The following is a 57,671-nucleotide window of genomic DNA, read 5'->3' as shown; positions in this document are numbered from 1 at the left end:
TAAAGGATTACCACCCAGGATTGTTTTCTATATCTGTCTTCCAAATCTCTGCCTCTGGAATAGGATAGAGGTACATCCTATTTTCAAACACGCGCTCTTGCGCCACCTTGCGTGAAACAGAACCGTCACTGGCCACCTCCACGCCATATATGGGACGTGAAAGGGCTTCGTTAGCCACATTCCATCGACGAACATCCCAAAAGCGATGCTCTTCGAAGGCCAATTCTACCGCTCTTTCTTTACGAATAAATCGACGCATATTCTCCTGTGAGGAGGTTAAATCGGTACGATCGCCCACATTGCCGCTGATGCCTGCACGATGACGCAGGGCATCCAAAACATCATAGACTTCGACAGATGGACCATTGGCCTCATTCACAGCTTCGGCATAATTCAGCAATATTTCTGCGTATCGAATAAAAATCCAATTACGATAGCTGGTTCCTGTTTTATTGGCCGCCAATATGTTTTCCGGTATATACTTTCTGACATAGTAGCCGGTGGGACTGGCATTGGTATTACCTACAGGATTGTCGCGCTGACCTTTAATCACGTTGATGACGCCGTCACCCCAACTCTCTCCATGATACAGGACGGTAGCCGACAGACGGGGGTCCCGATTGCTCCAGGGCTTGCTATCATCATAAGGACTTGAGGCATTGACTGCAGGACTCAGTGAGCCTGCATAAACAGGGGCACCGGTTTCATCGTATTCAGCAAAGGGGGAAGAACCATCCGCCATATCATACATATCCACTAAATTCTGAGAAGGGGACAATCCTCCTCTGCCACCTTCGCCCACCGGGGTATCATTAATAATAGCCCCCCATCCAATTTTCAGATCATTTCGAAAGAAAATCACTTCATTGTTTTGTCCTTCATAGGTGGTCCGAAGAATGGCATTTCGATAGGCATTCTTTCCATTTGAATCCTGAAAAAGTCCGTAATCCGCTCCATAATCATCCATGAAACTTTTGGCAGAAAGGGCAGCGTCCACCCAACTAATGCCGGATTCTGAACGAAATCGGTCGCTAGCCATATAAAGCGTTATACGGGATTGGAGCGCCCGTGCCATCGGCTGACTGATCCTGCCGGCATTGGCCGCCTTCACACCATCCTCATAAGGCATGAGTCCGGCTTCACACTCTTCCAGTTCCTTCAGCACAAAATCAACGACATACTCTTTAATGGAGGGACGCGTTGAATAACCACTCAACAAATCCCCATTGGGATCGAGCACCTCGGTCACCAAGGGAACAGGGCCATACCGTAAAAACAATTCCCAATAAAAGAAGGCACGTAAAAAGCGGGCCTCCGACTTATAATTCAATTTATCCGTGGCATATTTTTCATCACTCAAATCCGAAGCTTTAGGCACACTATCGATACGGGTTAGCAACATATTGCACTTGCGGATACCCCGATAGTAATGCTCCCAGGTTCCCACAAGTTCTGAATATCCGGCATTGCCATAATAATTTCCAATATTAAAAGTGGTACGCACGCCCCCGTCTGAAAAACTGGTTCCTGCTAAATCAGTGGCCGCATCCAACCACGATCCTTGAATCCGACCGGCACCATGTCGCAAAAAATTATAGGTATCGAAATGAAACTGCATGGTGGTTGACCAGTCATTAAAGACCTGTTCTTCCGTCAACTCGTTGCTTGGCTGCTTGTCCAGGAAGTCACCAAACATATCCTCGCAAGAGCTCAATGTAATGGCTGAAATCCCTAACACACAGATGTATAATAATATCTTATTCATAGCTTGTTAGAATTTTAAATTAACTCCTAGATTAACTGTTTTCATGATAGGATAACGGTTTGAACCGTTGCTTTCCGGATCGGAAATTCCGTCCAAATGATCCCAGGTAATCAGATTGTTGGCATTAACATAAAACCGGCAATTACTGATCCCGACTGAACTTGTCCAGATAACAGGAAGCGTGTAGCTCAATTCAATATTTTTCAAGCGGACAAAAGCACCATTTTGAAGAAAAAAGGAATTCAAACGCTGATTATGATCCCCGAAACTGTCATAATGCAACAAAGGATACTTGGCATTGGCCAGGTTTTCGGCTTCACTTCTGGCTGGATCCCAACGATCCAAATGATGCTCTTTAACCTTTCCTCCGTTCACAAAACTATACATGGCTTCTGCATCATAATACCGACTCACATTATCTACACCCTGAAACATCACATTGAATCCCCAGCCCTATAATCAGCACCTAATGAAAGAGAGAAGGTATTTTCCGGAATATTACTGAAACCAATGGCGGTCTCATCCCGGTCATCAATAAAACCATCCCCGTTAATATCCCGGTATTTCAGATCACCTACCTGAACATCCCCATAAGTAGAAACAGGTAAATTGGGATTGGCCAGATCTTCGGAGGTGACAAATCCATCCACCACCAGACCGAAGTACTGCTCAATTGGATGTCCTTCGCGCTTTCTGTAATCGGTTTTAAGGGCCGGCTCATTCATGTCGAGGATTTCATTTTTGGCATGCGAATAGGACATACCTACCGTATAAGTAAAATCCTGACCAATATGATTGGCATGCTTCAATTCAATTTCAAAACCGCTGTTTTTGGTTTCACCCAGATTTCCTGCGGCCATTGTTACACCCACCCATTCAGGACGGGTCAGATAGGCGGTTAAAATGTTATTGCGCGTTTCACTGAACAGATCTACGTTACCATTAAGCATGCCATTCCAAAGGCCGAATTCAAGCCCGAGATTGTACTTATTGGCCCGTTCCCAGGTAACGGCATAGTTCGGGTATTGACCTTCATATATACCTGTATATCCGGTTGTCCCAAAGAAATAAGCATTGGGCAATTGCGTCCATTTTTGCTCATATAAAAAGCGCTGACGCACATTGTTAATCATATACACATCATTACCAACCTCACCGTAGGAGCCCCGAATCTTCAAATTATTTAGCCAGTCGCGCGTAGAACTCATAAAAGCCTCATTGCTCATGAGCCATCCCAGTGAGAAAGAGGGGAAAAAGCCAAAACGTTTTCCCTCAATAAAGTTTTCCGACCCATTGTAACCGGCGTTAATTTCAGCAAGATAGCGACTGTCGTAACCATAAGTAACGCGACCAACCAAACCCTGATAGCGCTGTGCCAAATCGGCCTGATAACGAAAGTCATTTTGGTTATACAAGACCATGGCGGTTACATCATTCTTACCAAATTCACGGGCATAATTCAGTTGATACTCAAAATAGAGCTTATATTGTGTGGTTTGATCATTTCCGGCATAAGCTAATTCTGTATCCGTATTAAACTTGTTATAGGCATCAATCGACTGATAGTTATCCCTGTCATTGAGTTCGTAGGTAGCAAAAGCAGCTGTAAACCTACGATTGTAATAGGCGTCATAATCGAAAGACATCATCGCTTTGGCACTTAAGCCCTCGGTCAGCCAACCCATCTTATAATCCATAATAAAATTGGTTTCACTAATGGTGTTCGTGGCCCTGTAAAAGCCAGCTTTAGCCAGTCGTCCGGCAATGTTATTCTGGTATTGAGAACTTCCACCATACAACACACGCTCCGTTTCACCTTCCTGAATGGTATAATTCACAGGGAAAAGCCAGCCCGGGGTGTGATTTAACTCATAAAACACTTCACTGAAACCACCACTCTCCGCAGTATTGGGGCCATTCCTTTCCTCAAAACGCGTTCCGAAATTAATAGAAGCGGTCAGGTCCCGACTCACCAGGAAATCCAGGTTGGCCCGGAAGGCATATCTGTTGTAGTTGGTATTTGATTCATTCCCATACTTGTCCTGACTTAAATTCTGGAAAAGCCCCTGCTGATTGTAAAACTCACTGGAAACGAAGTAACGCATCCGGCTGGTTCCTCCCTGAATGTTAACATTGTAGCGCTGAGCCGGGGCTGAGGATCTCAAAATGGCATCGTACCAATCAACATTTGGGTAAAGCATTGCATCCAAACCACTCAATTGCCCACTGGACGATCGCTCAAACATTTCAATGTCCGAAGCAGAAAACTGAGAAGGCTGCCCGTCGTTGGCTAAAGCTTCCTCCAGCAGGGTGACCGACTGGAAAGAATTGAGGTAGGTGTTCTCGCGGGTAGGACTTTGGGTTTGCCAATTGGCCGTAAGACTCACAACAGGTTTCATATCTTTACCCCGCTTGGTGGTAATAAGAATCACGCCGTTGGCACCCCGCACACCATAAACAGCCGTTGCAGAAGCATCTTTCAGAACCGAAATGGATTGTATGTCGTCCGGCGCTATTTGAGAAAAAGCACGCTCCACGCCGTCCACAAGGATCAATGGTTGTCCGTCACCAGCAAAAGTGGCACGGCCACGAATAAATATCTGCGCATCATCTGCTCCGGGTGCACCGGAAGTCTGAGTGGTTACCACGCCGGGAATCTTTCCCGAAATGGCCTGCGAAACGTTTCCTGCAGGCGACCTCAACAATTCGGCAGAAGAAATCTGTGAAATGGCCCCCACAACACTTTCCTTTTTCTGGGCACCATAACCAACCACCACCACCTCATCCAAAGCTTCCATATCTTCCTGCAGAATAATAGATACAGAGCTTCGCCCGGCCAAAGGAATTTCTTGAATGGCGTATCCGATAAAACTCACCCGAAGAACAGCATCCGGGCTGCCCACAGTGATCCGGAATTCTCCGTCAACGTTTGTAATGCTTCCATTTTGGGTCCCTGCTTCCATCACTGTAGCCCCTACAATGGTTTCTCCTGATTGGTCTCTGATAACTCCGTTCACCTCTACTGACTGGGCAAACAACGTTTGCCCGGCCAGAAGGAACACCAGTATCAACATACTTATCAAGCGATAGTATGGCGCTGTATAAGTTCTAGTTTCTTTCATAATAAATTATCTTGACTTAAGATTATTTTTTGGTTGCATTGTAAAGGGCAGCTGCCTGTTCGGCTGTTAACGGACTACCATTCAGATAAATGTCGTCAACTAAGGCAGGCGCCGCACGCCACCAGGACTCATATCCAAGGTAAAAGTCATTGGCAGAGGTAAACATATTGACCACATGGCTAAAGTCTGACAAATCGCCTGCGTATCCCGCATTGCTCTCATTGTCAAATTTAAACTCGCCGTTGTAATACACCTCAAACCCTGTATTGGTCACATTGATGGTGACTAGGGTCCATTCGTCAACGACCAGTGCATTCTCAGCATTGTTATTGTGACAATCGAACCACCCGCCTGTACCATTGTAGCCTAAATAGCCAATGGCATTGAACCAGAACTTGCTGGTACCGTCGTTCAGAACAAAAATCTGATCCCAATAATTGAGCACGGGTGGATTTAACCACATACTTACACTGATCCCTTCTTCCACGATTTGATTCTTCAGAGGATTGTCGAAGCGCGTGTAGGCATAACCATTGGCATGGTCGTTCCACCCCTCCTGCTGGCGCCAGACAGAACCACGAACAGGATCCGCTTCAAAATCAGAAGGAGTGCCTTGCGGAACCACGGTTACCAGCTCTCCGCTTTGACCGCTGTTGACAGCATTGTCAAAAACATTGTCCAGTGTGTAATACCCGAATAAATCCGGCAGGTAGGACGGATTGGTAACTATTCCGCCATTGGCCTTTTCTGTGTCGGCATAGAGACGCTTTACCTCCTGCTCGGTCAGTGGCCGTGTACCCAGAAAAATATCATCGACAAGTGCCGGCGCTGCCCGCCACCAGGTTTCGTAACCAAGGAAAAAGTCATTGGCAGTGGTAAACATATTCACGACATGACTGAAGTCGGTCAAATCTCCGGCATAGGCAGCATTCTCTTCGTTGGTGAATTTCAGTTCCCCATTGTAATAGACTTCAAAACCACTTTCGGTCATATTTATGGTCACAAAGGTCCATTCACCAACGGCGAGCGCATTTTCAGCATTGTTATTGTGACAGTCGAACCAGCCGCCTTCACCATTGTAGCCCAGGTAACCAATGGCATTGAACCAAAACTTACTGGTACCATCATTCAAGACAAAAATTTGATCCCAGTAGTTCAAAGTAGGAGGATTCAGCCACATACTCACGCTAATGCCACCTTCCACTGTCTTTCCTTTTAAAGGATTATCGAAGCGGGTATAGGCCCAGCCATTGGGATGACCATTCCAACCTTCCTGCTGATTCCAAACAGTTCCCCGCACCTCATCTTCCTGGAAATCAGATGGCGTAGCCTGTGTCTCAACAGTCACCAACTCGCCATCCTGAAGATCATTCAGACTATTGACAAAAGCCCCATCTAACGGATAGTAACCCACCGTTCCTCTTGGCGGAAATTGGTAAGGCTCTCCGCCACCGCTTACGGCAGGAACAGCAATTTCTTTACTGGTGATCACATTGCGATAAATTTTTACATCGTCTATCCACATCGTTTGGGGTTGTGAATCTGAGCCATATCCCAAGTAAAAGTAGGGTAAAGTGGACATGGCATTGACGAGATGAGAAAAATCAAAATCGGTCACGGTTTCTTCCAAAACCTTTTCGCCATCAACGTATACAAAATACCCGTCGGTTTTTATGCTAAGGGCCAGGAAATGCCACTCATCAGGTGTTAACAGGTTGGTCGGACCATTGTCCGGATTATTGGCTTCATAAGAACCATTCCCGCCATTATAACTCAACCAGGCATTGGGAGAAAAGAAAAGTCGCTCCGTATGGTCCTCACTGGTAAATGAAAATATAGCCCCACTTAAATTATTCTCAGTCGTCTTAATCCACATGGTGAGCGAAGCTCCGGTTTGCAGCTTCACCTCTGTCAGCGGGTTCGTGAAAAGCGCATACCCCTCGGAAAATTGAGCAACCTTCCCCTTAAACTCATCCGTCACAATCGACGGATCGACGCCCCCTTCGTAGGAGGCTAAAACAACGTCTTCCGGAAACCCATCGTCAAACTTGTAATCCCCTTTTAATTCAAGTTTGGGAAAGACCTGGTTCCCTGCCGGCGGATCCATTTCGCCCCACTCCTCGCAGGACCACAAACCCAGAAAACCAACCATTGCCGTTAACAGCAATAACTTGCTTATTAGTTTCATTTTGATCGTTTTTGTTAATAATATTCCGTTCCAGTTTTTATCTAACACTATATTTAATCAAATCTCGAGCATTACAGTGAACCCAATACTCAATCAACTTTTTTACCCCAAATGGGCCTACCTGTGGCCGTCAGGCCTGAGTATACAATTGTAGGAACTCGAGGATCAGCTTCCCAATCCAATTCCCTATCTACGTATAGCTTAGTAGATCCGATGGTCAATATCTTTTTTTCTTCATCGTAGGACCATGAGCCGGAAAAGGCACCGCTGGCCGTTTTATTGGACGCGAGACTCATATCTGTAGCCTTTTGCATGGCTTGATAACGGTATTCCATGGTGATATTTTCCCAGGCCCCCACAAGGTCTTCTTCTGTAATTTCATCCTGAGGCACAGCAGCATATCTCTGCGGTAAAACAACGGGCCAACCATCTTCGGTCCACCGGATTTTATTCACATGGCCCATCATTATCGCATTACTGTATGGATTGCCATCGGTATTATCTGGCAACCTGGCCTGTGAGGTATAAAACCAATCTCCCGTTTCTTCATTTTTAAAAACCCCACAATGGGCGAAACCCACCCAACCAGAGTGGTTCTTAAACTGATAAGGATGGGTCAGCATTGGCCAGCAATCAGCTCCATTGCTAATATTTGCCCCATTGATGCCATAATAAGGACCAGTAATATTCTGAGATCTTGCAACTCTTGTATTATAGGCTTTTGACAACTCGTCATAGGCTAAAAACAGATAGTAGTAGCCCGTTTCTTCATTGTAGATAATTTCAGGACCTTCCAAGGCCTGCCAGCGATTGGCATTGTTGTTTTCCCGGCGGGCAATCCGTACACCAAAATCATCAATGGCATCCAACTTATAAGGCTTGCCTGTGGCCGGATCAACTTCAACTGCAGCAATACCCGAATGCCAGGAACCATAGATGAGCCATTGTTCTCCTTCCGGGGTTTCGACAAAAGAAGGATCAATGGCATTGAACTTGAAATAAGCACTCCAGTCGTAGGGACTTGACCGTGACCAATTAGACCCTCTGTCGCTGACAGAACGGATAACCATTCCCCGATCGGTCCAAATATTCAACTCCAAATTTTTTGTCTCCATCAATCCAATAAAGGCATGTTCTGTCCAAGACCCATCAAAATTCTCCGCTGTGTTGGGTAAGCCTGTGGCTATATAATTATCGATGATGATGCTGTAATAGAGTCGGTAAACATCACCTACTTTCCTGACCACCGGAGCCCAATGCCCAAAACGGGGATTTTCGATGGGCTCCAGGCCATACCCGCTTCGGATACTATTCAATGTATCTTTAACCCAACCCGGCGTTTTGGCCATGGCCAATCCTCGGAATTCCCAATTGACCAAATCCCTGGAACGTCTGAAAAGAAAGTGCCCTCGTCCCAAATGTGCGCCCCCATAAGACGCATCCGTTCCATACATATAATAATACTCTCCATCAAAAACAACAGACGGATCGTGAACATTGGCCAGATTCCAGTCGGCCCGGTCGGCCCAACTGGCCACATCCAAATAATGATCGGCATAAGTAGGCGCTTTATATTCTTCAACCGACACCACCTCTTCTTCCTTTTCCTGCTCAACAATGGGCTCCAAGTCTATTTTGTCTTCCGAACAGCTTGTCAACAGCAGTGCAAAAACAACAAAAAAGACAATTACAAAAATCTTCATATTCAAAAACTTCTAGTTAATAAAAAACCTAATTCTAACGACTTCTCCATTACCTCAATTTTAAATCTCCCCCTAAAGTCTTATTACTTTCTAAAAGGTCTGAGAAATCGGCCTAAATGTTAACAACGATTATTGAATGTAAAAATAACTGCGCTCCTCCGTATTGTAGTGGACAATTGTATTTAATTGGAGGATTATTGAGTAGTTAGCTAACTGTCAGTAGCTTTAGAAATTAAAACCGACATAAAAAAGGGAGTGCCCAAAGGCACGCGATATAGCTACTTCTCAACGATTGTTAAAACACACACCTAACCCAATTAAAGTAGACAGCATTGGTGGGGACAAAAAAGAGGCCTCCCTTCATTAGGGAAACCTCTTTTTTCGTGCTTGAGTAATATCAGATCGACTTATTCCGCGCCAAAACGCATGACGGTCGTTGTTTCATATTTTTCACCGGGACGTAAAATGGTGGATGGAAAGTTCTCCTGGTTAGGAGAATCGGGAAAATGCTGCGTTTCAAGACACAGGCCATTGTGTTTGTTGAAAACCCAATCACCACGTGATTGTGTACCGTCCAGAAAATTTCCTGAATAAAACTGCAGTCCGGGTTCTGTAGTCAAAACCTCCATAAAACGACCGCTTTGGGGATCTTCCAAACGAGCGGCCAAAACCAGGCCCTCACCTTCTGCCAACACATAATTATGGTCGTATCCGCCATCCACCGAATCAATACGGGCTCCAATGACATGGGGCGTATTAAAATCAAAGGGCGTACCGGCCACATCGACCATTTCTCCGGTAGGAATTAACGTGGAATCCACCGGGGTGTAGGCAGGCGCATTAATCATCAACACATGATCCAGAATACTTCCTTCGCCCGCCAGGTTATAAAAAGCATGGTTGGTCAGATTAACCGGTGTGGCCTTATCGGTGGTGGCTTCATAATCAATATGAAGCTCATCCCCTTTCAGGGTATAGGTCACCACAATGTCCAGGTTACCAGGATATCCCTCTTCCCCATCCAAACTCAGATAGCTGAGTTTTAAACCGGGTGCTTCCTCATCCTCAACAGGTTCTGCTTCCCACACCACACGATCGTATCCCTCTACCCCTCCATGTAAATGATTGGGGTCATTATTGGTGGCCAATTGGTAAGTCTCACCGTCGAGCGTAAATTCACCCTTGGCAATACGGTTGCCGAAACGACCAATCAAAGCGCCAAAAAACACCCGATGGGTTTCATAATCCGCCAAATTATCAAAACCAAGGGTCACATCGGTCAATTGCCCATCCCTGTCGGGTGTTTCAAGTGATACGATGGCACCGCCGTAAGTCATGATTTTCACTTTTATTCCTGTACTGCCTGTAAGGGTATACAAATCGATTTGCTCCCCGGAAGAAAGGGTTCCGAAATCTTCTTTTTTGATATTCTCTTCTTTTGGACTACTGCAAGAGGTCAAGCTAACAGCTAAGGCCAGAAACAGACTTCCTAAAGCTGTCGGTAAAACATTTTTTTTCATCAGATCCTAATTTAATTAATGGGACATTCCATAATGTATCAAAAGTATTTTTTTTATTACAAATTGACAACAAAAGCTACTCAACTTTTTTGGCCCAAACAGAGGTCCCATCCGAAAGAATACCTGAAAACAAAATGGTTTCCTTTTCATTTTCCCAGTCCCAACCGGCAAACATTTTACAGACCTGCCCATCCAGAACAATGTTATCGCCATCCATCTCCCATTGTTTAAACAATTCGGAATTCACTTCTCCACTTTTAAGGAAGTCGATTCGCTCAGAAACATTAAAGGCCCCTTTATCATAGGTCCATCCTCCCGGTGGAATCTGTCCTTGCCATAAATCCGTTTGATCGGTTAAATCCGACAAATGAATCACTTCCCACGTTCCCGGGATTTCTTTTGTTGTAATGGCATGGTTCTCAACCCCCGCATAACGCTGTGGCGACACCACAGGCCAACCGGATGGCAGCCATTTCATCTCCCGAACATGCATTTGCATCATGAGATTCTCGGGGGCTAAACGCCCCTGATGAAGCATGAAGTAGCGGTCCTCATTATGGATCACACCACAATGCGCATTTCCGGACCATCCCGGATGATTTTCAAACATATACGAATGGGTTAGTATCGGATAATTATTGGTGGATTCTGCCATGTCGTTGCCAAAATAGTCGTAGAAGGGACCTTCCGGACGCTCGGCACGTCCCACCCGAACATTATAATAGGTAAACAGGGGTTCATAAGAGACAAAGAGGAAATACTGTTCCAGTTCCGGATGGTACAAAATCTCCGGCGCTTCGATGATCCGGGTTTCCTTCTCAACCCGGGTGGCGACTAAATGGCCCTTGTCCCCCGGGGTTTTTGGCAGTCCGCTTTGCTCGTCCAATTCCACCACATACAACCCACCAAAATAGGAACCGTAATGCATCCAGACCCGACCGGTCTTTTGATCCTTAATAACAGAGGCATCAATGGCATTCATAACACTGGAAGTATCCGTTTGAACCACCACACCTTTGTCGATAAAGGGCCCCTCGGGCGAACCGGATTCGGCCATTCCGATAAAAGAAGCGTTGGTCCCAAAGCTGGATACCGAATAATACAGGCGGAAACCATCGTTGTGGGGATAAACGTAAGGTGCCCACATGTTATCCGCCCCCTGATTGTCCGTATAAGCATGTACGTGCTCAACAGCCGCTTCAGGGATTTCATCCAGCGCCCATCCGACAAATTCCCAATTCACCAAATCTCTGGACCTTCTGATGGGCACATGCCCCATGGGGTCTCCTGCTTCGTTAAACGCCACGCCATGTTTCCTGTAATAGGCATCAGTAGAGTAAACGTAATAAAAACTATCGGTCTTAATGATGGACGGGTCATGCACGTTGGCAGTCCCCCATTGTGATCGCTCCGACAGGGGCGTCATTTGGGAATAATCGTCCGCGTAAGGGTTACGCTCCAAAGGGGGCGTTTTTTCAGCACAACCACCAACCATCAAAAGCATTGAGGCCCATCCGAAAAAGGGCATCCTTTTATAAAAATTCATCGCTCAAAATTTAGTTATATTCTCTGAAAAATTTTAACTGCAGGTCGTTACTCAAAAGTATTCACAATGCTGCATAAGTGGGAGGATCCAAGGTTAAATGTGGCGGATAATTGAATAATAATTAGAGGCCAAACACATTATTTTAAAAGGTTTCTGCTACTTTTACAGTCCGTCATTTTTTTGTTTGTCTGCTTCTGACACCTTTTAAAAAGATCAGCCATGGATACATTGAAGAAAGCCCTGTTTTCCATTTTAGTTTTTCCGGGATTACTTTTGATATCAGCCTCTTTAAAAGCAGAGGTCAGCTATCACTTCAGGTATTTAACCATTGATCAGGGGCTTCCCCAAAACACCGTTCACAGCATTCTGCGCGACCAGCATGGATTTATGTGGTTTGCTACAGGGAACGGACTCAGCAGGTATGATGGCTACACTTTCAAAAACTTCTGGAAACCGGATCTGCCCTCTAATCTGGTCAATGCTTTAGCCGAAAGTTCAGACAACATTTTGTGGATTGGAACTTCACAGGGATTGGTTTGCTACCATCAGGATACCGAAGAATTCACCCCCTTTCAACTGCCGGTTAAGCAAAACAGCCGGCTAAACATTGTATCACTTTACGCAGAAAGCGCTACCCGAATTTGGGTGGGAACCTATGAACACGGGCTGTTTTTATTAAATAAAACGGACAACGAATACCAAATCACCAATTTCAATACCAACAACAGTCAACTCCCCGGAAACCATGTCACCTCCTTCCTCAAAACGAAGGACGGACGTCTCTTAATTGGAACCAATCATGGCATCGGTGTGGCCGATCAACAGCACCCCAACATTCACCTTTTCACGCAAGGTAATTTGCAGGATGCTTTGGTTCTTTCTCTGTTTGAAAGCATGGAGGGGGATTTATGGGTGGGAACATTCAATGGCATCTGGGTTTACAATCCGGTAACTGGCCGCGATGAATGGTTTCAGCACAATCCTCAGGACAACTGGTCCATCAACCACAACCGGATCAACGAAATATCTCAGGATTTCAGAGGGAATATATATATAGGGACCCTTGGTGGTGTTAATATCTATAACCCTTCATCCAATTCCTTCGAGGCCTTACCATTCAACACCAGCCAGGAATTTTCTCTCAACAGCATATTTATCAATTGTATTGAATTGGATGATGAAGGCAATGTATGGATCGGCACGGAAAAGGGCGGGATTAATCATTTCAACCTCTTTCAGAAACCTTTTCATCACATTGTCCACCAGAGCAATAATCCAAACAGTCTCTCAAACAACACCATTAACTCCATTATGGTGGACAACAAGGACGTTTTATGGATAGGAACAGCAGGGGGAGGTTTAAACGAATATAACCGTAAAACCGGCCAATTTAAACACTACAACTATGAGCCGGGCCAGCCCGGTTCCATATCCTCCGATTACATAACCGCCATCACAAAAATCCCCAACGGCTCTATTTGGGTAGGCACCTGGGGAGGAGGCCTCGGCAAGATGTTGCCTGACGGTACTTTTCAGACCTTCATCCCCCCGGTTGTAAATCCGGAAACCGACTTCCAGAATACCTTTGTTTCATCTCTTTTATACGACGAGCGCGGCTACCTGTTTATCGGGACAGAAGGTGGCCTGGCCATTATGAACCTGGCTTCCGAAAGCTTCATCAATCTCAATCAGAACAGCAATGCCCTCGCTCAAATAAGCGAAATAGGCTGCCTGTTAAAAGACCGCAACAACGACCTCTGGGTCGGCACACGAAACGGCCTTTACTCATTCTCCATCTCTGACTTAAACCTCCCCTACAACGCCGTCAGTCCCGCCAGTCAAATGACCGTTTATAAAAGTAGCCACCTTTCCAATGAGGAAAACCGACTTCCGGGTGACTACATCATTTCCCTATTGGAAGATAACCATGGCCGTATATGGATTGGCACTTATGGTGATGGCCTTGTAAAAGCTCAAAAAAAGGAGGATGGTGAGTATCTGTTTACCCAATATTCAAAAGAAGAGGGACTCAGCAATCATGTCATTTATGCCATCCAGCAGGACGATGCCGGCTATATATGGGTGAGTACCGATTATGGATTGTCTCGCATCCATGCAGAGACCAACCATATCGACAATTACTTTTCTGACGATGGTTTGCTGAGCGACCAATTTTACTGGTCGGCTTCCTACAAATCGCCATCGGGCGAATTGTTCTTTGGAAGCGTGAATGGCGTCAACCACTTTTACCCTTCCAGCTTTCCTGTATATCCACACGAACCGGATGTCACCATCACGGCCCTGAAAGTCTTTAACATCCCCGTACAAACGGGCGACAAAAGATATGGGAAGGTGGTCCTGGACGAGCCTTTGGCCGACATAGAGGAGATTTCTCTGTCATATAAAGACAACATATTCTCGATAGAATTTTCTGCTCTGGATTACTTCCTGACCCGAAAAATTAAATATGCCTATCAACTGGAGAAGATTGATCGTGATTGGGTCGAAGTCACTTCCGATCAACGGTCGGCGTCCTACACCAACCTAAAGGGCGGCACCTATCTATTCAGGGTTAAGGCCAGCAACAGCGAGGGCGTATGGAGTGAGCATGAAAAGCATTTATTGATTACCATCCGCCCCCCATTTTGGCAAACCACCTGGTTTCTGATACTATTAATCCTGACATTGATGGCCGGTGCCTTTTTGTATCTCAAGCACCATACCCGCCGACTATTACTGGAGAAAAATAAATTGGAAAAAATTGTCAGTGAGCGCACCCGGCATATTGAAGTACAAAACCAACGCATGCGTGAACAGTCAGAGCAACTCCAATTTACCAATTCTTCCTTGCAGAAAAAGGGTGAACTGATTGAAGGCCAAAAGAAGGAACTGGAGGAGAAAAACAGTGAAATCATGCTTCAGCGGGACCGCTTGATTTCTTTAAACAAGGAAATAGAGAGCATCAATCAAACCCGGCTGCGGTTTTTCACCAACATATCCCATGAGTTCAGGACGCCACTGACCTTGATTATTTCTCCGGTGGAACGCTTATTAAAAGAAATGCATCTCCCGGGCATGGCCCATGAGTTGTTGACCTCTGTTCAAAGAAATGCCCGCCGATTGAATTTACTTATTGATCAATTGCTGATGTTCCGGAAAATTGAAACAGGGAATCTGTCCATACGCATCACCAACAACGACATAGGGGCTTTTATTGATGAAATATTTCACGCCTTTGACATCCTGGCCGGGCAAAGAAACATCACCTACACAAAAACAGTTGAATTGGGCAAAGGCCCCTACTGGTATGATGGTGAAAAAATGGAAAACATCCTTTACAACCTGCTCTCGAACGCTTTCAAATACACGCCTGAAGGAGGAGCCATATCCCTTGTGGTCAAGGAACATGCCCCAAACGCACCAGAGCATTCCAAGCCCTCCCTTTCAATAGAAGTGGCAGATACAGGTATCGGCATCAATGATGAGCAAATGGAGAAAATTTTTAACCGCTTCTATCGCACCTCTAATGGCGGAGCCACGAAAGGCTCAGGCATCGGCCTTTCACTCACCCGGGAACTGGTGGAGGCCATGAATGGCTCCATTGTGGTCACCAGAAACAAACAGAAGGGAAGTCGTTTCATAGTTACTCTTCCCTACCGGCAAGAAGATTTTGAGGGTGCCGAAATCAACGAGTTGCCCGTGTATGATGTCAACGAAATGAGCCATAAAATTCAGGTAGTTCTGGACAATTTGAAGGACGAGGAACCCTTTATGGATGCCGCCCAAAAAGAGTCTTCCGAAGAGGCAAAAATTCTCGTCGTTGAAGACAACCGGGAATTGGCCCTATTCATCGCCAATTCCTTAAGTGGCCAATACAATGTATTAGTGGCCGAAAACGGTAAGGTCGGATATGAAATGGCCCGCAAAAATGCACCTGATCTAATTCTATCGGACGTCATGATGCCGGAAATGAATGGCATAGATATGTGCCGGCTGATTAAAGGCAATCTTTACACCAGCCACATCCCGGTTATCATGCTCTCTGCCAAAGCCTTGCTGGAAGACCAGCTGGAAGGATTCCAGATTGGTGCCGACGACTACATTTCCAAACCCTTTAACCTGGACATACTTAAAGCGAAGGTCAATAATACCATCGAGGCCAGACGTAAAATACGCACCCTGTTCACTTCGGAATCAGGCCTGCCAAAAGCGAGTGGCCACGGCGAATCCCTGGATGAAAAATTTTAGCCAAAGCCTATGACATATTGGAGAAATCCTACAGCAATCCGGAATTTAGTGTCGAACTGTTTTCGGACGCCATGTTTGTCAGCCGTTCCCTCCTATATAAAAAGCTCAAAGCGCTGGTAGACCTGTCTCCCAATGATTTCATCACCATTTATCGCTTGAAGAAATCCCTGCCGCTGCTCTCTTCCAAAGAACTATCGGTGAATGAAGTGGCCTATACGGTGGGCTTTAACGATCCCAAATACTTTAGCCGCGTATTCAAAAAGTTTTATAAGAAAACGCCCAGCGAATACCTGCCATAAAAAATTAGCCCGCAGCGACGATGGCGTCGCTGCGGGCTATTAGATCATTCAAGGATAAATTAGGAGGCAGGAAAAAAGGCGACAAAGCCCCCGTTGGGCTGCATGGTAACATCCAAACTGCTTCCGAGGACTTCTTCACGCTCAAAGGTTCCGAACGTTTCACCATCTATAAAAAGATGACCGGACAAGTCCGTTCCGGCGAACGACAAATCAAGATTCAAGGCCCGGGGTGTGTTTCCTCCATTAATGCCGGCCACATACCAGCCATTTTCGGCCTGACGGGCGACAACTGCATATTTGCCCGGAAAGCCATCCACAAACTGAAGCTCCTTCCACGTTGAAGGTAATTCTTTCAGGAAATTTTGAATATAATCCGGCATTTGCTTCATGCCCCATGGAGTTTCTGCCAAATGCTGAATCCCGGAAGTAAACATAACAGGCAGGGCCAACTCGTGCGCCACAGTTGTTTTTCTTTCAATACCGGGAAGACCACTTAAATTCATTGGGGTATAATCCATGGGATCAAAAACATTGCGTGTAAAGACCTGCATCACATTATGGAAAGGTGCCTGATTGGCGTTTTCCTGTTCAAAGGTGATAAACTCCATACCCTTCACGGCCTCAGTGGTCACAAAGTTGGGATAGGTCCGGTGCCAGCCCCGTGGTAAGGTGGTCCCGTGGCAATTAACCATAATCCCATATCGGGCAGCATCTTCAAACAAATCATGGTAATAGGCGATCATGGGCTGTCCGTCCCCGCCAAAAAAATCGACCTTAACGCCGGTGACGCCCATCTCATTCAAGCGGGCAAACTCTGCTTCGCGACTTTCACGGGTAAGCATTCTGTCCTTGGGTGTGTAAGGTGTCGTATTCCAGTCACCCGCCGAATTGTACCACAAGACCAATTCCACGTCCTTCGACTGGGCATATTCAGACAGTTCGGCGATGCGTTCATAACCAATTCGTTGATCCCAGGAGGCATCTACCAGACAATAAGCCCATCCCATTTCTGAAGCAAAATCAATGTATTCCATGGTCCTGTCATAGTTGACCGATTCGTCCTTCAAAATAATCCAGCTCCAGGAGCAATACCTGGTTGCACCCATGAAAAATCCATGTCCAGAGCAGGTGCTGCCAAATCCGTTCCCAAAGAAGATTCTACCACATCTCCCAAAGAGCCAACAGCCATAAAACGCCAGGGCGTTTCCATGGGAAGGGTTGACATGGGATTAACATGACTTCCGGCAAAGGTTTCCCGCTCATCGGGAAAGCCAATTTTGTACTCCAGATCCTGATGACCTGGCACCAAACGGGTCCCGCAATAGTTACGGTCCACATCAGCCTCTGAGATCAACATCCAGATATCACCCACATTAAACAAGGCTGGATAAACCCATCCGGCTCCGAGTTCTGAAGGTGTTCCCGGTACAACCTCCACCTGATAATTCTCCTCATAGGATGGATTGGTAGATTCCCAACCGGTTTTGGCCACAGACATGGGTGACAAATAACCCAGTGCGCCGTCCACAAATCGAAAAGAGGAAGCTTCAGAAACAATCTCTTTCACTTCATCTGAGCTGTCGGGAAAACGATACCTGAATGCAAAGCCATCCTTAGAGAGTCGGAAAACGACCTCCATTTGGGCATCATTGGCATTCACCACTAACCAACTTTGTTCTTTATATTCATAGTTATAGTTAGCTCTCTTGCCTGTTTTCAACTGGTATTCATCCGTGATCCTAACCACATCAGACACCTGCACGAGACTCAACCCGGTCGAGAAGTCCTCATCGGCCATCGACAAACCCAGGCGGGAATTTTCCAATAAAACTTCCCCGTTGAAGCTTAGGGTATAATACATATGACCCTCATCACTGAAGTCCACAGCCACTTCCAGATTTCCATCCGGACTGGTCATGGCCTGTTTTCCGCTATCTTTAGCACATCCGCTAAGTAACAGAGCGACCCCAAAGGCCATTACAGAAAAAACTGAAATTCTTTTCATAAACAAGATCCTGTTATAATGAATAAACAAAAATGAAGCATTTTAGCAAAGGTGAAAAATACTTTTAAATATCTGAAAAATATCACAAAAATTAGGATTTTATGAACAAAAAAAAATGCCCCCCTGAAAGAAAGTGGCAATCCTCTTTTAACACATTTACTATCAAGAATAAAGACATGTTTCTTTAATCAAATAAAATACATTCAAAAGTATAAAGCCGATTGAATCAACAGATCGGGCGCATGGAATGGCTACGCTCCAAAAAAAATAGCAAGATTGTTGCCTATTTAAGTATCCTATTACCGAATTATTTATTTATTTTGCACCAACAAATCATTATCTTAGCACATATTAAAACAAATCTTATACATCATGCTTGAAAACATTGACTTTGAACTGGTCAATTGGTCGAGGGGGCAATTTGCGCTAACCGCCCTGTTCCATTGGATATTTGTGCCATTGACACTCGGCTTGTCCTACATGCTGGCCTTTATGGAGACCATGTATTACAAAACCGGAGATCCTGAATGGAAGCGTATCACCAAATTCTGGATGAAACTCTTCGGTATCAATTTTGCCATTGGCGTAGCCACGGGAATCATTCTCGAATTTGAGTTTGGAACCAACTGGAGCAACTACTCCTGGTTTGTGGGCGACATATTTGGTGCCCCATTGGCCATTGAAGGCATTATGGCTTTCTTTTTAGAAAGCACCTTTATCGCCGTCATGTTCTTTGGGTGGGACAAGGTCAGCAAGCGCTTTCACCTGACTGCCACCTGGCTGACCGCCATCGGGGCAAGCCTTTCCGCCCTTTGGATTTTGGTGGCCAACGCCTGGATGCAAAACCCGGTGGGCACTCTATTCAACCCGGATACCGTCAGAAATGAAATGGTGAACTTTTGGGCAGTTTTGTTCTCAGAAACAGCCGTCAACAAATTCCTTCACACCGTCACCTCCGGCTTTGTGGTATCAGCCCTTTTCGTGGTGGGTGTCAGTAGCTGGTTTTTGATTAAAAACAGGGAACACCTTTTTGCCAAGCGCAGCATTATCATTGCCAGTGTATTTGGCTCATCAGTTCATTGATACTGACCGGAACAGGAGACAGCTCTGCTAAAGAGATTGTAAAAACCCAGCCCATGAAGTTTGCAGCCATGGAAGCCCTTTATGAGGGTCAGACCCAGGCGCCGCTCGTGGCCTTTGGCATACTGAACGGGAGCGACCTGGACCAGCAGCTGGATGAGGACAGTCAGGCAGATTTCTTAATGAAAATTGAAATACCTTCCATGCTGTCGGTGTTGGCTCACAACGATCCCAATAGCTATGTGGCAGGTATCAAAGACCATATTATGGGCAACGAAGAGCAGGGGATTATGTCGTACTTTGAAAAAATAGAACGGGGTTACCATGCGCAACAGAAATTACTTGCCTTTAAAGAGGCCCAGAAAACGGATCCCAACGGAGAAGAATTCCTAAGCCTGAAGGCCGAATTTAAAGATCCCGAATTTGTCAACAATTACATGCGGTATTTTGGCTATGGCAGCTTCTACGATGACGACCCGGAGCAATTAAAAAAGAATGCCTTTACCATGGTACCACCCATATCCATGACCTTCTATGCCTTTCATATCATGGTTATGTTAGGAGGCTACTTTCTGGTGTTTTTCGCCGTCTTCCTGTTTCTGGTATTACGCAACCAGCTGCACAATAAGGTATGGCTGTTATGGGCCGCCGTCTGGACCATTCCCTTGGGATTCATCGCTTCCGAAGCAGGATGGATTGTGGCCGAAGTCGGCCGTCAGCCTTGGGTCATCCAAGACCTTATGCCCGTCATGAAGGGGGTTTCCAATATCGATACGGTATCCGTTTTGATCACTTTCATACTGTTTGCTCTTGTCTTTATCGGACTCTTTATAGCGGAAATATCAATCATGGTCAAGCAAATTAAAATCGGACCCAAAAAGAAGGAGGACCCAAGCAATGTTTGAAACACTGTCACATCTAGCACTTCAACAATACTGGTGGATAATCATATCGGTTCTGGGCGCGGCCCTGGTGCTACTCATGTTTGTACAAGGCGGACAAACGCTCTTTTTCACTTTAAGCAAAACACCAGAAGAACGTACACTGCTCATCAATGTATTGGGTCGCAAATGGGAATTCACTTTCACAACGCTGGTGACCTTTGGCGGGGCCTTTTTCGCCTCCTTCCCCCTGTTTTACAGCACCAGTTTCGGTGGCGCCTACTGGGCATGGATGATTCTCCTTTTTGCCTTTATCATTCAGGCCGTATCCTATGAATACCGCTCATGGCCGGGCAATTTTTTAGGTGGAAGAACCTATGAAGTCTTTCTTTTTATCAATGGCTTGTTAGGCACCTTTCTTTTGGGCGTAGTGGTGGCCAGCTTTTTTACCGGCTCCCCCTTTTTGATCAATGACATGAACCAGTCTTTCTGGCAATCGCCCTGGCGTGGCATTGAGTTGCTGTTCAATCTTCACAACCTGACTTTGGGTCTGGCAGTTTTCTTTTTGGCCCGTACTTTGGGGTTACTCTACTTCCTCAACAGCATTGAGGACGAAGAACTACAGATCCGCATCCGAAAGAGGCTCCTGGTTAATGGGCTTCCCTTTTTACTGTTTTTCCTCACCTTTATCACCTGGTTAATGCTTCGTGATGGTTTTGCCGTTCATCCTGATACCGGCGTCATATTTATGCAGGAATATAAGTACTTCATCAATTTCATAGAGATGCCAGTGGTACTTATTCTTTTCCTGACCGGTGTCGTTTTAGTGCTGTATGGCATTGGCGTCAGCGTGTTCAAAGAGACTTCAAAGGGTATTTGGCTGGCTGGTCCGGGCACTTTTCTGACCGTTTTCAGCTTGTTTCTGATTGCCGGCTTTAACAATACCGCCTTTTACCCTTCTTCCTCTGACCTTCAAAGCGCCATCACCATCATGAATGGCTCTTCAAGTCATTTCACCCTCACGGTAATGAGTTACACTTCACTGATGGTCCCCTTTGTCTTCGCCTACATCTGGTATACCTGGCGGGCCATTAACCGGCATAAAATGAACAAGGAAGAATTGAAGTCGGAGAACCACATTTACTAGTAGAAAGTGGTGAGATCCTATTAAAAATTGAACTTTTAAAACGCATAGACATGAGTTATTCATTTGCCCTACTCTGGTATTCACTCTGGTTCGTTACCATTATCGTCAGTTACTTTGCCTCACGTTTTGCCATTCTCTATTTTGAAAAAAAATGGAAAGCGGCTACCGAAGCGGATGAAAAAGCGGCAGACCAGGAAAACGCATAAAATGTGCATCACAAAAAAGCAGGGTAACATTTATGAGTCACCCTGCTTTTTTGTTGGATATTTTCGATCGTATGCTTACCGCAAGCACTATAGAATACAATACATAGGCCGGCACAATCACTGCCAGAGCACCGACCTGCAGAAATACCAGGGCAAACAGCGACACCACTAACAAAACATAGCGGTTTTCATTCCCCTTCCACCCAAAGCTTTTAAATTTAAGCGAAAACATGGGTATTTCGCTGACCAGCAAAGCAGAGAACACAGCAACCATTGCCAAAACAGCCCAAGGGTTGGTCAATTGAAGCCACCATCCCCCTTCTTTGAATATGAGGTAAGCCAAAGAAACAGTAAACATGCCGGTAGCCGTAGTGGTTAACCCGATAAAACTTTCGCTCTGGCGTTCATCGTTATTGAACTTGGCCAAGCGCAAAGCAGAAAACACCACCAGCAAAAAGGGCATCAAAACAAGGGCTTGCTGAGTCATTTCCAGTGTCAAAAACAGCCCACTCCACTGCCCTGTCAAAGAAAAATGCACCATGGCCGACAAAACAGCTGCAGGCGCCACACCAAAACTCACCAAATCGGCCAATGAATCCAAATCCTTGCCTATATCGCTGTACGCATGAAGCATGCGTGCAGCAAAGCCATCCAGAAAATCAAGCAGCGCCGCGGCTAAAACACACCAGGCGGTCAGGTCGGGCCGGCCAACCAGCGCCAAATAAGCACCGGTTGTTCCCAAAAAAAGATTTCCGCTGGTTAAGGCATTGGGGATATGACGAACAATGGACATAATTCTATTTTTCATTTGACTTACACCGCAAAGCTAAAAGAAAAATCTTCATCGTAGTCTCTGTCCCGCCAATTATTTTTATGATGAAGCAGCCGCTGTTAGGCTCATTAACCCAAATACATTTTCAATGCACGCAAGTGACCAAACCTTGGGGCATTACCGGCTCCGCTTGGCCATACAACATCGCCTTTAGTAGTCTGTAAAGTTCAATCACTTTCACCTAATTATCTGCATTAATAACATCCACCCGTCAAACCAATTACTTCAAGTCATTCAGGGTTTTTATCACAATATCCTTATCCCTATCGAGGGAATGGCTGCTTATCAGCTGAATGGTTTTGGGTCGTCCGGGTATCAAGTCAAAATAATTCTCGGATACAAACACATCGCCATGGGGGGTATCTACAAATACATCCTTAGCCAGTACAGGACATGTCAGGGTAAGGGCATAGCCTTTATCTGTAGCTTCCATGGTGGTTTTCACCTCCGCCCTGGCCAGCGGCAAATCTTTGGGCTCCGCCATGTAGGCGATGTTGTCGGCAATGACACTGTCTTTCTCTATCAATTCCAGCACGACCATCAGTGAACTAATGTCCATTTCAGGGGTAATAAAGGCGCCAAATGTATCTTCAAATATTTCAGTGGAGGTATTGGCCGCCACAGAAACAGGCACCTTTTCAGACAACAACACCGTGCCGTTCAAGCCCATCAGCGTCCCTTTTAGCTCACCTTCAAATGGTTCCAGCCGGTCACTCACCGCAAAAACCTTGATACGGTTCCCGGTTACCACGGAAGAAATAATGACTTCTTCATTGGCTTTACGCACGGCATAGTGCGCCGCCTTCCATCTGCCGTAAAAGTCAACCGTCGCCCATGAAATAGTTGGCCAGCTGTCATTGAGCTGCCAGTAAAGGGATCCCATGCAATGCGGCATATTCCGGCGATGGGACTCCAGGGCTGTTTTGTAGGCCTTGGCCTGCAAAAGTTGGCTGACATAGACGAAATCCTCAAATTTTTCAGGTACCTGATAGTAGCGTGCCATGTAACGGCGGATCATGTCATTGCCATCAAAGTCCGGCTCCACATATCCCATTTGTCCCCGCTGCCGGTGACGCATCACCTCTGAATCCCATGCCCAATCTTCTTCCGTGGAAAAATCTTTGATGGTGTGCATGCCCGGAAAGGCCTGCAAACCGTATTCGCTGACAAACCGGGGCACATCTTCCCCATAGGCCGAAAAAGGCTTTTGACCAAACCAGATGGTCCAGTCGTGCTCATCGCCTGAAAGACGATCGGCCAGTTGATCCCCATAAGCCGATGGGGAAGTGGACCAATAATCCATTCCCGGATGGTGCTTTTCTACAGCGGCAGGCAGAATATCCAGAAATATCCGGTTGTAAGTCTCCCACATGTAAGCCTCCACTTCGGGCTCAAACATATCGTTCCACCAATGGTGGAGACCATGCAGGTTTTCATTATTGCCGCACCACAAGGCCATACAGGCATAATTTCGCAAACGCTTCACGTTGTACTCCGCCTCCTGCCGAATATTCTCTAAGTGGGCTTTATCCCCAGGCTGCAAAGCACAGGCGAACATAAAATCCTGCCATACCAATATGCCGTTGCGGTCGCACAACTCATAAAAATAATCCTCTTCATAAATCGCACCGCCCCATACACGCAGCATGTTCATATGGGCATCAACGGCATTCCCTATTAAACGCTCGTAGGTCACCTTATCCACAGAAGGTGTTAAGGTATTCGATGGAATCACATTGGCCCCCTTCATAAAAACAGGGACGCCGTTGACTTCAAAATAGAAACTGCGGCCTTCCTCGTCGGGTGTTTGCACCAACCGAAGGGTGCGTACCCCAAAATTCAGAGCATGTTCGCCAACTACTTCCCCCTCCTTCTGTAATTCAAATTGAAAATGATAAAGGTAAGGATCACCCAATCCGTTGCTCCACCATAGTTTTGGTTGATGAATATCGAAACTTACAGGCACCAATTGCAGACCGGGTGCCAAATTGACTTTGGTCCGGAAAGCCTCCAAATCCCCGTCGGCCATTAAGGTCAATTCGTAGATCCCCTCTTCCAACACAATGACTTCCACAAAACCACGTAATTCGGCTTTATCCTCAGAAATGGCCACGGTTTCAACAAATACATCCTCAATACGGGCCTTATCAGCAGCCCGCAAAACCACCGGGCGCCATATCCCTGAAGTTACCAGTCGCGGTCCCCAGTCCCATCCATAATGAAAAGGGGCTTTGCGCGTAAAAACATTGGTTCTTTCCGCTTCAGGGGCCTGTTCATTCACTGCCGGAATCAGGTAATCCAACTGCCTGAGTTTTTCCATGCCTTTTTCTACCGGGGAATGAAAATAGACTCGTAAACTATTTTTGCCCTCCACAAGCGCCGCTTTCACATCCACCACATATCCCACAAACATATTATCCGCCGATAAGAGCAGACTGTCATTCAGATATACATCCGCATAGGTATCCAGGCCCTGAAAATCCAGCTCCACCAAATCTTTGTTCAGGATGTCCGCATCTACCTGGAAGGTGGTGCGATACACCCAGTCCTTATCTTCCACCCATTGTACCGAATTTTCGTTCTTTCTGAAATGCGGATCCGCCATCTTTCCATTGGCCAACAAATCGGCATGCACCGTTCCGGGAACCTTAGCCGACAGCCATTCATTGGTCCCGGCTTCAGAAAACTCCCAAGGCCCATTAATTTCAATGGCCTGTTCAGCCTTATCTTTTGTCATTCCACACGATGTAACCATAGCCATCATGATCAAATAAAGGAACCAAAGCGTTTTCATAGGTATCATTCTCATCTTTTATTCTTTTCGCTTGAACAGCAAATCCCGGGACCGAAAAAGTTCCGCATTAACAACGGCCTCTCTCTTCTAAAAAACCCATTTTTCAAAAAAAGTCCCCGTTAATTTACAGTTTTTTCAGTAAATGCCACCACCCGGCTGAACAATTGACCAAAAAAAGCAAGAGAATGATCATAAAACATCAGCCTTGCCCAAGTCAACCAGCAAATTGAAACATTTTTCGGGCAAAAAATTTGAATCAAAAAGAATTTATCCTAGTTTTGCAATGAACTAATTTTTCAGCTATGAATTTCATCCATCACATCAACGCTCATCATCATCTCCTAAAATAGGGGTGGGCTTGTTGTGTGTATCATATTACAAAAAGGCTTACCCTGTGCGGTGAGCCTTTTTTCGTTTGAGATGTTACTATATAACAGACTTAAGTAATTTTGAAACTAATTTGGAGAAATGTAACTTACATCATATTCAAAGATATTAAGACCAATAACTTAAACACAGATAAAGATGAACATGGATACAGAAACGACATTAAGAATTGCCCTGCAGAAGAAAGGTCGCCTCCACGATGACAGCATGGGCTTGATGAAAGAATCAGGCATCAAATTCAATATTGGCAATGGCCGATTGGTGGCCCAATCGACCGGATTTCCCGTTGAAGCACTTTTTCTGCGGGATGACGACATCCCGCAGACCGTTTTTGACGGCGTGGCCGACATGGGGGTGGTCGGAGAAAATGAATACCTCGAGAAAGGTTACGAGCTGGATATCGTCAAGCGTCTCGGCTTCAGCAAATGTCGTTTATCACTGGCCATCCCAAAAAGCGAGCACTATACGGGAGTGGGTTGGTTTGATGGCAAAAAAGTCGCTACCTCCTATCCCAAAATCCTGAAGAAATTTTTCGATGAGAAAAAAATTAAAGCAGACATCCATGAAATAGCCGGATCGGTAGAAATTGCCCCGGGCATAGGATTGGCCGACGCCATTTTTGACATTGTTAGTTCGGGCAGCACCCTGGTCGCCAACAGCCTCAAAGAAGTGGCGGTTGTTATGAAATCAGAAGCCCTGCTGGTGGTCAACAAAAATCTGGAGGCGGATAAAAAAGAGATTCTCAACCAGATGCTGTTCCGCTTTGATGCCGTTCAGGCCTCCTCTTCCAACAAATATGTGCTATTGAATGCGCCCAACGACAAGGTCAAAGAGATTGTCAGCATTCTGCCAGGCATGAAGAGTCCCACCGTATTGCCCTTGGCTGAAGAAGGCTGGAGCTCCATACACTCGGTCATACAGGAAGATCAGTTCTGGGATGTGATAGACCAGCTGAAAGCCAATGGGGCACAGGGCATACTCATCATTCCTATTGAGAAAATGATTCTGTAAACAACCGATTAAGCGACGAAAACATGCAAAAATACATCAATCCGCCAAAATCCGATTGGAGCACCTTGTTAAAGCGTCCGGCGACCGACGTCTCCGGATTATACGACACCGTAAAAAAGGTATTGGACGAAGTGAAACTCGAAGGCGACCAGGCAGTAGCCCGGTACTCCGAAAAATTTGATGGCTATACCGGTAATGAATTCCAAATTCCTTCAGAAACCATTGCCAGGGCAGAAAGCCAACTTTCTGACGGGTTAAAGGCAGCCATTCGGACGGCAGCGGCCAACATCGAGAAATTTCACATCAGTCAGTGGCAGCCCATGACCCGCGTGGAAACGCAACCGGGCGTTATCTGCTGGCAAAAAAGTGTGCCCATTGAGAAGGTTGGATTGTATATTCCGGGTGGCACAGCCCCGCTGTTTTCCACCGTGCTCATGTTGGGCATTCCCGCGCGAATTGCAGGTTGTAAAGAGGTGATATTATGCACCCCGCCGGATAAAAACGGCGCAGTGCACCCCGCTATTTTATTTGCGGCACATATGGCCGGCATCAAGAAAATCTACAAGATAGGGGGCATACAAGCCATAGGCGCCATGGCCCATGGCACCGAAACCGTTCCCAGTGTGTACAAAATTTTCGGTCCGGGTAATCGCTTTGTCACCGCAGCCAAGCAACTGGTCAGCATCAACGAGACCACCATTGACATGCCGGCTGGTCCCTCAGAGGTCCTGATTATGGCAGATGAATCGGCCAACCCTGCTTTTGTGGCGGCCGATTTGCTGTCGCAGGCCGAACATGGTGCCGACAGTCAGGTCATCCTCCTAACCACCAGTCCGGATTTACTCGATGCCACTTTGGCCGAAGTGGACAAGCAGGTGAAGGTCTTGCCACGCGTAGCAGGCGCCTTAGGAGCTCTGGAAGACAGTCGCGCCTTCCTGCTGACCTCCATGGATGAAATGATGGAAATGAGCAACCGCTACGCTCCTGAACACCTCATTCTGGCCGTAAAAGATGCCACCTCTGTGGCCGAAAGAGTGGTCAATGCCGGGTCTGTTTTTATCGGGCATTACACACCGGAAAGCGCAGGAGACTATGCCTCCGGCACCAACCACACCCTTCCCACCAACGGTCATGCGCGTACCTATTCTGGCGTGAACCTCGACAGCTACATCCGTAAAATCACTTTCCAGAAAATAACGGAAGAGGGTTTGCGCGATTTGGGACCTGTGATAGAGACGATGGCCGAAGCCGAATTGCTTCAGGCGCACAAAAATGCCGTCACCCTTCGATTAAACAGTTTAAAATCATTCGCCATCAACCAATAGCTATTCATGAAGCCACTCGAACAATTGCTGCGCCCCAATATCCTCCGACTGAAGCCCTATTCCTCGGCACGGGATGAATACAGCGGCGAAGAAGGCATCTTTCTGGATGCCAACGAAAACCCCTTCAATGCACCCTACAACCGCTATCCGGACCCGCATCAGCGCAAACTTAAAAGGGTCATAGGCGAACTCAAACAATGTGACCCCTCTTCCATTTTTCTGGGCAACGGCTCGGACGAGGCCATCGACCTGGTATTTAGGGCTTTTTGCCGACCGGGAGTAGACAATGTGGTCTCCATCGACCCCACCTATGGCATGTACCAGGTAGCGGCCGAGACCAACGACATTGAAGTCCGTAAAGTACTGCTAACCCCCGATTTCGAGCTCAACACAGAAGCGGTGCTCAAGGCGGTGGACCAGCAGACCAAAATCATCTGGCTCTGCTCGCCCAACAACCCAACGGGCAACTGCTTTCATGAAGCCGACATCAAACAACTACTGACCACCTTTGAAGGCATTGTGGTTTTGGATGAGGCCTACATCGACTTTGCCCCTGGCAAAAGCCTGCTTCCCCAGCTCAGCGCATACCCGAACCTGGTGGTTCTTCAAACATTTTCGAAAGCCTGGGGCATGGCCGGCATTCGCTTGGGCATGGCCTTTGCCAGTCCCGACATCATTCAAATTCTCAGTCGCATCAAATACCCCTACAACCTGAATGTGCTCACCCAGCAAAAAGCCATGGAGCTGATTTCGAAAAACAAAGTGGCCACAGAGGATTGGATTGAGCTATTGATAGCAGAACGCCTGAAAATGGCTGAGCACCTGAAACAACTGCCCTTTGTCCACCATGTTTACCCCTCAGATGCCAACTTTCTTCTTCTGAAAACGCCCGATGCCAAAAAAATTTACAACTATTTGGTAGAGAGAAAAATTGTTATCCGCGACCGATCATCCGTTGCCTTATGCGCCGGATGTCTCAGAATCACCATCGGATCCCCGGAAGAAAACAAAGCCCTGATAAACCAATTAAGCGGCCTCCAATAATAAATGGAGCCCTCAGCCAGTAAAAACAAATATATGAAAAATACAATCACTTTACTCCTACTGATGACAGCCACCACCATCTTCAGTCAAAACCCCATTAATTTGTGGGAAGCAGAAGCGCCTTTTAACAAAAAAGGCGTGCATGTGGCCGAGATAAACGAGGGATCCCGCGTTTCCAAAGTTTCGATTCCTCAACTCTACCACTATCCGGCGGTACAGGCATCGGACAGCCTAAAACCAGCCATTGTGATTGTTCCCGGTGGCGGCTATGCACGTGAAGCCTTTGACCATGAAGGAATGATGGTGGGTGAATGGTTTGCAGAACGAGGCTTCGAAGCCTTTGTACTCAAGTACCGTCTGCCCGATGAAGAACTGACCAACAACTCGGCCTTTGTGCCCCTGATGGATGCCCAAGAAGCCATACATTGGGTGCGGAGCAGAGCCGGCCAATACAACATCGACCCCACAAACATTGGCATTATCGGGTTTTCAGCCGGCGGCCACCTGACCGCTTCGGCATCCACTCTTTTCCGTGAGCCGGTGAACGAACGCCTGAGCAGTCAGGATGTTCGCCCCGATTTTTCCATCCTCATTTATCCGGTTATCACCATGGATGCCAAAAACACGCACATGGGCAGCAGAGAGCATCTGATAGGAACCACACCAAACGCTGAGCTCATCGAAAAATTTTCATTGGAGAACCAGATCACGGAAGAAACGCCGAAAACATTCATGCTTCATTCGGCCGATGATGGTGCCGTGCCGGTCATCAACACCGAGCAATATGCGCACAACCTGACGCAAAAAGGCGTTGCGGTTACCAAAATCATTTTACCGGTGGGGGGCCACGGATTTGGCTTTCGCACCACGGGCCATGTAGCCTACTGGACGGCCTATCTCGACATCTGGTTAAAAAACAATATTCTGCAACCGTAACACATGCAAAAAATGAAGAAAAAAGTCCTGTTCATAGATCGTGACGGCACCATTATAAAGGAACCACCGGTGGACTATCAGGTGGACAGCCTGGAAAAACTGACCTTCTATCCCAAAGCCATTCGTAATCTTTATCTGATAGCGTCCAAGTTGGATTTTGAGCTGGTTATGGTGACCAACCAAGACGGTCTGGGAACCGACGCCTTTCCCGAAGACACTTTTTGGCCGGCGCACAACAAAATGATGACCACGCTCGAAGGCGAAGGCATTCATTTTGCCCGCGTGCATATCGACCGGTCCTTTCCTGAGGACAATGCCCCCACCCGCAAACCACGTACAGGGATGCTGGGCGAGTATTTGAGCGGGGACTACAACCTGGAAGGTTCGTTGGTCATCGGGGACCGCCTGACAGATATCGAACTGGCTAAAAATCTGGGGTGTAAAGGTATTCTGGTGCGACCAAAGGAGGCCGGATTGGCAGAACTGCAGAAAACGGAACTATCGGAAGCGTGTGCCTTTATATCGGACGACTGGGACGAAATGGCGGCCTTCCTTTTTAAAACGGAGCGTACCGCTGTGGTGGACCGCTCAACAGCCGAGACCTCCATTCACATTGAGCTGGATCTGGATGGCACCGGAAGCTGCAACATCAGCACGGGCTTGCATTTCTTCGATCACATGCTGGAACAAATTGGCCGCCACTCGGGTGTTAACCTGACCATTCAGGTGCAGGGCGACCTGCACGTGGATGAGCACCATACCATTGAAGATACCGGTCTGGCGCTGGGTGAGGCATTCCGACAGGCATTGGGCAATAAACGGGGCATCGACCGCTATGGCTTTTGTCTACCCATGGACGATGTGCTGGCACAGGTAGCCATCGACTTTGGCGGCCGTCCCTGGCTGGTATGGGAGGCTGAGTTCAAACGAGAGAAGGTCGGTGATATGCCCACCGAAATGTTCCATCACTTTTTCAAAAGCTTTTCAGACACCTCGCTGAGTAATTTAAACATCAAAGCTGAAGGCGGCAACGAACACCATAAAATTGAAGGCATTTTCAAAGCAATGGCCAAAGCCATCAAAGCCGCCATCCGCAAGGACCCTTTCAGTGACCAGTTGCCCAGCACCAAAGGCGTGTTATAGATGCCCCTATCAACCTACTAACCCTATTGACCTAACGACCTATTGACCTAATAACCTATCAACCTATTGCAAATGGACTTCTTCAAAAAAACAATATGGATCACCGGTGCGGCATCGGGAATGGGAAAAGCAGTAGCTATTGCACTGGCGCCCTATCAGACCACCCTGATCCTGTCCGACCGGGACGCTGAGGGTCTTGAAGTGACCGCCCGGGAGGCCACAAAAAAGGGCGCCCATGTCCTAACCCGAAGACTGGACATGTCAGACACCAACGCCATCAGCACAACGGCTCAGGAAGTCCTCCGGAAAGGTTACCAGATTAACGCCCTCTACCAATTTGCCGGTATCAGTCAGCGCTCCGTTGTGACGGAAACGCCCATCGAAAACGATCGAAAAATCATGGAAATCAATTTCATTGGCGTAGTCGCATTGACCAAAGCCCTGTTGCCCCACATGATTGAAAATGGCGGAGGACAATTGGCAGCCGCCTCCAGTCTGGTAGGGAAATTCGGCTTCCCCTACCGCTCGGCTTATTCAGCCTCCAAACATGCCTTACATGGCTTTTTTGAATCCATCGCAGCAGAAAATTACCCAAATAATATCCGCATCAGCCTGTTGATTGGCGGACGCATCCGTACCAATATTTCCAAATTCGCCATTGACAAAAGCGGGCAGGAACACGGACAAATGGATCCGGGTCAGGCCAATGGCATCAGCCCGGAAAAAGCGGCCCAACAAATACTCAGAGGCCTTCGTAAAGAAAAGTTAGAAATTCCCGTAGGTGGAAAAGAATTACTAATTTTGAAAATTAAACGCTTTTTTCCCAACTGGCACTCAAAATTAGTACGAAAAATAAACCCAATGTAAATGGCAAAAAGAATCAACGGCATTCAGCAATTAGGCGTAGGCGTAACAGATGTACAAACCGCCTTTAAATGGTATCAGACACATTTTGGTATGGACATCAAAATGTTTGAAGAGGCTGCCATGGCCGAGTTAATGCTGCACCATACCGAAGGAGAACCCCGCGAGCGCCATGCCATTCTGGCGCTGAATCTGGAAGGCGGCGGCGGTTTTGAAATATGGCAGCACACCGGGAAAGCCCCTGCAACACCGGGTTTTCAGCTACAATTGGGCGATTGGGGCATCAACATCGGCAAACTAAAAACGGCTGACATTCACAAAGCCTTTGACCAGTTCACTCAGCTCAATCTGGATATCCTCACACCTGTCGCCAAAGACCCCTCCGGCACGGAACACTTCTACCTGAAAGATTTGTATGGGAACATCTGGGAAGTGGTGGCCGATAATTTTGTTTTATTTAAACAAAAAGCGCTGACGGGAGGCATACTGGGGGTGGTCATTGGGGTGAAAGACATGGACGAAAGTCTGAAAGTCTACCGCGACATTTTAGGCTATGACCAGATTGTTTACGACCGGACCGATATTTTTAGCGATTGGGCAGGCGTGCCCGGCAGCGAACATCGCTGTAGAAGAATGCTCCTGAAGCATTCCCAGGCATACCATGCAGTTTCAGTCCCCTCTTAGGTCATTCAACCATGGAGTTGGTGCAAGTCATGGATCGGGAAGCCCGTGACATATACGAAGATCGCATCTGGGGCGATCCCGGATTTATCCACCTCTGTTACGACATCAACGGCATGGAAGAACTCCGCGAAGAAGTCAGCCAAAAGGGCTTCCCCTTTACCGTTGACAGCGCCAAGGCCATGGACACTTTTGACATGGGCGAAGCAGCCGGAGATTTTGCTTATATCCAGGCACCCGAAGGCACCCTTCTCGAGTTTGTGGAAACCCACAAAATCCCGTTGGTCAAAAAAATAGGCTGGTTTCTCAACCTGCAAAAGCGCGGTGAGAAACCCTTGCCCAAATGGATGTTTAAGTTATTCGGGGTTATGCGGGTGAAATAATCATTTCGTCTCCGTCATATCCCCCAGTTGAATATCCAGCGCCTTCACAGAGATTTGAATTTCGCGGATAGAGGTGCCCAGTGATAAGATCAGCAGCACCAGCGCGATACCAAAAACCACCTCTGCCATGGTCTGCCAGTGAACGTAAATCAGAAACATGGTAAATACGCACAGCAGCAGACTGGAAATGCCCAATATCTGCATGGCCCGCGTAAGCAGCAACCTTCGCTTCATGTTAACAATTTGTCCCAGCAGCACCGAATCCGGTGCCTCCTGGTAACGTTGATGCAGGCTGCGCACCAGCGAGGCGTAGGCCAGGAAGCGATTGGTGTAGGCCAGCATAATTAAGGAGATGGCCGAAAACAACACAGCCGGTGTGGTTAAATTCAGTTGTTCCATATCGCAAGTACTACCATAAGTGATGCACCTCTTTTTGAATATACTTTTGATAAACGTCATTGATGGCAGCTGTTTCTTCAGCGGTAAGCGGCGTTTCCCCAAAGACCGCCAGGTTCGACTCGACCTGTTCCACACGTGAAGCCCCCGGAATAATGCAACTGACGGCTTCATACTGCAAAATCCATTGCAAGGCCACAGCGGCCAGATTGTCGCGACCCGGCAAAGCGGCTTTCAACGCATTAACGGCCTTCAGTCCCAGCTCATAATCAATGCCCGAAAAAGTCTCACCCTTGTCAAAGGCCTCTCCTTGTCGGTTAAACTGACGGTGATCACCCGCCTCAAACCGGGTGGATGCCGAGAACTTCCCGGTCAATAACCCACTGGCCAAAGGCACGCGGACAATGATCCCCACCTGACGCTTTTGGGCTTCCTTGAAAAAGAGTTCGGCCGGACGCTGCCGAAAGGCGTTAAATATAATTTGAACAGTCGTTACGTTGGGGTATTCGATGGCCTTTAAGGCCTCTTCCACCTTTTCAACACTAACGCCCAGATTTTTAATCTTCCCCTGTTCCTTCAGCCGCTCAAAGCGCTCAAAAATCTCGGGGCGGTAATAGACTTCGGTTGGGGGACAGTGCAGTTGAATCAAATCCAGGGCTTCCAGACCGGTTCTTTGGAGACTGTCCTCCACATATTTCTGAAGCACATCGGGCGTATAACCGGCATTCACGTGGGGATTGATCTGGCGACCACATTTGGAGGCGACAAAAACCTCTTCGGAACGTGAACGCACCACTCTTCCGACGGCCTCTTCGCTCAATCCGGCTTCATAAACATCGGCCGTATCAATAAAATTCACCCCTTTATCAATGGCGGTATTTATTATATAGTCGGCATTTTCATGGTCAAAACCCGAACCCCATTTTCCGCCTACTTGCCAGGTTCCTAAGGAGATTTCAGATACTTTTAATCCTGTTTTGCCTAATAATCGATAATTCATTATAAATCAATTTTAATATAGTGGGTACGATATTTGCTGGATTTACATATTTGTTCAAATTTAAAAAAATCCTTGCGCTTTCAACTATTTTTTTCAATTTTACCAGTTCAAACAATTTTTAAAAACATGGAAAGAATTGCGATTTTTCCGGGATCATTCGATCCCTTCACCATAGGACATGAAAATATTGTTACCCGCGGCTTAAAACTTTTCGATCAAATAATTATTGCAGTGGGGCATAACACATCCAAGCATTATTATTTTTCGGTGTCAGACCGGGTGGATTTTATCAAGCACAATTTGCCAAAGAGCCCAGAGTGTGTGTGGAGCCTTACGAATCGCTTACGGTAGATTTTGCCATTGAAAAAAATGCGCACAGCATTTTAAGAGGGATACGTACAGCGGCCGACTTCGAATACGAAAGGGCCATCGCCCAGGTCAACCGCTTAATGACCAATATCGATTCGGTGTTTCTACTCACCACTCCTGAACACACGCCGGTTAATTCCTCCATTGTCCGAGACATTTTGAAACATGGCGGCGACGCCTCCAAGTTTATTCCCGACACCATCTATCAGCTCATTGAGGCGAAAAAACAGACCTGAGCATGACGCTTAAAACCATTCTCATTGCTTGCTGCCTCTCACTGGCCTTCGGCACCATCGGTGCCCAAGGTTCGCCCGACAGCACCCGCTTCTATGGCCATGCACCGGAGTATGCCGGCGTCCATATTGTATTCGAGACCTACACCAACTTCCTGATTCCTTCCACTTCTCCTGTGGTATCTGTGCCCATTAACGATGACGGGACCTTTGATTTCACCTTTCCCCTTTCCGAAACCACTTTTGCTTTTGCTGATTTGGGACGATTCAGGGCCACTATTTATCTGGAACCCGGCCAATCCTATCAGTTGGTTTTCCCTCCATTTCAACCCAAAACGGAGGTCGAGCGACTCAACCCCCACTTTCAGCAGGAAGAAGTCTTGCTGGGCATTGCCAATGCCGAAAGTCGCCTGCTCAACAGAAACATGGCGGAATTTGATGCGGAGTTAGACTTCTTCCTCAGTGAAAATGCCTTGCAACTATTTTTACAATCCGACACGACCAGAACGCGTGAGTTTCAGTCCGCACTCAATAAAAAATACAGCTTTGATCACCCGGTCTTCCATCGCCACAAACAGCTCTCCTTTCTCAAACTATGGCAACCAGCCATGCGCCGGCAAGAGCGGCAGTTGATGGCCGACCTTATGAATAGGCCGGTGGCGTATCATCTCCCCATCTACTGGGATGTTTTCAACTCTCTTTTCAAAGGCTTCTTCCCCGGTGGTTTTTCAAGGGAGGTTCGACCGGAGATTCTGGGCTCTATCGGACAAAGACGGCCTTTCCACCAAATTGTGGATTCGGCGATGCAAGATACCCTGTTCACCAACAGAACCCTCACCGAGATCGTAATATTGCATGGTTTATACGAAGCCTTTTACAATAAAACTCTGACCGAAGCCACCATCCTGCATATTCTTCAAAATGCCCATACAGATGCTTCCACCCAACAAAACCGGGAAATGGCCAGGCAGTTTTATCAAAAAACATCCAGTTTAAGACCCGGCACTGAAGCGCCTGACTTTCAGCTCACAGACGCTAAAGGAAAAGAAAAGAGACTGAAAGACTACCGGGGTAAATTTGTTTACCTGAACTTCATTCACACCCAGAACTATGCCTGCCAAAAAGACCTCATGGTTCTGGAACAGTTTTACAGAGGGATGCGTAAGGAGCTGGAGATCGTCACCATTGTTTTGGATGAATCCTATGAGTCCATGGAGCGCTTTGTTAAGAACCATCCCTACAAATGGGATTTTCTGCATTTTGCCAACGCTCCCCAAATCCTGGAAACCTACAATATAATGGCCGTTCCTGCCTATTACCTGATTAATCCCCATGGCCAGCTGTCTCTTTCACCGGCACCTGCTCCCGAAGAAAATTTCAGGGAACGCTTTGCCGAACACTTCATTGAATTTCAACGTGAGGAATTGCGTCGGAATCCACCTCAGGAACGGAGCATTTTCAGATAAATCTCGTTTTCAAGTGCTTCAAAGCAGACAAAACCCTCTTTTTAATCACTTTTTCAGACGATTTTAAAAAGAAGGCTTTCTTTTTTCCCTAAAAATTCATAAAATTACAGGCAAAAGACCAGAGCCATGCAGGATTAAGGTAATTCCTTAGTCCTCCAAGGGTCAAAAAGGACAATGACCTCCCCTTCCCTGCCAAACATAACCTTTAAGTCGTTATGTTTATGGATGCTAATTACCTAACTGAAACCAAATGCAACGCAGGCTCCCATTCCTTCTATTTCTGATCTCCCTTTTGTTCGTGTCGGCGCCCACTTTCGCGCAGGAACAACTTGTGGCTGAAATCATTACGCCCGACGCCGAATTCTGCGAAAGTGGTGAAGTGACCATTCAAATCAAATTTGGGGAAGATTTTGACCCCCAGTTTGATGCCTGGATTAGCATCAGTCATGCAGGAGGCACCAACACCAGCTCTTTTGTGGAGAACTATGACCCCTCCTCAAATGATAACAATTACACCTACAGCAGAACCCTGTTACTTGACAATTTAACCTATAGCTATGGTGAGCTTATAATAAGAATCGATAAGGCCATAGATGGAAACGGCACTGAATACACAGGCCAAGATGTCGGTGGATCCACCACCGTCACCCTCTTCAAAACGCCCTCTTCTCCGTTTACGGCAGGCGATGACATAGCTACCTGCGGTTTATCTGCGACGCTCAATGCCACCCCGGGCACCGAGAGCAACAGCTATAATTGGGAAGCCCTTGCGGGCACTTCTTTGAGTGACGCCAATATCACCAATCCCCTTTTTACGGCAGACGAGGATGGGACGTATGAATTGACCTTTACCCAGACCAATGGGGCTTGCCGTGTTTCCGATCAGGTGTCTGTGGCTCTTTGGGGACAACCTTCGGCCACCCTTTCAACCGGAAGTGAGATCTGTGGTACCGGCGATGCGGAGATCGATTTTGAGCTTCAGGGCTATGGCCCCTGGGAGGTCCATTATTCTTACGGTACTGAAACGGGTCAGTTCACCACTTCTGACAACAACCCTACACAAATTCATACGCTGACAGGAGAGACCAGCTTTCAGCTGCTGTCCGTTACAGACGTCAATGATTGCTCCACCAGCTATACAAACGAGCCTGGCACAATGGCCACCGTGGTCGACCTGCTGCCCACTGCCAATGCCGGCAATGACAGGGAGGTCTGCGGTAAGGAGGTGACGCTTTCAGCGGCAGAACCACCCATCGGGACAGGCACCTGGAGCGGCGGCGGCAGCTTCGGCAACAACAATGATAAAAACAGTCTGTTTGAGCCGGACCCTTTCACAGGAGAAGTAAGCAAAACGCTGACATGGACCGTCGAAAACAAGGACTGCGCAGTCAGCGACCATTTGGTGGTCACCTTTTTTGAGCAGCTGGCGGATGGCGATATTTCGGCGGGAGAAGACACGCTGTTGTATCAACAGGCATCCTACATTCTGGATGCAACGCCGCCGCCCTTTGGAGTGGGTACCTGGACCGTTATTGCGGGCTCTGGCCTTATTTCTCAATTAAACGATCCAAAGGCAGAGTTAACCCAACTTGATTTTGGACAGACCCTATTGCGCTGGACCGTCACCAATGGTCTGTGCGAACCGGTCTGGCAGGAAGTCGGGATTACCGTGCAGGGCCTCCAAAACCCAACAGGATTTTCGCCCAACGGAGATGGTAAAAACGACCTGTTTATAATTCCGGGAGCGGAGTTCATCGAAAACAACCAATTGATTGTTTTCAACCAGCAAGGCTCCGTTGTTTACAAAACCGCTAATTATCAAAACAACTGGAAGGGGACCAAACAAAATGGAGAAGTCCTTCCGGAAGGTTATTATTATTACGTATTCAGCGGAAAGGGTGTAGAAATCAAAGACTATCTGATTATCAAACGTTCCATCCGCTAAAGCCGATATACAATGAAGCAATTCCTGACCATCATCTTTTTGAGTGCCCTTTGTGTCAACGCTGTTGCTCAAAAAGAACTGGTAATGACCCAGTACATGCACAATCAGTTTGCCATCAATCCGGCTTTCGCGGGCTCCCGAGAAACATTGACTGCCTTTGCAGCTTATCGAATGCAATGGAGCGGAATCCCGGATGCCCCCAACGCCCAGTTCTTTTCCATACATGCCCCCTTAAAAAACAACCAGGTTGCTCTGGGCGCTTCCTTCTTCAACGAAAACATATCCATTGTCCGAAACACAGGATTTTCAGCAGCCTATGCCTATCGTATAAAAGCAGGGGCCAACAGTCGGCTGGCCCTCAGTCTGAATGCCGGCCTTTTGTCGTCCAAATCGAGTTGGGATAAGATCAGTCTGACCCAGCCGGAAGATCCCGCCTTTGGTGAAAGTGAGACCCACATCGACCCCATGCTGGGTTTTGGAATCGCCTGGTACAGCCCCCAATTCTTTGCCGGCTTATCTGTTCCGGATCTTTTCTATAACGCTCCTTTGACGATGAATCGCCCGTTTTTGAGCCATCCCGGACCAATATTCTGATCACGGCCGGTTATCTGTACCAACTCAACCCGCAGTTATCGCTGCAACCTTCTACCCTGATAAGGTACAACCCTGACCAGTCTGCCATTGTGGACATATCCGCCAATGCCTTGATTCAAAACCGTGTCTGGACGGGCATCACTTACCGTACCAACAGTGAAATAATAGGCATGGCCGGTTGGCAGGTCAGCCCACAGCTGAGAGTCACTTACAGCTTCGATTACCCCACCGGGGACCTTAGCAGTTTAAACAGTGGCAGTCACGAAATTTCATTACAATTTGATTTTGGCTATAAAATCAACACGGCCAACCCCCGTTTTTTTTAACTGTCCTAAATAAGCCCTGCATGATTGGCCAACTTAAAAGCATTAATACCATGACCACACTTTACAGTCGCTCCATACAATTACTGCTATTAGGTCTGCTACTGACACCTTGTGTAAAGGCGCAGGACATTAGCCTTTCAAAACTCAACGTCAACACTACCAACAGTGAAATGGCCCCCATGGTCCTGGACTCCACGCTTTACTTTATTTCGAACCGCAAAAGCAGCGTATTGGTCAACGTATTTACCCAGGACGACCAACATCTGTACAAGTTGTATTCTGCACCTCTGGAACCCGATGGCAGAGCAGGCAAAGTCACGCTTTTTGAACCAACGGCTGACCAGCCTTTAACTTCCGGCCCCATCACTTTTTCTCCGGACGGTGCCTTGCTCATTACCACACTTAACCAAACCAGGGAACTGAGTTCTGCCAGACATTCGGATACCGAAAACCAGCTCCGGCTCTATCAGTCGTATAAAAGGCGCGACAGTTGGCAGACACTCGATGAAATTCCTTTCAATATTGGCAATTATTCCGTTACCCACCCATCCCTTTCGCCCGATGGGGGCATGTTGTTTTTCGCCTCCAATAAGCCGGGGGGTTATGGAGAAACAGATCTATACGTGAGTCGGCGAACAGCCACAGGCTGGGGCACCCCCGAAAATCTGGGAGAGACCATCAACACGCCCGGCAGCGAACTATTCCCCTTCTATCACCCTTCAGGCAAGCTCTATTTTACCTCTGACGGTCATGGCGGGATGGGAGGCATGGACATCTTCTATACGACCTATAGCACTCAGTGGTCGCCTCCGGTGGGGCTCGAAGCCCCCATCAATTCGTCCGCTGATGATTTTAGCTGCTACATTTTTCCGGATGAAGCCACCGGGCTTATGGCCTCCAATCGGGAAGGAAGTGACAACCTCTACCAGTTTAAATACGAGATGATTTTCTGCGAAACGCCCAATGAAGTCGTTGAAGATGTCTATTGCTTCACCTTTTACGAAGAAGGCGATTTCGACAAAGACACCGTGCCTCATCAGTACCGCTGGGAATTCAGTGACGGTGTACAGGCCAGAGGGGACGAAGTGGACCATTGTTTTCCCGGACCGGGTTTTTATGAGATATTTCTACACGTCATAGATTCCATTACCGGGGAAGAGTTATATGCCGTGGCCAACTATGAACTCTTGCTCGAAGAAACAAAGCAAGTCTATTTCTCAGCACCCGACACCCTGCCTCTGGGAGACACCCTCACCTTGGATGCTCAGTTGATGGGATGGGGAGAAATGGAACCGGTTCAATACTTTTGGGAACTGGAAGAGAACGAAGAAATACGTTTAGGTAAAACCATTCAGCATATTTTCCGTAAGAAAGGTACATATACCATCAAATGCGAAGCATATTGGGAGGACAACCAACTATGCTCCTACCGGACCATAGTTGTTGAATAAGCCCATAATTAACATGAATAAGATGCCAATAAAACAATTTTTAATCATCCTGTTTCTGATATTTTTTGCAGGAATTCATCTTCACAGTCAGCCCGTTCCGGCCATAGATGAAAACATCGATGCCCTGGTGACTTTTGGAAAAGAGGGAGAAACAGCCTGGGGGGATGATGACTTTGTACAAATCATTTTTTTAGCATACCTGAAACATTTCAGGACCCTGTTTTCATTCGGGTTTTTGATCCGGATGCCGGAGGAGAATTCGATGAACAAAAAGGAGAGTGGGATACACGCACCAACTTTGCTGTATTTGGGGGTGATGGCGCATGTTCCAATGTAGATGCCCAGCGAATTACCAGAGATGGGAACTTCAGAAGCGGTACCATGCTGGCCTCGCGTACCTTTGACAGCAATGCCCGGTGGGATGGCCAATGGTATACCTTTGGCCCCTTTAATCCCTCTGAAGGAGAACTTCTTCCGAATACGGGGGCTATGTTTTTAAACTCGTGGTGGAAGGCATCAGCGGTGACGATGGCAATCTGTACCGTCTGTTTTTAAGTACCGAAAATCAAGAAAGCCGCTCCATAGAAGGCGCTTTCGCCTTCTATTTCAAATACAAATTTCGCTTACATGACGATGTCAATGAAGTCTCTCATATTTATCCTTACATCAATGAGCGGGTAATTGCCATCAAACAAAGCAATTTTGACTGGGACAACGATGGCATTATTCGCATCATATCTCCATCCAAGAATGGCGAAAGAATGGCCATTTCCGGTGATGACAATTGGGCGACCAGCACACATGAAATTACGCAGGATGATATCAACAGCTCACTGGACATCCAAATGATAAAAAATAAACAAGCCGATATCCGTAATAACAATGTGGTCATCTACCTGGAAAACCAATATGGGGAACTATTGCCCTTTTACAGTATTCCCATTGGTGGAATTCCCAAATATAAATACAGTATTGGCATAAAACCTAAAGCACCCATTCGATGATTGACATGCTCCGTAGGATAAGAAAATATTTGGTACTGGCGCTCATAATAGGGCATTATAGTTCTCATGCCCAAACGTTTCAGTTTAGAAACTACGATTCTAACATGGGTCTCCCCCAAAACTTCATCTATGCTTTGGAACAGGGCTCCGATGGCTTTCTATGGATTGGAACCGGAGAAGGTCTGGTACGTTACGATGGTTTAAAATTCACTTCCTTTTCGACGCGTGACTCACTGGCTGATAATTTTGTGATGTCCATGCAGGAGGATAGTGAGGGCACGCTGTGGATTGGCCACAACAATGGCGATATCACCTACCTGGAGGACCGCCAATTCACCCCGGTCCGGTTGCCCGACACCAACAGTCCTATCCGGGATATCAACCACGACAATCAGGGCAACACCTGGGTAACTATTCAAAATAGCGGCTTCGCCAAAATTGACAAATACAAAAATGTAACCACCTGGTTCGACACCGGCAGCCTCGGATACACTCTTTTTTATTCCATTTATCCGCTGGGCGACAACACGATATTGCTGGGAACCTCTGAAGGGCTCATGCGACTAACGGTCACCAACGATGGAAAAATTCAGCGGCTCGAGAAGTTCGATGAGATTCCCATGACCACCATTACCTCCATTACCCCTCGTAAAGGTATTCAGGATGAGTTCTGGATTGCCACTGAGGATGAAGGCTTTTACAAGTTCGCACTCACCCAATCCAAAGCCACTCAGATTATTGACAAAAGCCTTTGCCTCACTTTCAATCTGGGACATGAAAACATCCAGGATATCGAAGAAGAAGATGAAGGTCATTTATTGTTAGCCACCTGGGGAAATGGGGTTATCAAGCTGTTTTACGATGCCCATAAACAGGAGTTTACCGAATCCTTCACCTTTTCGGTGATCAACGGAATGAGCAACAATTTTGTGAAGGATCTTTTAGCCGATACGGAAGGAAACTATTGGTTTGCCACCTACGGTGGAGGGGTTTCTTCGCTCGTTGATGAAAGCATGGTGTTTTACGATCTGGAAACCATTGGTTTTCAAGACAACAAAGCACACTCCGTATTTCATGCCAACAACCGTTTGTGGATTGGACTGGAAAATGGTTTAATGGTAGCGGACCCCTTCTGTTTTACAGATTTTGAATTTTACGATGTTGAAATGGGCATTCCCAGAGATGTTGTTACCGGCTTTTATGCCGACTCTGTGGAGACGGTTTGGGTGGCGACTGAAAACAATGGCCTGTTTTACCGGGCAAAAGACGAAAGCACATTTTCACGCTGGCCTTATACCAATTCCACTACCGGAAAAATGATCAATGACATTACGGGCAGTGGCCACCAGATTTACCTCGCCACCGTTGGGGGATTCTTTCAGTTAGATATCAAAAACGAATCGGTGGTTCAACTGACAACAGAAAACGGCCTGCCCCACAACAACATCAACTTTGTCTATTCTGACGGTAACGGAGAATTATGGATAGGCCCCAAAAACAGCGGTATTTGCCGAATTGAAGCACAGAATATCGAGATTCACCGAATTACTGAAACGCCCTCCGATATTTTTGACATGACCCACGATTTAGAGGGCCATATATGGCTGGCCACACAGGGCAGAGGCATCCTGAAATACCAGGAAGATTCACTCACCTACATTGATGTATCTCACGGCCTGTCTAAAAACTTCTGTTACAGCATATTGACCGACCAGCAAAACCGTTTATGGGTGACCCATTTTCCGGGTTTAAGTTCATTGGACCTATCCACTCAGCAAATCAGAACCTATGACTACGAACAAAATCTGGGCGTGGATTTTTACAATAGTTATGTAGACCAAAACCAAAATGTATGGTTTTCTTCCAGCCAGGGAGTCATCAACTACTTTCCCGACAAAGATGTAGAAAATGAAGTTGCCCCCAATCTGAACTTTACTTCCGTCCGGGTTTCAGGTGAAGAACACAACTCATTGAACGATTTGGTGCTTCCCTATCCCTATAGAGACTCATACACCTTTAGGTTTGAATTTATAGGCATCAGTTTTAAAGACCCCAAGGCGGTGACCTATCAGTACAGTCTGACCCGCAATGGAGAATCAGAGGAAGCCCACTGGATCGACCTGGGTACTACGTCCTTCAGGGAATACGAATACCTGCCCGATGGAGATTATCTCCTACAAATAAGGGCCTCCAATGCAGATGGCATCTACAACAAAAAACCGCTATCCATTCGTATTTATATTGAACCTCCGATATGGAAAAAGCTCTGGTTCTACCTGATTTTAATTAGCGCCATTGTCTATGCCATATTCCTAATCATCAGAATCAGGGAGCGAAAACTACTCAGACAAAAAGAGGCCTTGCAAAGAGAAGTGGAATCACAGACCATTACCCTGCGTGAACAGAAAGCAGAAATTGAACGTAAAAACCGAGATATAACCGATAGTATTAACTATGCCAAGCGCATTCAATCCTCTATTTTGCCGGAATCGTCCATTCTGGAAAGCACCTTCAATGAATCCTTTATTTATTTTGCGCCCAGAGACATTGTGAGTGGTGACTTTTACTGGTTTCATCCCTTTAAAGACAAGTTCCTGGTTTGTGTGGCCGATTGCACAGGGCACGGTGTTCCCGGAGCTTTCATGTCCATGATAGGCACTACCCTGCTCAATGACATCGTTAAACGGGAAGAAGTGGAGTCTCCGGCCGATATTCTTCACCGCCTCGATTTGGAAATTAAAATCCTGCTTCAAAAAAACGAAGTGGAGTTTTCCCGTGACGGCATGGATATTTCAATTGTTGAAATTGACCTGAACAGCAACAAGATAAGGTTGGCATCTGCCAAGCGACCGGTCTATTTATACATCAACGGAGAATTTATTGTGTACAAGGGGAACCGCAGAAGTATTGGCGATACCATCATGGAAGACAACAGTGAATTTGTGAATATCGCCTATGAAACCAGTCCGTCAGATTGCATATATCTGTTTTCTGATGGCTATTCCGACCAGTTTGGGGGACCCGATGGTAAAAAATTCATGACCACCAATGTCAGAAAATTACTCATGGAAATAAAAGACCAGCCCATGCACGAGCAATCCCAACTCATCCGGCAAACCTTTATGGATTGGAAAGGTGATGAAGAGCAGGTGGATGACGTTGTTTTCATGGGCATCCGGCTTTAGGCTAAAAAGGGGTACGCTATACATGGTACCCCTGACTGGCCATTTCCATGGCAGTAAAGTAACTGTACTTTTTATCATCCAAGGGATAATCCCAACTTCCCAGCGTGTGGTAAATATCCCCACCAAATCCCGTTTAAACGGTATAAACCATACATCGGGTGTTCCGGATCCGGATTGGGTGCAATACCAAACATGTCGTATTCGGTACAACCCATACTTTTGGCTTTGGCAATGGCCCCCCATTGAATGGCATAACTACCCATCATGCTTTTCATTTGCGAAGAGGAGGCCCCATATAAATAGGTGGCCCGCCTGCCCGATATGACCAAAAACATGGCAGACAGAGGGATGTTGTCAATTTCTGCCACCAAAAGCTTTACTTTGGCCGGAGAATGCGCGTGCATGGAAGGGGCCGTCAATACAGCCCGAAAGTATTCAATGTCATGTAAAAAAATCCCATTGCGCATGGCCGTCTCGCGATACAGGTCATACCAGATATCCAGCTGATCAAAATCAAGCTCACGTACTTGCACCCCTTTACGAAAAGCCAGCCTGATGTTATACCGGGTTTTGGATTTCATTTTTGCCAAAATCTGTTGATCCGTCATCTTCAGATTAAGAAAAAGCGTGTTGGAAGGGAGAATGTTGCTGAAAGCTTTTTTGAAGCCCCAATTCTCCGTACCATAATTAAACCGGATCTCCTGAATAGCCTTTTCGGGCGGTCCGGACCAATGTCCGTCCCGGTCATAAAAATCACTGTCACCGGCCCAATACGATTGCCAAAACAGATCATAACGAATGGCAATACAATCGGCCGGCAAATAGGATTTCAGAGATTCAGACAGCTCTTCCAGGAAAGCACCCTGCGACCCCTCGGCCGGCTCAAGTTCCGGTCCGTATGGCACGTAGGCCACTGAATGATTGCGATCCAATCGTTGATTGACCACCAATAAATCAGAAACAATGAAACCTTTATCTTTGGCAGAATCAAAAAAATCTTCACGACGGCCTTTAAAATTAAAGGCCATGGAGGGGACCCCCAATTCCTGTTTCACGTGCGACCAAAAGGCCGTTTGCTGAACAATGGGTGACTCAAAAACCTCATCTATATCCTTTCGGTAAACTTCCGTCAACATATCACTTCAAATTTTATAAAAAACAAAACCACAATGAGGATTCTTATTCAGAATCCTCATTGTGGAAAATATCGTTGGAAAAGAGAACCCTGTTTATTCCAGCCAACCAAGGATGGTCTGTTTACCACGAACAACCTGGCCCAGTTTAACGTCTATACGCGATCCTACAGGCAGATAAATATCCACTCTGGAACCGAATTTAATAAAACCCATCTGCTTACCTTGAAAGGATTTCGTATCGGCCTCAGCGTAACAAACAATGCGTCTGGCCACAGCCCCGGCCACTTGTCGCACCACCACCACTTTGCCACTTTCGTGTTCAATGGCCACGGTTGTACGTTCATTTTCGGTAGATGCTTTGGGCAGATAGGCAGACATAAAACGGCCGCTGTGGTGCTTAAAGTACCTGATCACGCCTGATAAGGGATACCAGTTGATATGAACATTAAAAACATTCATAAAAACAGAAACCTGAATGGCTTTACCCTGAAGCACCTCGTTTTCCTCAACTTCTTCAATAACTACGATTTTACCATCAGCAGGAGCTATAATGGCGTTTTCGTGCAAATACCCTTCCCGTCTGGGACTTCTAAAAAAGTTTAAAACCAAAAAGAAGAGGACTGCTGAAACCGGTATGCTCCAAACCATGACGCCGGGAATCAATGCCAATAACAGGTTGACCACTGTAAGAGCCGCCAATACAGTGACAAGGATTTTATATCCTTCTTTGTGAATTGTCATAAAAGCTTCAATGTATTAAAATCAACTTTCAAAAAATATAACGTATTAAAATAAGATATCCGCAAACAAGCGGTGCAGCAAATATAACAGCATCAAACCGGTCCAGCACGCCACCGTGCCCCGGTAACAAAGAACCGGAATCCTTCACATTCACACTTCGCTTAAGCATGGATTCAACCAAATCACCAAAGGTACCCATTACCGATATGATCATTCCAATGACCAACCAGTGAATCACATTCAATCCCCCGTTAAAATAATGGATAATGTAAGCCACAATCAGCGTAAAAACAAATCCGCCAATGGCACCTTCCCAACTTTTGCGGGGAGAAATTCTTTTAAAAAGCCGGCGTTTCCCGAAATTTACCCCAACGAGGTAAGCCCCTGAATCGTTTGCCCAAATCAGGATAAAAAATCCCAACAATAAACCAAAATCATAACTCCCCCCTTTAAACACCAAAAAGTGAAGAAAAGAAAAGGGCAGCGCCACATAAAAGGGGATAATCAGCGTACAGGCAATGTTCAGGAGCGGGGTGTTTGAATTCCGGAACAACTCAATGATAAAAACGGCAATAATCATGGGAACAATGAACATCAGCCATTGAACAGCCATCCCTCCTGAAAGCACGAAAAAAGAAATCAGATACCAAAAGGATCCCAGGGTAATGGCTGAACCAATCTGAGCACTCACAGGGCGGGCTTTAACGAGTTCTACAAACTCCAGCATCCCTAATAAAACAACTGTGAAAAAGATGAGTAAATAAGAGAATTGATGCCACCACATGCCTCCAATGATGGCTATCACAAAAATGATTCCTGTAAGAACACGTTGCCAAAAATTATTCACTCAACTCAGTTTTAGAATATAATTATGCATGCTTTTTACAGAAAAGCACATCATTTTATAAATATAGCTATCCAAATTCAGGATGCAAAATTAATACAAAGATTCAATTTTAAAAATTTAACACTGGCCGTCGAATGAAAAAACGGCCTGCTTAAATCACCGGAAGATGAACAACAGGCCCTTTTCAGATCAACTACTCCGTACCGGGTTTTAAATCATCCGGCTCACCAGAAACAGGCGGAGCATCCGAATTTTTGGATGTATCCTCCGCAGGCTTAGATGTTCCATTGAGATCTTCCTCAATAACATGTTCCGAAAGCTTCCGCTTGCCAAAGATCTGTTCCAGATCCTCGCTGAAAATAACTTCCTTCTCCAAAAGCAGTTCGGCCAATTGGTTATGCTTGACCGCGTTGTCTTTGAGAATGTTTTTGGCACGTTCGTATTGGTCCTCAACGATGCGCGAAACCTCCTCATCAATCACCTGCGCCGTGTGCTCGCTATAAGGCTTACTAAAAGCATACTCGTTTTGGCCGGTTGAATCAAAGTAACTCAAATTCCCGATTTTGGGACTCATGCCAAAATAAGAAACCATGGCATAAGCCTGACGGGTTACCTTTTCCAGATCATTCAATGCACCGGTTGAAATACGACCAAAAACAAGGTCCTCCGCGGCTCTGCCTCCCAGCGTGGAACACATTTCATCCAGCATCTGCTCATAGGTGTTTAATGAGCGTTCTTCGGGCAAATACCAGGCAGCCCCTAAAGCTTTACCTCTGGGAACAATGGTGACCTTCACCAAAGGATGCGCAAACTCCAATAACCAGCTAATGGCGGCATGACCAGCTTCATGAAAGGCCACCGCCCGTTTTTCACTTTTAGATATGATTTTATTCTTTTTCTCCAGACCACCAACAATGCGGTCCACAGCATCCAGGAAATCTTCCTTCTCCACCACCTTTTTCCCTTTACGTGCGGCAATCAAGGCAGATTCGTTACAAACGTTGGCAATGTCGGCTCCTGAGAAACCCGGTGTTTGGCGGGCCAGAAACTCCGACTTCACATCATCCCCTAAACGCAGGGGACGCAAATGCACCTCAAAAATGGCTTTACGCTCATTCAGGTCAGGCAACTCCACACTGATCTGACGGTCGAAACGACCGGCCCGCATCAGGGCCCGGTCCAGAACATCGGCCCGGTTGGTGGCTGCCAGAATAATCACCCCACTGTTGGTCGCAAAACCATCCATTTCAGTCAACAACTGATTCAGGGTATTCTCCCGTTCATCGTTGCCACTAAAATTCACATTCTTACCACGGGCGCGACCAATGGCATCTATCTCATCAATAAAGACAATACAGGGTGCCTTTTCTTTGGCTTTCTTAAACAAATCACGAACCCGTGAAGCACCGACGCCCACAAACATCTCTACAAAATCGGAACCCGACATGCTGAAGAAAGGTACATTGGCTTCACCGGCCACAGCTTTGGCCAAAAGCGTTTTACCCGTTCCGGGAGGGCCCACCAGTAAGGCGCCCTTAGGGATTTTACCACCCAGTTCAGTGAACTTTTCGGGCTTCCGCAAAAACTCCACGATCTCTTCCAGCTCGGTCTTGGCCTCCACCAAACCGGCCACGTCTTCAAAAGTAACTTTAACACCCGTTTCTTTATCAAACATGCGGGCTTTGGACTTGCCCACATTAAAAATATTGCCGGCACCGCCGCCACCGCCCTGAGAACTCATTCTTCTGAAAATGAATATCCAGATGGCGATAATCAACAATATGGGCCACATCATCATAAAGAAATCACGGAAGAGATTGGTGCGTTCTTCATATTCGATGGGAATACTTATTCCTTGTTGTTCTTCAATCACTTTCCTGGCTTCTTCCAACTTATCAAGGGTGGGGTAACGCACCGTTACATGAGGCCCGGTCCGGGGCACAGCACTCACATCCTTGAGAATATCGTTGTACTTATCCAGTGCGTTTTCATTGAAGGTAATCTCCGCCTTGCCCTCATTGGTAATGACCACGATTCGTGTGATATCACCTGCAGGCAACACTTGCTCTTCAAAAACGCTCCACGACAAGTTTTGCGGCGTTTGCCCCACATTAAACAAACTAATCGCAATCAGTGATACCAGTATAATACCGTATATCCAGTAAGCATTGAACTGAGGCATTTTTGGCCCGGGCTTATCCCCTTTGTCCCCATCCGTATTCTTTTTTTCTTCTGCCATTACTTGCAAAAAATTAAATTCTCAATTAAAACAAATTTTGAATATCGCTACGCTCACCATCGGCCCATAGAGTCTCCAGACTATAAAACTCACGAACCGGTCGCTGAAACACATGCACAATCACATCCATGTAATCGAGCAATATCCATTCAGCATTCTCGCGACCTTCGATATGAAAGGGCTTGTCAGCCACCTTTTTTCTCACATAATCTTCAACAGAGTCGGCAATCGTAGACACATGTACGTTGCTGTCTCCGTCACATATAACAAAATAACTTGTCAGGGTATTCTCCACAGAAGTTAAATCGAGAACGGTAATATTAACGCCCTTTTTCTCCTGAATACCCTCAACCACTGCATCAACCAATTGTTTTGTAGCAATCGCTTCCTGATTTTCTATCATTCCTAGTTTTTTATCCATCCAAATGGGTCTGCTTTAGAATTATAAAACAGATGATTAAAGAATTAGTTTTGAATTCAGATTTATTCTAAGTATTATAAATCTGAAAATTTGCTCAAAGATAACACTTTCGTAGGATATAAATGCCTATTTTCAAACTCTAAAACAGAAGCTTTATTATAGAAACCTCCGAAGGAATGAATCAAAAAGAATCTCCTAAAATTCACTATTTTGAATCGCTGGACTCGACCAATCTCAAGTTAAAGGAATTGGCCAAAGACGGTACGCTCCCGGAGCTATCGGTGGTCGTCACAAAAGACCAGACGGCTGGCAGGGGCCAGCCCGGGAATTACTGGGAAAGTGAAGCAGGAAAAAACCTTACCTTCTCTGTATTAATCCAACCGGATTTCCTTCAAGTTCAGCAACAGTTCTGCATCACCCAATTGGTTACACTGGCTTTAATGGATGTGCTCAAGCCCATTTATGAAAAGGTGGCCATTAAATGGCCCAACGACATTTATGCAGACCATTACAAACTGGCAGGCATTCTCATTGAAAACAATCTGAAAGGTAATAGCATCAGCGACTCCATTATTGGTATCGGACTCAATCTCAATCAAACCCTTTTCAAATCCAACGCGCCCAACCCCGTCTCATTGTGCCAGCTCACCAATCAACCGCATCCGCCGGAAGAAATGCTCAAGGCTTTTCTTTCCGCTTTTATCTCCCGCTACGTCGACTGGATGGCATCCGGCAACAACGAAGCCCTGAAAGAGGCCTACCTGCAGCATTTATACCGCAGGAGCGGATGGCATTGGTATGCCGACAAAACCGGCCGCTTTGAGGCCTGTTTTGCGGACATAAAAGCAGATGGTCATCTCCAACTCCGGACCAGGACAAATGAAATCCGAACCTATGCCTTTAAAGAAGTCTCCTTTATTCTTTAGTCGCGTAAGGATACGCTGCGATACCATCGGTCACCACCGTCAGAAATTTATTGACCGGCCCGGTTACCATCATCTTCAACATCGGATTGAGTTCTGCCTTAATGGTTAGCTTTACCCGTGTATCCGCCACGTCCAATTCCTTTAACTGAATCCATAAGAAGAAATCGAAAGGCGTTTTCCCATCTGCTGAAAACTTGATGGTTTTATGCGGTACTTTCTCAATGATGCGCAAGCCCAATTCACCAATTCCTTCGACGGTAAACCGGCAACTGTCCCCATCACTTTCCCAATTCGATATTTTGTCGGGAGGCAACAAGTTTTCAAAATTATTAAAATCAGACAAAAACCCATAAACCACCTCCGACGGGTGTGGTATGGCTTTTACTGGTCCTTCAAATGTGGTCATCTAAAAGAATGCTTTAAAGGTTCTGCTCACTTATTCCAGTTCTCCGGCGCTTTTCTCCAGTCGTTCAATGTTTCCAGATCAGCTGAAGTCACGTGGCCATAGTCAACGGCCACCTTTAAAAGGGTCTGGTAGTTACTCAAGGTATCCAAGCGCACCCCGGCTTTCTCAAAATTATCCGCAGCCACTTCAAAACCGTATGAAAAAATGGCCAGCATCCCCAGCACTTCAGCGCCAGCGGCCCGAACCGCTTCCACAGCTTTGAGACTGCTGCCGCCGGTCGAAATCAAATCCTCAATAATCACCACCTTTTGACCAGGTTCCAGAGTTCCCTCGATGAGATTCTCCAATCCGTGTCCTTTCGGAGCCGAGCGAACATACACGAAGGGTTTCTTCAGCAAATCGGCCACCAGGGCACCCTGCGCAATGGCTCCGGTAGCTACCCCCGCAATCACCTCCGCCTCCGGATACAGCTCCTTAATTTTGGCTGCAAACTGCTCCTTCATGTAATCCCGAACCACCGGAAAGGACAAAGTCTTGCGGTTATCACAATAAATGGGCGACTTCCATCCTGAAGCCCAGGTAAAAGGATTTGCCGGTTGCAGTTTTATTGCCTTAATTTGCAACAATTGGGAGGCTACTGTTTCTTCTATATTTTTCATCCGTGAATATTTAGTCATCTTAGTGCTCATGCCACATTCCTAAATACAAATGTATAAAATCTTTTTTAAGGACCGGGTCATAATTTTGACCAAGCGTATTGAAAACGACTTGTCGGCCGACTTCAGCAGCATACTTAAATATGCCAATCAAGGCGAATTACAGCAATTTATTCAGCAGTTTGATAACGATGAAAGCATGAAACGTGCTTACATTTATCATCACAACGCCAACGAACTTCTTCAGCATTTCCGCGACTGCTTTAAAAACCTGCCGGCAGCCGGCGGTCTGGTATGGAACAAAGACCAAACAGCCTTTTTGGGCATGAAGCGACTGGGCTATTTTGATTTGCCCAAAGGAAAAATGGAAGCTTCAGAAACCATGGAGGAAGCGGCCGTTCGCGAGGTGGAAGAAGAATGCGGCATAAGCGGCCTCTCCATCTCAAAAAAACTGCCCCGAACTTTTCACACCTATAAAATAAAGGATCAGTCCATCTTTAAAGAAACCCATTGGTTTGAAATGGTTTACCATGGAGACCATACACCTCAACCTCAGGTTGAGGAAAACATTGAATCCGTGTTCTGGGTCCGTCCCCATGAGCTCCCCACCCACCTGGCCAATACTTATCCCTCGATAATAGAAGTGCTTAAATCGGCCCAAATCATTTAATAAAAACAAAAAATAAACAGATGAAACAAACAGCTATTATTTTTTTGGGTCTGTTGCTATTCGGCGGCACGACCAAAAGTCAGAATACCGACCCTATATTCAACGGCCAGGATCTCAGCAACTGGGTGCCCGTATTGCGAAGCGAAGCCAATGCAGATACCGTATTCTATGTCAAAGACGGCATCATGAACGCCGGAGGAGATCCCTTTGGTTACATCCGCACCAAGGACAGTTATGAAAACTACGAACTGAGTCTTGAATGGAGATGGACAGGCGAACCCAGCAACAGCGGCCTTCTATTGGCCATAACAGGAGAAGACAAAGTCTGGCCCCATTGCATCGAAGCCCAACTCAAACATAAAAACGCCGGGGACTTGGTACTGATGCACAAGGGTGCCCAAGCCAGTGTACAGGGACAGGACTACCAGGTAGACCCTGAAGTCCGCTGGGTATCTGTAGCCAACAAGTTCAATCCCTCCTCCGAGAAGACTCCGGGAGAATGGAATAGCTACCGCATTCGCTTCCTCAATGGAACGCTTGAACTATGGATAAACGATACGCTTCAGATGCAAGCTACCAACGTCACGCCCACCAAAGGGCCTATCGGACTTCAAAGTGAAGGATCCCACATTCAGTTTAGAAACATCGAGCTGATACAGTTATAAAACCATCAGGGAAGAGGCCGTATTCCTCTTCCCTGACTTCAGCTTATTCAGCAACAATTTCATCCACAAACAACCAGGTGGGATGGCCTTCTCCGGGATGTCCGGGGGGACACAGCCCATGATTGGCTGCCGTTACACGCACGTACCGGGCTTTGGTTTCAGAAAACGCTGCCACAAACTCTACCGTCTGGTGATCAGCGTCTTCGGCATGCACGGGGTTATTAACGACGGCCACCTCTTGAAAGGAAACCCCGTCGCTCGACAACTCAAACCGGACCCTCTTAGGGAGAAAAATCCAATCCACCTGCTTTTGAAGGGCACCAAGCATCAATTGCTCAATGGTCGTCTCCCTTCCCAAATCAATGGTGGCCACCATATCCTTCGCATTAAACCCATGCCAGTATTTAGAAACCACCAAAGTGCCCCTGACCCCATCGGTCAGTGAATTCGGTCCATCGGCCTGGAAGTAGCGACTCACAGGATGCTCATACGCCACCTCACGACCAATGGCCTTATGCACATTGAAAGCCTGTTCGGCCGGAATCAAGCCCAGCACCTGACCATCTTTGACCGAAACCGCTTTTAAAACCACACTTCTATCTATTTCAACAGGTGAGGTATACTTATAGCTTTTCAAGGTTGGCGAACTGCCATCCATGCTATAATAAATGTCGGCTCCGATTACTTCACTGTCCATTTGCACCAAAAGCTTACCATCTTTCGAAACAGGGCTGAGGGCCACTTTGGTATTGCCGCGACTGTAGCGCAGCCCTCTTTGATCAAAGCTGCGAAAATGCCAGCCCTGCAGTCGACGGTTAAAGTCTTGCCAATCGCGCCTTTCAGCAGGCGACCATAACACTTCGGCCAAAGCAGCATGCGGGGTAATATCATGTACTCCAGATGCTCCACGGTTGGGATAAACTCCGTCCACACATTGGCCTGAGCACCCAATACATATTTAGCCTCATCTATAGACAACTCTGCAGGCACAGGCTCGTAATTATATACATGCTTTAAAGTATTCATACCACCAATAGCCACCGGTTCCCCTTCCGGTCCCGCCTGATAATGGTCAAAATAACAGGGCGATCCGGGCGTCATAACCACATCGTGCCCCATTTGGGCAGCCGCCACACCACCGGCTTCTCCACGCCAGCTCATCACTGTAGCGCCTGAGGCCAATCCGCCTTCCAAAATCTCATCCCAACCAATGAGCCGCCGATTGTGCGTCACTAAAAAATCGTCCATGCGTCTGATCATATAGCTTTGCAACTCATCTTCATCGGTAAGTCCCTCGGCGTTCATGCGCTGTTGACAGCGCTCACATTTCTTCCACCACGACTTATCCACCTCATCACCTCCAATATGTATGAACTCTGAGGGGAAAAGCTCCATCACTTCCAATAAAACATTTTGCAGAAAAACAAAAACCGCCTCATTTCCGGGGCAATAGCTCGACTGGATGTTTTTAGGATATACCCCGCCGGTATTAACCAACTGAGGTATTTGTGAACAGGAATATTCAGGGTAGGCAGCCAGAGCTGCCACGGAGTGTCCGGGTAGTTCTATCTCCGGGACAATGGTAATATTGCGTAGACGGGCATACGCCACAATCTCACGAATTTGATCCTGGGTATAAAAACCCCCATAAGTGGCAGGTTCTCCCGCACGGGCAGGTTCTCTGTCGCTCCATACCTTATCCAGTCGATCCACCCTCCAGGCACCTGTTTCGGTTAGTTTTGGGTACTGCTTGATTTCAATCCGCCAGCCGCCATCATCCACCAAATGCCAATGAAAGACATTCAGCTTATAGGAAGCCATCAAATCGATGTACTGCTTAATCACATCCGGTCCAAAAAAGTGTCTGCTCACATCCAGCATCATCCCCCGCCATTTAAATCTGGGATAATCGACCACCCGCATACCCGGAACCTTCAATACTTCATTGGTACGAACAGAGGTCAAGGTTTGAAACAGCGACTGCATGCCCCAGAAAATACCTTTTCGGTTGTTGGCTTTTATCACAATTAAATTAGAAGCCACAGTCATTTCGTACCCCTCATCGCCCAATTGCGGATTGTTGATGATCTCCAAATGAACAGCCTTTCCTGATTTGCTGTTGTGCGAAAGGGAATAACGGGAAATATTCCCTACATAAGCCGTAAAAAAATCAGCCAGCTCCTGCAGGTCCTTGTCCGACCTTTTAAAGTGAATGCTGGTCTCTTCATCCATCACAAACCCCTCTCCGGTCTTTTCCAAAACCACCGGAACTGGAATGATGTGCGGGTTTGCGGAGGCAGTCGTTAGTGCAAAGACGCACAACGCCAAACTTAAAACTTTTTTAATCATAGCTATTTAATATTGGTATCCTTAACTATTCCGCCAACACATCAATTTCAGCTGCCCCAACGCGCCGCAGATCGCCTGGCGCTTTCAGGTTGGACAGCTTTAAGTAGCGCGCCTCATGAACCCGGTCGAAATGCACAATGCGCCGCGACGGGTCGTTGCGGATGTTGCCAAAACTACCCTTATGAATGGGCGTCCAAACCTCACCATCACTGCTGACCTCAACCTCAAAGGACTCTATGTATCCACCTGAGTGGCCGGCAAGTAAGCCATGCCGGACACATTATAAAGACGGGTCATATCAATTGTAAGACTTTGTCCCCCTTTGACCGGTTGCTCTTCCGACATCCAGACAAGGTTAATATCACCATCCACAGCACGAGATGCCTCAGTGGATTCTACGCTGCCATCGGTAGCTGTCCACCCCTCTTTGGCGATGCCAATGCGCAGGGCTGACACCGGCCCCATTCGGTCACCCACAATGGCTCTGGCTTTTAAATGACCACCAAGTGGCAGCACAATGGATGCATCATACCTGGATGCATGGGCATCAGGATCTGAGCCGTCAAGGGTATAATAAATGCTTTGCGACCTGTCAGCAGTACCATGATCTTTCCAGACAAAACTGGTCCCTACACCCAGAGTGACCTCACCCTTGGCATTGTACCGAACCACAACCGGCTTTGGCGGCTCATCGTAATAGTGCACCGAAAAGCGTGAAATGGCAGGCGCCAATCTCGACTGACTGATAACCAGCTTTAACTGATCCGTGGTGACGGATGGAAAGCGAAGGATGCGCTTATACCCTATCGTTTTACCCTCAGCTACCTTGACCCACTCCCCATTTATGAAAGCCTCCACATGATGAACCTCCACCCTTTCGCCTCGGTGGGCAATGGCCTCTTGAAGCATAACACGGTTAACGGTTGTAACCTGGGGTAGTTGAACGACCAATTCTGCAGCCTTTGCGGGTGCCTGCCACCTTGTATCGGAGTTGCTATCCATCACCCGAAGATCCGACGCAGTGCCTCCGGCCAGCAGATCCACGCCATAGACTGCGCGTATGCGACGCCCCACCTCATGCAGCACCTCGGTGTCGCGCTGAGAAAACTGACCTTCCTTATTGGGAGGAATGTTGAGGTGCAGTACACTATTGCCACCAACGGAGCGCTCATAAATGTCGAAAACATCATCTGCGCTGCGCACCTGCTGCTCATCATCATTGCGCCAGAACCAGCCATGACGGATAGAAGTGTTGGTTTCAGCCGGATAGTAGTGAAAGTAACGGGTCTCCTCATCAATCTTATCACGACCAGCGACATCCTCGCCCATCATATCGGGCCAGTCATAAGCCTCAGGCGCCTGAGGCAAAGGAAGCACATTGTACTCAGCCTCACGGGTAGCACCGCCTTCATTGCCACACCAGCGGGCATCCGGACCTTTACCAAAAATCACGGCATCAGGTGCCAGTTGACGAATCATATCAAACCAGGCATCATAGTTATAAGTCTGCCCGGTGCCCGGCTTGGGATGCGCCCC

The 57,671-nt window shown here is 46.8% G+C and carries 49 protein-coding genes and 1 pseudogene (1 of these 50 only partly in view); 26 read left to right on the top strand and 24 right to left on the bottom strand.

What is annotated here, in order from left to right:
- Nucleotides 1-7: 7 nt before the first annotated feature.
- From JCM15548_RS05050 to JCM15548_RS05025, 7 genes are all read right to left on the bottom strand, one after another.
- Nucleotides 8-1,765: a RagB/SusD family nutrient uptake outer membrane protein gene (locus tag JCM15548_RS05050; protein ID WP_062122857.1), complete on the bottom strand. Its 1,758-nt coding sequence runs from the start codon at nucleotides 1,763-1,765 to the stop codon at nucleotides 8-10.
- 6 nt (nucleotides 1,766-1,771) lie between these two features.
- Complete coding sequence (locus JCM15548_RS23090; RefSeq protein WP_227625491.1) at nucleotides 1,772-2,200, bottom strand: hypothetical protein; 429 nt, start codon at nucleotides 2,198-2,200, stop codon at nucleotides 1,772-1,774.
- Nucleotides 2,200-4,887, bottom strand: a complete 2,688-nt coding sequence (locus JCM15548_RS05045) for a SusC/RagA family TonB-linked outer membrane protein (protein ID WP_227625490.1) — start codon at nucleotides 4,885-4,887, stop codon at nucleotides 2,200-2,202. The genes JCM15548_RS23090 and JCM15548_RS05045 overlap by 1 nt, the downstream gene beginning before the upstream one ends.
- 22 nt (nucleotides 4,888-4,909) lie before the next feature.
- A complete protein-coding gene (locus JCM15548_RS05040) occupies nucleotides 4,910-7,075 on the bottom strand; it encodes a LamG-like jellyroll fold domain-containing protein (protein WP_062122855.1) in 2,166 nt (721 codons plus the stop codon).
- Between the two features lie 89 nt (nucleotides 7,076-7,164).
- The gene (locus JCM15548_RS05035) at nucleotides 7,165-8,778 is read right to left on the bottom strand and encodes an arabinan endo-1,5-alpha-L-arabinosidase (RefSeq protein ID WP_062122853.1); all 1,614 of its coding nucleotides are present in this window, start codon (nucleotides 8,776-8,778) and stop codon (nucleotides 7,165-7,167) included.
- A 407-nt stretch (nucleotides 8,779-9,185) separates the two neighbouring features.
- Complete coding sequence (locus tag JCM15548_RS05030; protein WP_062122851.1) at nucleotides 9,186-10,298, bottom strand: aldose epimerase family protein; 1,113 nt, start codon at nucleotides 10,296-10,298, stop codon at nucleotides 9,186-9,188.
- 76 nt (nucleotides 10,299-10,374) lie between these two features.
- On the bottom strand, nucleotides 10,375-11,844 hold the full coding sequence (locus JCM15548_RS05025) for an arabinan endo-1,5-alpha-L-arabinosidase (RefSeq protein ID WP_062122849.1): 1,470 nt from the start codon (nucleotides 11,842-11,844) through the stop codon (nucleotides 10,375-10,377).
- A 219-nt stretch (nucleotides 11,845-12,063) separates the two neighbouring features.
- Here JCM15548_RS05025 and JCM15548_RS05020 point away from each other — a divergent pair, with 219 nt between their 5' ends.
- Together JCM15548_RS05020 and JCM15548_RS05015 are read left to right on the top strand one after the other, a co-directional pair.
- A complete protein-coding gene (locus tag JCM15548_RS05020) occupies nucleotides 12,064-16,092 on the top strand; it encodes a hybrid sensor histidine kinase/response regulator (protein WP_062122846.1) in 4,029 nt (1,342 codons plus the stop codon).
- 17 nt (nucleotides 16,093-16,109) lie between these two features.
- Complete coding sequence (locus JCM15548_RS05015; RefSeq protein WP_062122844.1) at nucleotides 16,110-16,391, top strand: helix-turn-helix domain-containing protein; 282 nt, start codon at nucleotides 16,110-16,112, stop codon at nucleotides 16,389-16,391.
- 59 nt (nucleotides 16,392-16,450) lie between these two features.
- On the opposite strand, the gene JCM15548_RS23085 is transcribed toward JCM15548_RS05015, so the two are convergent.
- A complete protein-coding gene (locus JCM15548_RS23085; RefSeq protein ID WP_227625489.1) occupies nucleotides 16,451-17,497 on the bottom strand; it encodes a glycoside hydrolase family 97 catalytic domain-containing protein in 1,047 nt (348 codons plus the stop codon).
- Nucleotides 17,455-18,396 (bottom strand): glycoside hydrolase family 97 N-terminal domain-containing protein, encoded by a 942-nt coding sequence (locus tag JCM15548_RS23080; RefSeq protein ID WP_227625488.1) that lies wholly within the window; start codon nucleotides 18,394-18,396, stop codon nucleotides 17,455-17,457. The genes JCM15548_RS23085 and JCM15548_RS23080 overlap by 43 nt, the downstream gene beginning before the upstream one ends.
- A 372-nt stretch (nucleotides 18,397-18,768) precedes the next feature.
- Here JCM15548_RS23080 and JCM15548_RS26160 point away from each other — a divergent pair.
- The 3 genes and pseudogenes from JCM15548_RS26160 (at nucleotide 18,769) to JCM15548_RS22225 (ending at nucleotide 21,710) form a co-directional block, all read left to right on the top strand.
- Nucleotides 18,769-20,381: pseudogene (locus tag JCM15548_RS26160) on the top strand (cytochrome ubiquinol oxidase subunit I).
- Nucleotides 20,374-21,504 (top strand): cytochrome d ubiquinol oxidase subunit II, encoded by a 1,131-nt coding sequence (locus JCM15548_RS05000; protein ID WP_062122843.1) that lies wholly within the window; start codon nucleotides 20,374-20,376, stop codon nucleotides 21,502-21,504. The pseudogene JCM15548_RS26160 and the gene JCM15548_RS05000 overlap by 8 nt, the downstream one beginning before the upstream one ends.
- 50 nt (nucleotides 21,505-21,554) lie before the next feature.
- Nucleotides 21,555-21,710 carry a hypothetical protein gene (locus tag JCM15548_RS22225; protein ID WP_173427648.1) on the top strand — a complete coding sequence of 52 codons (156 nt, stop codon included), beginning with the start codon at nucleotides 21,555-21,557 and terminating at the stop codon, nucleotides 21,708-21,710.
- 37 nt (nucleotides 21,711-21,747) lie between these two features.
- Here the strand turns inward: JCM15548_RS22225 and JCM15548_RS04995 are convergent, their stop codons facing one another.
- Nucleotides 21,748-22,518 (bottom strand): CDP-alcohol phosphatidyltransferase family protein, encoded by a 771-nt coding sequence (locus JCM15548_RS04995; protein WP_227625487.1) that lies wholly within the window; start codon nucleotides 22,516-22,518, stop codon nucleotides 21,748-21,750.
- Nucleotides 22,519-22,762: 244 nt separating this feature from the next.
- Entirely contained in the window at nucleotides 22,763-25,279 is a 2,517-nt protein-coding gene (locus tag JCM15548_RS04990; RefSeq protein WP_227625486.1) for a beta-mannosidase, read from the bottom strand.
- A 582-nt stretch (nucleotides 25,280-25,861) separates the two neighbouring features.
- Here JCM15548_RS04990 and hisG point away from each other — a divergent pair.
- The 8 genes from hisG (at nucleotide 25,862) to JCM15548_RS23070 (ending at nucleotide 33,110) form a co-directional block, all read left to right on the top strand.
- Nucleotides 25,862-26,734: an ATP phosphoribosyltransferase gene (gene hisG, locus JCM15548_RS04985; RefSeq protein ID WP_227625485.1), complete on the top strand. Its 873-nt coding sequence runs from the start codon at nucleotides 25,862-25,864 to the stop codon at nucleotides 26,732-26,734.
- A 23-nt stretch (nucleotides 26,735-26,757) separates the two neighbouring features.
- Nucleotides 26,758-28,059 carry a histidinol dehydrogenase gene (gene hisD / locus JCM15548_RS04980; RefSeq protein ID WP_062122840.1) on the top strand — a complete coding sequence of 434 codons (1,302 nt, stop codon included), beginning with the start codon at nucleotides 26,758-26,760 and terminating at the stop codon, nucleotides 28,057-28,059.
- Nucleotides 28,060-28,065: 6 nt separating this feature from the next.
- Nucleotides 28,066-29,103, top strand: coding sequence for a histidinol-phosphate transaminase (hisC, locus tag JCM15548_RS04975; RefSeq protein WP_062122839.1), 1,038 nt, complete (start codon nucleotides 28,066-28,068; stop codon nucleotides 29,101-29,103).
- Between the two features lie 33 nt (nucleotides 29,104-29,136).
- Entirely contained in the window at nucleotides 29,137-30,039 is a 903-nt protein-coding gene (locus tag JCM15548_RS04970) for an alpha/beta hydrolase (RefSeq protein ID WP_083984983.1), read from the top strand.
- 12 nt (nucleotides 30,040-30,051) lie between these two features.
- Complete coding sequence (gene hisB, locus JCM15548_RS04965; protein ID WP_062123005.1) at nucleotides 30,052-31,182, top strand: bifunctional histidinol-phosphatase/imidazoleglycerol-phosphate dehydratase HisB; 1,131 nt, start codon at nucleotides 30,052-30,054, stop codon at nucleotides 31,180-31,182.
- A gap of 72 nt (nucleotides 31,183-31,254) precedes the next feature.
- Entirely contained in the window at nucleotides 31,255-32,049 is a 795-nt protein-coding gene (locus JCM15548_RS04960) for an SDR family NAD(P)-dependent oxidoreductase (RefSeq protein WP_062122835.1), read from the top strand.
- Entirely contained in the window at nucleotides 32,050-32,730 is a 681-nt protein-coding gene (locus JCM15548_RS23075) for a VOC family protein (protein WP_227625484.1), read from the top strand.
- Nucleotides 32,731-32,741: 11 nt separating this feature from the next.
- Nucleotides 32,742-33,110, top strand: a complete 369-nt coding sequence (locus JCM15548_RS23070; RefSeq protein WP_227625483.1) for a VOC family protein — start codon at nucleotides 32,742-32,744, stop codon at nucleotides 33,108-33,110.
- Here the strand turns inward: JCM15548_RS23070 and JCM15548_RS04950 are convergent, their stop codons facing one another.
- Together JCM15548_RS04950 and JCM15548_RS04945 are read right to left on the bottom strand one after the other, a co-directional pair.
- Nucleotides 33,111-33,509, bottom strand: a complete 399-nt coding sequence (locus tag JCM15548_RS04950; protein ID WP_062122834.1) for a DUF2721 domain-containing protein — start codon at nucleotides 33,507-33,509, stop codon at nucleotides 33,111-33,113.
- Between the two features lie 10 nt (nucleotides 33,510-33,519).
- Nucleotides 33,520-34,506, bottom strand: coding sequence for an aldo/keto reductase (locus tag JCM15548_RS04945; protein ID WP_062122833.1), 987 nt, complete (start codon nucleotides 34,504-34,506; stop codon nucleotides 33,520-33,522).
- Between the two features lie 126 nt (nucleotides 34,507-34,632).
- Here JCM15548_RS04945 and JCM15548_RS23065 point away from each other — a divergent pair, with 126 nt between their 5' ends.
- From JCM15548_RS23065 to JCM15548_RS04905, 10 genes are all read left to right on the top strand, one after another.
- A complete protein-coding gene (locus JCM15548_RS23065) occupies nucleotides 34,633-34,857 on the top strand; it encodes an adenylyltransferase/cytidyltransferase family protein (RefSeq protein WP_227625503.1) in 225 nt (74 codons plus the stop codon).
- Nucleotides 34,830-35,111, top strand: coding sequence for a nucleotidyl transferase family protein (locus JCM15548_RS23060; protein ID WP_227625482.1), 282 nt, complete (start codon nucleotides 34,830-34,832; stop codon nucleotides 35,109-35,111). The genes JCM15548_RS23065 and JCM15548_RS23060 overlap by 28 nt, the downstream gene beginning before the upstream one ends.
- A gap of 2 nt (nucleotides 35,112-35,113) precedes the next feature.
- The gene (locus JCM15548_RS04935; protein ID WP_062122832.1) at nucleotides 35,114-36,574 is read left to right on the top strand and encodes a redoxin domain-containing protein; all 1,461 of its coding nucleotides are present in this window, start codon (nucleotides 35,114-35,116) and stop codon (nucleotides 36,572-36,574) included.
- 250 nt (nucleotides 36,575-36,824) lie between these two features.
- Nucleotides 36,825-38,519, top strand: a complete 1,695-nt coding sequence (locus JCM15548_RS04930; protein ID WP_083984979.1) for a T9SS type B sorting domain-containing protein — start codon at nucleotides 36,825-36,827, stop codon at nucleotides 38,517-38,519.
- A gap of 12 nt (nucleotides 38,520-38,531) precedes the next feature.
- Complete coding sequence (locus tag JCM15548_RS25060) at nucleotides 38,532-39,113, top strand: PorP/SprF family type IX secretion system membrane protein (RefSeq protein ID WP_062122828.1); 582 nt, start codon at nucleotides 38,532-38,534, stop codon at nucleotides 39,111-39,113.
- Nucleotides 39,107-39,439, top strand: coding sequence for a type IX secretion system membrane protein PorP/SprF (locus JCM15548_RS25055; RefSeq protein ID WP_083984978.1), 333 nt, complete (start codon nucleotides 39,107-39,109; stop codon nucleotides 39,437-39,439). The genes JCM15548_RS25060 and JCM15548_RS25055 overlap by 7 nt, the downstream gene beginning before the upstream one ends.
- Before the next feature lie 20 nt (nucleotides 39,440-39,459).
- Nucleotides 39,460-40,890 (top strand): PKD domain-containing protein, encoded by a 1,431-nt coding sequence (locus JCM15548_RS04915; protein WP_062122824.1) that lies wholly within the window; start codon nucleotides 39,460-39,462, stop codon nucleotides 40,888-40,890.
- Nucleotides 40,891-40,912: 22 nt separating this feature from the next.
- Nucleotides 40,913-41,227 (top strand): hypothetical protein, encoded by a 315-nt coding sequence (locus tag JCM15548_RS23050; RefSeq protein ID WP_227625481.1) that lies wholly within the window; start codon nucleotides 40,913-40,915, stop codon nucleotides 41,225-41,227.
- Between the two features lie 166 nt (nucleotides 41,228-41,393).
- Nucleotides 41,394-41,894: a hypothetical protein gene (locus tag JCM15548_RS23045; protein WP_227625480.1), complete on the top strand. Its 501-nt coding sequence runs from the start codon at nucleotides 41,394-41,396 to the stop codon at nucleotides 41,892-41,894.
- Nucleotides 41,891-45,079, top strand: a complete 3,189-nt coding sequence (locus JCM15548_RS04905) for a ligand-binding sensor domain-containing protein (protein ID WP_062122822.1) — start codon at nucleotides 41,891-41,893, stop codon at nucleotides 45,077-45,079. Before JCM15548_RS23045 ends, JCM15548_RS04905 begins: the two co-directional genes overlap by 4 nt.
- 74 nt (nucleotides 45,080-45,153) lie before the next feature.
- Here the strand turns inward: JCM15548_RS04905 and JCM15548_RS04900 are convergent, their stop codons facing one another.
- From JCM15548_RS04900 to rsfS, 5 genes are all read right to left on the bottom strand, one after another.
- Nucleotides 45,154-46,215: a lipid II:glycine glycyltransferase FemX gene (locus JCM15548_RS04900; protein WP_227625479.1), complete on the bottom strand. Its 1,062-nt coding sequence runs from the start codon at nucleotides 46,213-46,215 to the stop codon at nucleotides 45,154-45,156.
- A 93-nt stretch (nucleotides 46,216-46,308) separates the two neighbouring features.
- Nucleotides 46,309-46,956: a phosphatidylserine decarboxylase family protein gene (locus tag JCM15548_RS04895; RefSeq protein WP_062122820.1), complete on the bottom strand. Its 648-nt coding sequence runs from the start codon at nucleotides 46,954-46,956 to the stop codon at nucleotides 46,309-46,311.
- A gap of 28 nt (nucleotides 46,957-46,984) precedes the next feature.
- Nucleotides 46,985-47,803, bottom strand: a complete 819-nt coding sequence (locus JCM15548_RS04890) for a phosphatidate cytidylyltransferase (RefSeq protein ID WP_062122816.1) — start codon at nucleotides 47,801-47,803, stop codon at nucleotides 46,985-46,987.
- A 193-nt stretch (nucleotides 47,804-47,996) separates the two neighbouring features.
- The gene (ftsH, locus tag JCM15548_RS04885) at nucleotides 47,997-50,042 is read right to left on the bottom strand and encodes an ATP-dependent zinc metalloprotease FtsH (protein ID WP_062122813.1); all 2,046 of its coding nucleotides are present in this window, start codon (nucleotides 50,040-50,042) and stop codon (nucleotides 47,997-47,999) included.
- Between the two features lie 25 nt (nucleotides 50,043-50,067).
- Nucleotides 50,068-50,445 carry a ribosome silencing factor gene (gene rsfS, locus JCM15548_RS04880; RefSeq protein ID WP_062122809.1) on the bottom strand — a complete coding sequence of 126 codons (378 nt, stop codon included), beginning with the start codon at nucleotides 50,443-50,445 and terminating at the stop codon, nucleotides 50,068-50,070.
- 194 nt (nucleotides 50,446-50,639) lie between these two features.
- On the opposite strand from rsfS, the gene JCM15548_RS04875 reads away from it, so the two are divergent.
- Nucleotides 50,640-51,389, top strand: coding sequence for a biotin--[acetyl-CoA-carboxylase] ligase (locus JCM15548_RS04875; protein ID WP_062122807.1), 750 nt, complete (start codon nucleotides 50,640-50,642; stop codon nucleotides 51,387-51,389).
- Here JCM15548_RS04875 and JCM15548_RS04870 read toward each other — a convergent pair.
- Together JCM15548_RS04870 and pyrE are read right to left on the bottom strand one after the other, a co-directional pair.
- Entirely contained in the window at nucleotides 51,379-51,795 is a 417-nt protein-coding gene (locus JCM15548_RS04870; protein WP_062122805.1) for an SRPBCC family protein, read from the bottom strand. The genes JCM15548_RS04875 and JCM15548_RS04870 overlap by 11 nt on opposite strands.
- A 26-nt stretch (nucleotides 51,796-51,821) precedes the next feature.
- Nucleotides 51,822-52,454: an orotate phosphoribosyltransferase gene (pyrE, locus tag JCM15548_RS04865; protein ID WP_062122803.1), complete on the bottom strand. Its 633-nt coding sequence runs from the start codon at nucleotides 52,452-52,454 to the stop codon at nucleotides 51,822-51,824.
- A gap of 49 nt (nucleotides 52,455-52,503) precedes the next feature.
- On the opposite strand from pyrE, the gene JCM15548_RS04860 reads away from it, so the two are divergent.
- Nucleotides 52,504-53,121, top strand: coding sequence for an NUDIX domain-containing protein (locus JCM15548_RS04860; RefSeq protein WP_062122802.1), 618 nt, complete (start codon nucleotides 52,504-52,506; stop codon nucleotides 53,119-53,121).
- 20 nt (nucleotides 53,122-53,141) lie between these two features.
- Nucleotides 53,142-53,786, top strand: a complete 645-nt coding sequence (locus tag JCM15548_RS04855; protein WP_062122801.1) for a 3-keto-disaccharide hydrolase — start codon at nucleotides 53,142-53,144, stop codon at nucleotides 53,784-53,786.
- A gap of 43 nt (nucleotides 53,787-53,829) precedes the next feature.
- On the opposite strand, the gene JCM15548_RS23040 is transcribed toward JCM15548_RS04855, so the two are convergent.
- The 4 genes in view from JCM15548_RS23040 to JCM15548_RS04845 are tightly spaced (at most 25 nt apart) and all read right to left on the bottom strand, a layout consistent with a single transcriptional unit that may run on beyond the window.
- Nucleotides 53,830-54,483: a chitobiase/beta-hexosaminidase C-terminal domain-containing protein gene (locus JCM15548_RS23040; RefSeq protein ID WP_227625478.1), complete on the bottom strand. Its 654-nt coding sequence runs from the start codon at nucleotides 54,481-54,483 to the stop codon at nucleotides 53,830-53,832.
- Nucleotides 54,468-56,135 carry a beta-N-acetylhexosaminidase gene (locus JCM15548_RS04850; protein ID WP_227625477.1) on the bottom strand — a complete coding sequence of 556 codons (1,668 nt, stop codon included), beginning with the start codon at nucleotides 56,133-56,135 and terminating at the stop codon, nucleotides 54,468-54,470. The genes JCM15548_RS23040 and JCM15548_RS04850 overlap by 16 nt, the downstream gene beginning before the upstream one ends.
- Before the next feature lie 25 nt (nucleotides 56,136-56,160).
- Complete coding sequence (locus tag JCM15548_RS26155) at nucleotides 56,161-56,373, bottom strand: discoidin domain-containing protein (protein ID WP_157482439.1); 213 nt, start codon at nucleotides 56,371-56,373, stop codon at nucleotides 56,161-56,163.
- Nucleotides 56,370-57,671: the 3' portion of an alpha-L-fucosidase gene (locus JCM15548_RS04845; protein ID WP_162198174.1), read on the bottom strand. 312 nt of this gene lie beyond the right edge of the window; the window shows 1,302 of its 1,614 coding nt (coding positions 313-1,614); the start codon falls outside the window, past its right edge — the gene reads right to left on this strand; the stop codon is at nucleotides 56,370-56,372. The genes JCM15548_RS26155 and JCM15548_RS04845 overlap by 4 nt, the downstream gene beginning before the upstream one ends.

It is taken from the genome of Geofilum rubicundum JCM 15548 (genome assembly GCF_000974365.1).
GTDB lineage: Bacteria > Bacteroidota > Bacteroidia > Bacteroidales > Marinilabiliaceae > Geofilum > Geofilum rubicundum.
Note: the sequence above shows the minus strand (reverse complement) of the source record. Positions and strands in the feature narration are given on the sequence as shown.

Coding starts and splice junctions, on each gene's coding strand:
- JCM15548_RS05050 (WP_062122857.1), bottom strand. CDS start 1,765: ATGAATAAGATATTATTATACATCTGTGTGTTAGGGATTTCAGCCATT.
- JCM15548_RS23090 (WP_227625491.1), bottom strand. CDS start 2,200: ATGTTTCAGGGTGTAGATAATGTGAGTCGGTATTATGATGCAGAAGCC.
- JCM15548_RS05045 (WP_227625490.1), bottom strand. CDS start 4,887: ATGAAAGAAACTAGAACTTATACAGCGCCATACTATCGCTTGATAAGT.
- JCM15548_RS05040 (WP_062122855.1), bottom strand. CDS start 7,075: ATGAAACTAATAAGCAAGTTATTGCTGTTAACGGCAATGGTTGGTTTT.
- JCM15548_RS05035 (WP_062122853.1), bottom strand. CDS start 8,778: ATGAAGATTTTTGTAATTGTCTTTTTTGTTGTTTTTGCACTGCTGTTG.
- JCM15548_RS05030 (WP_062122851.1), bottom strand. CDS start 10,298: ATGAAAAAAAATGTTTTACCGACAGCTTTAGGAAGTCTGTTTCTGGCC.
- JCM15548_RS05025 (WP_062122849.1), bottom strand. CDS start 11,844: ATGAATTTTTATAAAAGGATGCCCTTTTTCGGATGGGCCTCAATGCTT.
- JCM15548_RS05020 (WP_062122846.1), top strand. CDS start 12,064: ATGGATACATTGAAGAAAGCCCTGTTTTCCATTTTAGTTTTTCCGGGA.
- JCM15548_RS23085 (WP_227625489.1), bottom strand. CDS start 17,497: ATGGGTGCAACCAGGTATTGCTCCTGGAGCTGGATTATTTTGAAGGAC.
- JCM15548_RS23080 (WP_227625488.1), bottom strand. CDS start 18,396: ATGAAAAGAATTTCAGTTTTTTCTGTAATGGCCTTTGGGGTCGCTCTG.
- JCM15548_RS05000 (WP_062122843.1), top strand. CDS start 20,374: ATGTTTGAAACACTGTCACATCTAGCACTTCAACAATACTGGTGGATA.
- JCM15548_RS22225 (WP_173427648.1), top strand. CDS start 21,555: ATGAGTTATTCATTTGCCCTACTCTGGTATTCACTCTGGTTCGTTACC.
- JCM15548_RS04995 (WP_227625487.1), bottom strand. CDS start 22,518: ATGAAAAATAGAATTATGTCCATTGTTCGTCATATCCCCAATGCCTTA.
- JCM15548_RS04990 (WP_227625486.1), bottom strand. CDS start 25,279: ATGACAAAAGATAAGGCTGAACAGGCCATTGAAATTAATGGGCCTTGG.
- hisG (WP_227625485.1), top strand. CDS start 25,862: ATGAACATGGATACAGAAACGACATTAAGAATTGCCCTGCAGAAGAAA.
- hisD (WP_062122840.1), top strand. CDS start 26,758: ATGCAAAAATACATCAATCCGCCAAAATCCGATTGGAGCACCTTGTTA.
- hisC (WP_062122839.1), top strand. CDS start 28,066: ATGAAGCCACTCGAACAATTGCTGCGCCCCAATATCCTCCGACTGAAG.
- JCM15548_RS04970 (WP_083984983.1), top strand. CDS start 29,137: ATGAAAAATACAATCACTTTACTCCTACTGATGACAGCCACCACCATC.
- hisB (WP_062123005.1), top strand. CDS start 30,052: ATGAAGAAAAAAGTCCTGTTCATAGATCGTGACGGCACCATTATAAAG.
- JCM15548_RS04960 (WP_062122835.1), top strand. CDS start 31,255: ATGGACTTCTTCAAAAAAACAATATGGATCACCGGTGCGGCATCGGGA.
- JCM15548_RS23075 (WP_227625484.1), top strand. CDS start 32,050: ATGGCAAAAAGAATCAACGGCATTCAGCAATTAGGCGTAGGCGTAACA.
- JCM15548_RS23070 (WP_227625483.1), top strand. CDS start 32,742: ATGGAGTTGGTGCAAGTCATGGATCGGGAAGCCCGTGACATATACGAA.
- JCM15548_RS04950 (WP_062122834.1), bottom strand. CDS start 33,509: ATGGAACAACTGAATTTAACCACACCGGCTGTGTTGTTTTCGGCCATC.
- JCM15548_RS04945 (WP_062122833.1), bottom strand. CDS start 34,506: ATGAATTATCGATTATTAGGCAAAACAGGATTAAAAGTATCTGAAATC.
- JCM15548_RS23065 (WP_227625503.1), top strand. CDS start 34,633: ATGGAAAGAATTGCGATTTTTCCGGGATCATTCGATCCCTTCACCATA.
- JCM15548_RS04935 (WP_062122832.1), top strand. CDS start 35,114: ATGACGCTTAAAACCATTCTCATTGCTTGCTGCCTCTCACTGGCCTTC.
- JCM15548_RS04930 (WP_083984979.1), top strand. CDS start 36,825: ATGCAACGCAGGCTCCCATTCCTTCTATTTCTGATCTCCCTTTTGTTC.
- JCM15548_RS25060 (WP_062122828.1), top strand. CDS start 38,532: ATGAAGCAATTCCTGACCATCATCTTTTTGAGTGCCCTTTGTGTCAAC.
- JCM15548_RS04915 (WP_062122824.1), top strand. CDS start 39,460: ATGATTGGCCAACTTAAAAGCATTAATACCATGACCACACTTTACAGT.
- JCM15548_RS23050 (WP_227625481.1), top strand. CDS start 40,913: ATGCCAATAAAACAATTTTTAATCATCCTGTTTCTGATATTTTTTGCA.
- JCM15548_RS04905 (WP_062122822.1), top strand. CDS start 41,891: ATGATTGACATGCTCCGTAGGATAAGAAAATATTTGGTACTGGCGCTC.
- JCM15548_RS04900 (WP_227625479.1), bottom strand. CDS start 46,215: ATGTTGACGGAAGTTTACCGAAAGGATATAGATGAGGTTTTTGAGTCA.
- JCM15548_RS04895 (WP_062122820.1), bottom strand. CDS start 46,956: ATGACAATTCACAAAGAAGGATATAAAATCCTTGTCACTGTATTGGCG.
- ftsH (WP_062122813.1), bottom strand. CDS start 50,042: ATGGCAGAAGAAAAAAAGAATACGGATGGGGACAAAGGGGATAAGCCC.
- rsfS (WP_062122809.1), bottom strand. CDS start 50,445: ATGATAGAAAATCAGGAAGCGATTGCTACAAAACAATTGGTTGATGCA.
- JCM15548_RS04875 (WP_062122807.1), top strand. CDS start 50,640: ATGAATCAAAAAGAATCTCCTAAAATTCACTATTTTGAATCGCTGGAC.
- JCM15548_RS04870 (WP_062122805.1), bottom strand. CDS start 51,795: ATGACCACATTTGAAGGACCAGTAAAAGCCATACCACACCCGTCGGAG.
- pyrE (WP_062122803.1), bottom strand. CDS start 52,454: ATGAAAAATATAGAAGAAACAGTAGCCTCCCAATTGTTGCAAATTAAG.
- JCM15548_RS04860 (WP_062122802.1), top strand. CDS start 52,504: ATGTATAAAATCTTTTTTAAGGACCGGGTCATAATTTTGACCAAGCGT.
- JCM15548_RS04855 (WP_062122801.1), top strand. CDS start 53,142: ATGAAACAAACAGCTATTATTTTTTTGGGTCTGTTGCTATTCGGCGGC.
- JCM15548_RS23040 (WP_227625478.1), bottom strand. CDS start 54,483: ATGGACAGTGAAGTAATCGGAGCCGACATTTATTATAGCATGGATGGC.
- JCM15548_RS04850 (WP_227625477.1), bottom strand. CDS start 56,135: ATGATTAAAAAAGTTTTAAGTTTGGCGTTGTGCGTCTTTGCACTAACG.